This is a genomic window from Halorussus pelagicus, assembly GCF_004087835.1.
GTDB lineage: Archaea > Halobacteriota > Halobacteria > Halobacteriales > Haladaptataceae > Halorussus > Halorussus pelagicus.
This window is the reverse complement of the sequence record NZ_CP035120.1, coordinates 1-55,961: the sequence shown is the minus strand read 5'-3', so window position 1 is coordinate 55,961 and position 55,961 is coordinate 1. Positions and strand designations below refer to the sequence as shown.

The 55,961-nt window shown below is 64.7% G+C and carries 55 protein-coding genes, 1 pseudogene and 1 CRISPR repeat array (1 of these 57 running past the window's edge); of the genes and pseudogenes, 29 read left to right on the top strand and 27 right to left on the bottom strand.

Annotated features, from left to right (window positions below; all coding sequences use genetic code 11):
- Positions 1-962, top strand: partial view of a cbb3-type cytochrome c oxidase subunit I gene (locus tag EP007_RS15465; RefSeq protein ID WP_128478676.1) — the 3' portion only. The gene continues 1,579 nt to the left of window position 1, outside the view; only the last 962 of its 2,541 coding nucleotides appear in the window; its start codon lies off the left edge, out of view; the stop codon is at positions 960-962.
- Between the two features lie 36 nt (positions 963-998).
- The gene (locus tag EP007_RS15460) at positions 999-1,262 is read left to right on the top strand and encodes a cytochrome C oxidase subunit IV family protein (RefSeq protein ID WP_128478675.1); all 264 of its coding nucleotides are present in this window, start codon (positions 999-1,001) and stop codon (positions 1,260-1,262) included.
- A gap of 27 nt (positions 1,263-1,289) precedes the next feature.
- Here the strand turns inward: EP007_RS15460 and EP007_RS15455 are convergent, their stop codons facing one another.
- Complete coding sequence (locus tag EP007_RS15455) at positions 1,290-1,583, bottom strand: DUF7410 domain-containing protein (RefSeq protein WP_128478674.1); 294 nt, start codon at positions 1,581-1,583, stop codon at positions 1,290-1,292.
- Between the two features lie 3 nt (positions 1,584-1,586).
- Complete coding sequence (locus EP007_RS15450; protein WP_128478673.1) at positions 1,587-2,021, bottom strand: hypothetical protein; 435 nt, start codon at positions 2,019-2,021, stop codon at positions 1,587-1,589.
- 150 nt (positions 2,022-2,171) lie between these two features.
- On the opposite strand from EP007_RS15450, the gene EP007_RS15445 reads away from it, so the two are divergent.
- From EP007_RS15445 to EP007_RS15420, 6 genes are all read left to right on the top strand, one after another.
- Positions 2,172-2,822 (top strand): PKD domain-containing protein, encoded by a 651-nt coding sequence (locus tag EP007_RS15445; RefSeq protein ID WP_128478672.1) that lies wholly within the window; start codon positions 2,172-2,174, stop codon positions 2,820-2,822.
- A gap of 172 nt (positions 2,823-2,994) precedes the next feature.
- Positions 2,995-3,174 carry a hypothetical protein gene (locus tag EP007_RS15440; protein WP_128478671.1) on the top strand — a complete coding sequence of 60 codons (180 nt, stop codon included), beginning with the start codon at positions 2,995-2,997 and terminating at the stop codon, positions 3,172-3,174.
- Positions 3,175-3,495: 321 nt separating this feature from the next.
- Positions 3,496-3,801, top strand: coding sequence for a hypothetical protein (locus EP007_RS15435; protein ID WP_128478670.1), 306 nt, complete (start codon positions 3,496-3,498; stop codon positions 3,799-3,801).
- A gap of 71 nt (positions 3,802-3,872) precedes the next feature.
- Positions 3,873-4,181, top strand: a complete 309-nt coding sequence (locus EP007_RS15430) for a hypothetical protein (protein WP_128478669.1) — start codon at positions 3,873-3,875, stop codon at positions 4,179-4,181.
- Positions 4,182-4,269: 88 nt separating this feature from the next.
- Positions 4,270-4,593 carry a hypothetical protein gene (locus EP007_RS15425; protein ID WP_128478668.1) on the top strand — a complete coding sequence of 108 codons (324 nt, stop codon included), beginning with the start codon at positions 4,270-4,272 and terminating at the stop codon, positions 4,591-4,593.
- A 108-nt stretch (positions 4,594-4,701) separates the two neighbouring features.
- Entirely contained in the window at positions 4,702-5,886 is a 1,185-nt protein-coding gene (locus EP007_RS15420) for a twin-arginine translocation signal domain-containing protein (RefSeq protein WP_243700499.1), read from the top strand.
- A gap of 3 nt (positions 5,887-5,889) precedes the next feature.
- Here the strand turns inward: EP007_RS15420 and EP007_RS15415 are convergent, their stop codons facing one another.
- From EP007_RS15415 to EP007_RS15405, 3 genes are all read right to left on the bottom strand, one after another.
- Positions 5,890-6,213: a tRNA-binding protein gene (locus tag EP007_RS15415; protein ID WP_128478667.1), complete on the bottom strand. Its 324-nt coding sequence runs from the start codon at positions 6,211-6,213 to the stop codon at positions 5,890-5,892.
- A 314-nt stretch (positions 6,214-6,527) separates the two neighbouring features.
- Positions 6,528-7,604 (bottom strand): right-handed parallel beta-helix repeat-containing protein, encoded by a 1,077-nt coding sequence (locus EP007_RS15410; RefSeq protein ID WP_128478666.1) that lies wholly within the window; start codon positions 7,602-7,604, stop codon positions 6,528-6,530.
- 71 nt (positions 7,605-7,675) lie between these two features.
- Positions 7,676-11,068: a DEAD/DEAH box helicase family protein gene (locus EP007_RS15405; protein ID WP_208023621.1), complete on the bottom strand. Its 3,393-nt coding sequence runs from the start codon at positions 11,066-11,068 to the stop codon at positions 7,676-7,678.
- Between the two features lie 145 nt (positions 11,069-11,213).
- On the opposite strand from EP007_RS15405, the gene EP007_RS17645 reads away from it, so the two are divergent.
- The 4 genes from EP007_RS17645 to EP007_RS15390 all read left to right on the top strand — a co-directional run bounded on the left by EP007_RS17645 (position 11,214) and on the right by EP007_RS15390 (position 16,401).
- Positions 11,214-11,357 carry a hypothetical protein gene (locus EP007_RS17645; RefSeq protein ID WP_166035660.1) on the top strand — a complete coding sequence of 48 codons (144 nt, stop codon included), beginning with the start codon at positions 11,214-11,216 and terminating at the stop codon, positions 11,355-11,357.
- A 205-nt stretch (positions 11,358-11,562) separates the two neighbouring features.
- On the top strand, positions 11,563-12,159 hold the full coding sequence (locus EP007_RS15400) for a right-handed parallel beta-helix repeat-containing protein (RefSeq protein ID WP_166035658.1): 597 nt from the start codon (positions 11,563-11,565) through the stop codon (positions 12,157-12,159).
- Between the two features lie 187 nt (positions 12,160-12,346).
- Positions 12,347-15,871 (top strand): PKD domain-containing protein, encoded by a 3,525-nt coding sequence (locus EP007_RS15395; RefSeq protein ID WP_128478664.1) that lies wholly within the window; start codon positions 12,347-12,349, stop codon positions 15,869-15,871.
- Between the two features lie 101 nt (positions 15,872-15,972).
- A complete protein-coding gene (locus EP007_RS15390) occupies positions 15,973-16,401 on the top strand; it encodes a CopG family ribbon-helix-helix protein (RefSeq protein WP_128478663.1) in 429 nt (142 codons plus the stop codon).
- Positions 16,402-16,529: 128 nt separating this feature from the next.
- On the opposite strand, the gene ctaD is transcribed toward EP007_RS15390, so the two are convergent.
- Complete coding sequence (gene ctaD / locus EP007_RS15385; RefSeq protein ID WP_128478879.1) at positions 16,530-18,251, bottom strand: cytochrome c oxidase subunit I; 1,722 nt, start codon at positions 18,249-18,251, stop codon at positions 16,530-16,532.
- Between the two features lie 253 nt (positions 18,252-18,504).
- Between ctaD and EP007_RS15380 the strand changes: the two genes are divergently transcribed.
- Positions 18,505-19,221 carry a helix-turn-helix domain-containing protein gene (locus EP007_RS15380; protein ID WP_128478662.1) on the top strand — a complete coding sequence of 239 codons (717 nt, stop codon included), beginning with the start codon at positions 18,505-18,507 and terminating at the stop codon, positions 19,219-19,221.
- 90 nt (positions 19,222-19,311) lie between these two features.
- Here the strand turns inward: EP007_RS15380 and EP007_RS15375 are convergent, their stop codons facing one another.
- Positions 19,312-19,782, bottom strand: a complete 471-nt coding sequence (locus EP007_RS15375; protein WP_128478661.1) for a hypothetical protein — start codon at positions 19,780-19,782, stop codon at positions 19,312-19,314.
- Between the two features lie 370 nt (positions 19,783-20,152).
- Here EP007_RS15375 and EP007_RS15370 point away from each other — a divergent pair, with 370 nt between their 5' ends.
- From EP007_RS15370 to EP007_RS15360, 3 genes are all read left to right on the top strand, one after another.
- Positions 20,153-21,154 carry a glutathione S-transferase family protein gene (locus tag EP007_RS15370; RefSeq protein ID WP_128478660.1) on the top strand — a complete coding sequence of 334 codons (1,002 nt, stop codon included), beginning with the start codon at positions 20,153-20,155 and terminating at the stop codon, positions 21,152-21,154.
- 69 nt (positions 21,155-21,223) lie between these two features.
- Positions 21,224-21,781, top strand: coding sequence for a thioredoxin family protein (locus EP007_RS15365; protein WP_208023620.1), 558 nt, complete (start codon positions 21,224-21,226; stop codon positions 21,779-21,781).
- 146 nt (positions 21,782-21,927) lie between these two features.
- Positions 21,928-23,478 (top strand): HTTM domain-containing protein, encoded by a 1,551-nt coding sequence (locus EP007_RS15360; RefSeq protein ID WP_208023619.1) that lies wholly within the window; start codon positions 21,928-21,930, stop codon positions 23,476-23,478.
- Between the two features lie 128 nt (positions 23,479-23,606).
- Here EP007_RS15360 and EP007_RS15355 read toward each other — a convergent pair whose 3' ends face one another.
- Complete coding sequence (locus EP007_RS15355; protein WP_128478659.1) at positions 23,607-24,575, bottom strand: hypothetical protein; 969 nt, start codon at positions 24,573-24,575, stop codon at positions 23,607-23,609.
- 239 nt (positions 24,576-24,814) lie between these two features.
- Between EP007_RS15355 and EP007_RS15350 the strand changes: the two genes are divergently transcribed.
- The 3 genes and pseudogenes from EP007_RS15350 (at position 24,815) to EP007_RS15340 (ending at position 26,089) form a co-directional block, all read left to right on the top strand.
- Positions 24,815-25,177: a hypothetical protein gene (locus tag EP007_RS15350; protein WP_128478658.1), complete on the top strand. Its 363-nt coding sequence runs from the start codon at positions 24,815-24,817 to the stop codon at positions 25,175-25,177.
- A 57-nt stretch (positions 25,178-25,234) separates the two neighbouring features.
- Positions 25,235-25,755, top strand: a pseudogene (locus tag EP007_RS15345) (NADH:flavin oxidoreductase); the annotation flags it as partial.
- Between the two features lie 94 nt (positions 25,756-25,849).
- Positions 25,850-26,089 (top strand): CDGSH iron-sulfur domain-containing protein, encoded by a 240-nt coding sequence (locus EP007_RS15340; RefSeq protein WP_128478657.1) that lies wholly within the window; start codon positions 25,850-25,852, stop codon positions 26,087-26,089.
- Between the two features lie 12 nt (positions 26,090-26,101).
- Here EP007_RS15340 and EP007_RS15335 read toward each other — a convergent pair whose 3' ends face one another.
- The 3 genes from EP007_RS15335 to EP007_RS15325 all read right to left on the bottom strand — a co-directional run bounded on the left by EP007_RS15335 (position 26,102) and on the right by EP007_RS15325 (position 28,595).
- Complete coding sequence (locus EP007_RS15335) at positions 26,102-27,394, bottom strand: threonine synthase (RefSeq protein WP_128478656.1); 1,293 nt, start codon at positions 27,392-27,394, stop codon at positions 26,102-26,104.
- Complete coding sequence (locus EP007_RS15330; RefSeq protein ID WP_128478655.1) at positions 27,391-28,203, bottom strand: HpcH/HpaI aldolase family protein; 813 nt, start codon at positions 28,201-28,203, stop codon at positions 27,391-27,393. The genes EP007_RS15335 and EP007_RS15330 overlap by 4 nt, the downstream gene beginning before the upstream one ends.
- Positions 28,204-28,316: 113 nt before the next feature.
- Positions 28,317-28,595: a hypothetical protein gene (locus tag EP007_RS15325; RefSeq protein ID WP_128478654.1), complete on the bottom strand. Its 279-nt coding sequence runs from the start codon at positions 28,593-28,595 to the stop codon at positions 28,317-28,319.
- 305 nt (positions 28,596-28,900) lie between these two features.
- Between EP007_RS15325 and EP007_RS15320 the strand changes: the two genes are divergently transcribed.
- The gene (locus EP007_RS15320) at positions 28,901-29,635 is read left to right on the top strand and encodes a minichromosome maintenance protein MCM (protein ID WP_128478653.1); all 735 of its coding nucleotides are present in this window, start codon (positions 28,901-28,903) and stop codon (positions 29,633-29,635) included.
- A 102-nt stretch (positions 29,636-29,737) separates the two neighbouring features.
- Entirely contained in the window at positions 29,738-30,031 is a 294-nt protein-coding gene (locus tag EP007_RS15315) for a PadR family transcriptional regulator (protein WP_128478652.1), read from the top strand.
- Between the two features lie 24 nt (positions 30,032-30,055).
- Here the strand turns inward: EP007_RS15315 and EP007_RS15310 are convergent, their stop codons facing one another.
- The 4 genes from EP007_RS15310 to EP007_RS15295 all read right to left on the bottom strand — a co-directional run bounded on the left by EP007_RS15310 (position 30,056) and on the right by EP007_RS15295 (position 32,892).
- Positions 30,056-30,724, bottom strand: coding sequence for a helix-turn-helix domain-containing protein (locus EP007_RS15310; RefSeq protein ID WP_128478651.1), 669 nt, complete (start codon positions 30,722-30,724; stop codon positions 30,056-30,058).
- A 67-nt stretch (positions 30,725-30,791) separates the two neighbouring features.
- Positions 30,792-31,181, bottom strand: a complete 390-nt coding sequence (locus EP007_RS15305; protein WP_128478650.1) for a hypothetical protein — start codon at positions 31,179-31,181, stop codon at positions 30,792-30,794.
- A 431-nt stretch (positions 31,182-31,612) separates the two neighbouring features.
- Positions 31,613-32,005 carry a hypothetical protein gene (locus EP007_RS15300; protein ID WP_128478649.1) on the bottom strand — a complete coding sequence of 131 codons (393 nt, stop codon included), beginning with the start codon at positions 32,003-32,005 and terminating at the stop codon, positions 31,613-31,615.
- Positions 32,002-32,892: a ParA family protein gene (locus EP007_RS15295; protein ID WP_128478648.1), complete on the bottom strand. Its 891-nt coding sequence runs from the start codon at positions 32,890-32,892 to the stop codon at positions 32,002-32,004. Before EP007_RS15295 ends, EP007_RS15300 begins: the two co-directional genes overlap by 4 nt.
- Positions 32,893-33,054: 162 nt before the next feature.
- On the opposite strand from EP007_RS15295, the gene EP007_RS15290 reads away from it, so the two are divergent.
- Both EP007_RS15290 and EP007_RS15285 read left to right on the top strand, forming a co-directional pair.
- Complete coding sequence (locus EP007_RS15290) at positions 33,055-33,531, top strand: DUF456 domain-containing protein (protein ID WP_128478647.1); 477 nt, start codon at positions 33,055-33,057, stop codon at positions 33,529-33,531.
- Between the two features lie 32 nt (positions 33,532-33,563).
- Positions 33,564-34,172: a DUF192 domain-containing protein gene (locus tag EP007_RS15285; RefSeq protein WP_128478646.1), complete on the top strand. Its 609-nt coding sequence runs from the start codon at positions 33,564-33,566 to the stop codon at positions 34,170-34,172.
- A gap of 262 nt (positions 34,173-34,434) precedes the next feature.
- On the opposite strand, the gene EP007_RS15280 is transcribed toward EP007_RS15285, so the two are convergent.
- Positions 34,435-34,986 carry a GNAT family N-acetyltransferase gene (locus EP007_RS15280; protein WP_128478645.1) on the bottom strand — a complete coding sequence of 184 codons (552 nt, stop codon included), beginning with the start codon at positions 34,984-34,986 and terminating at the stop codon, positions 34,435-34,437.
- A 48-nt stretch (positions 34,987-35,034) separates the two neighbouring features.
- Positions 35,035-35,679: a helix-turn-helix domain-containing protein gene (locus EP007_RS15275; protein ID WP_128478644.1), complete on the bottom strand. Its 645-nt coding sequence runs from the start codon at positions 35,677-35,679 to the stop codon at positions 35,035-35,037.
- Between the two features lie 53 nt (positions 35,680-35,732).
- Here EP007_RS15275 and EP007_RS15270 point away from each other — a divergent pair, with 53 nt between their 5' ends.
- Positions 35,733-36,707: an alpha/beta fold hydrolase gene (locus EP007_RS15270; protein WP_243700498.1), complete on the top strand. Its 975-nt coding sequence runs from the start codon at positions 35,733-35,735 to the stop codon at positions 36,705-36,707.
- Between the two features lie 46 nt (positions 36,708-36,753).
- On the opposite strand, the gene EP007_RS15265 is transcribed toward EP007_RS15270, so the two are convergent.
- Positions 36,754-37,317, bottom strand: a complete 564-nt coding sequence (locus tag EP007_RS15265) for a response regulator transcription factor (protein ID WP_128478643.1) — start codon at positions 37,315-37,317, stop codon at positions 36,754-36,756.
- Between the two features lie 461 nt (positions 37,318-37,778).
- Between EP007_RS15265 and EP007_RS18330 the strand changes: the two genes are divergently transcribed.
- Positions 37,779-37,958 (top strand): hypothetical protein, encoded by a 180-nt coding sequence (locus EP007_RS18330; protein WP_394346055.1) that lies wholly within the window; start codon positions 37,779-37,781, stop codon positions 37,956-37,958.
- Between the two features lie 225 nt (positions 37,959-38,183).
- Here the strand turns inward: EP007_RS18330 and EP007_RS15255 are convergent, their stop codons facing one another.
- Positions 38,184-39,467, bottom strand: a complete 1,284-nt coding sequence (locus tag EP007_RS15255; RefSeq protein WP_128478641.1) for an ABC transporter substrate-binding protein — start codon at positions 39,465-39,467, stop codon at positions 38,184-38,186.
- Positions 39,468-39,545: 78 nt separating this feature from the next.
- Positions 39,546-40,289 carry a hypothetical protein gene (locus EP007_RS15250; protein WP_128478640.1) on the bottom strand — a complete coding sequence of 248 codons (744 nt, stop codon included), beginning with the start codon at positions 40,287-40,289 and terminating at the stop codon, positions 39,546-39,548.
- Between the two features lie 108 nt (positions 40,290-40,397).
- On the opposite strand from EP007_RS15250, the gene EP007_RS15245 reads away from it, so the two are divergent.
- On the top strand, positions 40,398-40,637 hold the full coding sequence (locus EP007_RS15245) for a hypothetical protein (protein WP_128478639.1): 240 nt from the start codon (positions 40,398-40,400) through the stop codon (positions 40,635-40,637).
- Positions 40,638-40,741: 104 nt separating this feature from the next.
- On the opposite strand, the gene EP007_RS15240 is transcribed toward EP007_RS15245, so the two are convergent.
- Entirely contained in the window at positions 40,742-42,382 is a 1,641-nt protein-coding gene (locus tag EP007_RS15240; RefSeq protein WP_128478638.1) for a protein kinase domain-containing protein, read from the bottom strand.
- A gap of 231 nt (positions 42,383-42,613) precedes the next feature.
- On the opposite strand from EP007_RS15240, the gene EP007_RS15235 reads away from it, so the two are divergent.
- Positions 42,614-42,826, top strand: coding sequence for a hypothetical protein (locus tag EP007_RS15235; RefSeq protein ID WP_128478637.1), 213 nt, complete (start codon positions 42,614-42,616; stop codon positions 42,824-42,826).
- Between the two features lie 6 nt (positions 42,827-42,832).
- Here the strand turns inward: EP007_RS15235 and EP007_RS15230 are convergent, their stop codons facing one another.
- Both EP007_RS15230 and EP007_RS15225 read right to left on the bottom strand, forming a co-directional pair.
- Complete coding sequence (locus tag EP007_RS15230) at positions 42,833-44,071, bottom strand: glycosyltransferase family 87 protein (RefSeq protein WP_128478636.1); 1,239 nt, start codon at positions 44,069-44,071, stop codon at positions 42,833-42,835.
- 5 nt (positions 44,072-44,076) lie between these two features.
- Positions 44,077-45,870: a MutS-related protein gene (locus EP007_RS15225; RefSeq protein ID WP_128478635.1), complete on the bottom strand. Its 1,794-nt coding sequence runs from the start codon at positions 45,868-45,870 to the stop codon at positions 44,077-44,079.
- A 198-nt stretch (positions 45,871-46,068) separates the two neighbouring features.
- Between EP007_RS15225 and EP007_RS15220 the strand changes: the two genes are divergently transcribed.
- A complete protein-coding gene (locus tag EP007_RS15220) occupies positions 46,069-47,301 on the top strand; it encodes a hypothetical protein (RefSeq protein WP_128478634.1) in 1,233 nt (410 codons plus the stop codon).
- Positions 47,302-47,397: 96 nt separating this feature from the next.
- Positions 47,398-47,928 (top strand): type IV pilin, encoded by a 531-nt coding sequence (locus EP007_RS15215; protein WP_128478633.1) that lies wholly within the window; start codon positions 47,398-47,400, stop codon positions 47,926-47,928.
- Between the two features lie 51 nt (positions 47,929-47,979).
- On the opposite strand, the gene EP007_RS15210 is transcribed toward EP007_RS15215, so the two are convergent.
- The 4 genes from EP007_RS15210 to EP007_RS15195 all read right to left on the bottom strand — a co-directional run bounded on the left by EP007_RS15210 (position 47,980) and on the right by EP007_RS15195 (position 55,902).
- Positions 47,980-51,717: a GAF domain-containing protein gene (locus EP007_RS15210; RefSeq protein ID WP_281062946.1), complete on the bottom strand. Its 3,738-nt coding sequence runs from the start codon at positions 51,715-51,717 to the stop codon at positions 47,980-47,982.
- Positions 51,714-52,076 carry a hypothetical protein gene (locus EP007_RS15205; RefSeq protein WP_128478631.1) on the bottom strand — a complete coding sequence of 121 codons (363 nt, stop codon included), beginning with the start codon at positions 52,074-52,076 and terminating at the stop codon, positions 51,714-51,716. The genes EP007_RS15210 and EP007_RS15205 overlap by 4 nt, the downstream gene beginning before the upstream one ends.
- Before the next feature lie 276 nt (positions 52,077-52,352).
- A CRISPR array of direct repeats spans positions 52,353-54,231; the repeat unit is 30 nt; unit sequence GCTTCAAACCTACAAGGGTTCTGCTGAAAC.
- Between the two features lie 289 nt (positions 54,232-54,520).
- On the bottom strand, positions 54,521-54,808 hold the full coding sequence (locus EP007_RS15200) for a hypothetical protein (protein WP_128478630.1): 288 nt from the start codon (positions 54,806-54,808) through the stop codon (positions 54,521-54,523).
- Positions 54,793-55,902 (bottom strand): M24 family metallopeptidase, encoded by a 1,110-nt coding sequence (locus tag EP007_RS15195; RefSeq protein ID WP_128478629.1) that lies wholly within the window; start codon positions 55,900-55,902, stop codon positions 54,793-54,795. Before EP007_RS15195 ends, EP007_RS15200 begins: the two co-directional genes overlap by 16 nt.
- Positions 55,903-55,961: the final 59 nt, after the last annotated feature.

Below are 55,961 nucleotides of genomic sequence, written 5' to 3'. Positions count from 1 at the left end.
TCGAAAACTTCCCCGGCAGGCCGTCGTTCTCCAGCGGGTCGCTGGAGTTCCGACGACCGGGCCGGGCCGCGGACGGCCGCGAACTCGAAGCGGACGGTGGGAGAGGTGGCGGTGACAGTAGCGGTGGCGGCGGCGCGCTAGAAATCGCCGACCACGACGAGAGCCACGCGAGCGTCTGGCCGTTCGCAGTCGGCGTCGCGTCGTTCGCTCTCCTGCTGGGCCTGTCGGGTCTCCGGCAGGGAAGCTACCCGGCGGGACTCGAAGGTGGGTTCTACGTCGCGCTCACCGCGAGCGGCCTGCTCGGCGGCCTCTGGGCGCTGGTCCGGATGGGCCGCCAGCGGTTCCACGGGCCGACCGGACCGTTCGGCGAGAGTTGGCCCTTCGAGGCGGTGGAGAACACGAAACTCGGGATGTGGATATTCCTCGCCAGCGACGTGGTGCTGTTCGGCGCGTTCGTCGGCTCCTACGCCTTCATCCGCGTCGCGGAAGGGTGGACCGACTGGCACCACCTGATTCCGGCCGCCCACGTCCCCCTGCCGGGACTCATCAACACCTACCTCCTGCTCACGAGCAGTTTCACCGTCGTCCTCGCGCTCGTAGCGGCCGAGAGGGGCAGTCGATTGGGACTCGTCGGGTCGCTGGTGACAACGTTCGTCCTCGGTATCGCGTTCCTCGCCAACAAGGCCCAAGAATGGCTCCACCTGTTCCACGTCCACACCGAGGCGTTCCCCGAGGGGTGGGAAATCGGCACGAACGTCGCCTCCTCGACGTTCTACCTGACGACCGGCCTGCACGCGCTCCACGTCATCGCCGGACTGGTAGTGACGCTGTACCTCGTCGTGCGCGCGTGGAACGGGGCGTATCTCGACGGCGACGACGAAGCGGTCGAATACTTCGGTCTCTACTGGCACTTCGTGGACATCGTGTGGCTGTTCCTGTTCCCGCTGTTCTACATTCTGTGACACGAACGGAATAATCAACAATCCGAACATCAACCCATGACCCGAACGAAACTCTACACCGCGATTTACGTCGTGCTGTTCGCGTTCGCCACCGTGCAGGTTCTCGTCGAGCAGTCCGGCGAACTACCCTACTGGACCGCGTTCTGGGTAATCATCGCCCTGTCGTTCGTGAAGGCACTGTTGGTCGCGTGGTACTACCAGCACCTCAAGTGGGAACCGCGCTCGGTAGCGTTCACGATGTTCGTCGGCCTGCTCGCGGCGCTCGCGCTGACGATGGCGGCCGCGTACTCGATACTGTGAGTGCGCTCGAAGCGTTCCGCCAGCGACTCACCCCGGAACCTGTACCATCGACACCGCGAGATACGTAAGGAAGAAGAACGCGTACACCGCCACGAGACCGGCGACGACCTTCAGGTGGTAGACGAACAGGGCCTCGCGCTCGGCCTCGCGGGCCTCGTCGTACGCCTCGCGCTGGTCGTCGGTGCAGTCCCGCCCGTGAAAGTCGCCGACGTGGAGCGCGCGCAGGCGCTCGGTCCGGAACGGGCGCTGGCAGTGGGGACACCGAGCGGGCGTCTCGCCGTCGGGGACGCGCACGTCGGCGTCGAGGACGGACCGGGGCATCGCTCACCCCCCGAGGACGAGTTTTGCCGCGACGCCCGCGACGAACAACGACCCGAACAGCCACGCGCTCAGGAGCGCGGCCCGCGCACTCCGGAGACCACGGAAACGCGCGGAACTGTACGTCCCCCAGAGGAGGAAGCCGACCACGAGCGCGGCGAAGACGACGACGAGCGCGACCCAGTCAATCGCCGCGGCGAACGCCGCGTCGCTGACCAGCAGGACCGCACCGCCTCCGGCGACCAGCGCCAGCAGGAAGAACCCCGCCGCCCACGCGCCCACGGAGTCGCCGGAGTCCGTCGAGCGCGTGCGACCGCGCCCGCCCTCGGCGGGCGCGGGGTCGTAGCGCCGCCAGTCCGCCAATCGAGCGACGAGCGCCCAGACCGCGAGCAGGAGCGCCCCGGTTACGAGCGCGCTCGCCAGATACGCTGTTTCGGCCATGTTCGAACACTCACGATAGATTGTTAGAGAGTATCAAGCATAAGTATTGGCGGTGGTTCGGAGCGACGGCAACGGCCGTACGGGAGAAAGATTCACGTTCTATTCGGCAGAAAAATATTTCCCGGTAGCAGTTTTATTCTGCCTTGTAGCATGTCGGAAATTAAAAGAGCGAATCGTCGAAGCGTGCTGAAAGCGATGGGCGTTGCCGGTGCCGTCGGCGTCGTCGGTTCGACCGGTGCGACGGCCGCCGGTCCCACCGCAGTCATCGACATCGACCCGCTTCCGGCCGAAACAGGCGAGACGGTTACGTTCGATGGGAGTCGTTCAAGCGGGGACATCGACTCCTACGAGTGGTACTACCGCAACTGGCAGTACTCGTCCGACTGGCTCAGCAGTCCCTCGGCCACCGGCCAGACCGCCAGCGAAGCGTTCGGCGACGCGCCGTGGGGTATCAAGTTGGTCGTCACCGACAGCAACGGAAACACCGACAGCGCGGTCAAGAACATCCTCGTGCGACCCGAAGGCTCGGTCACGCCGGTCGCAAAGATAGAGAAACCGCCGGCCGACGCGGAAGTTCACGCCTTCAGCGGCCGGGATTCGTACGCGCCCCGCGGGACAATCCAGAGCTACGAGTGGTACTACCGCAACTGGGACTACAGCGATAGCTTCCTCGACAGTCCCTCCGCCACCGGCCCGGACTTCAACGAACGGTTCGGTTCGGGGTCCCACTGGAAGGTCAAACTGGTCGTCACCAACGAGAACGGCCGGACCGGCGAGCGGATAGTGGACTTCTACCCGTAGCGCGGCCGCTACGGGTTCCCCCTCTCGCGGTCCAGCGGGCGGCTCTCCCGATTCGACGACGCCGATTTTCGTGAGTCGTGGTAACATAGTTCAGTCAGTTTTAATAGATAACCGATAATAGCAAGCATTACTTCGGCCGCCCAGACGACTGGGCGCGCGAGGTGATTCACCCATGGTCTGTCCACCACTCCGGGCACGCACTTTCGGTAGCGACGCCGAAAGCGCACGCTCCGGAACCCCGGCGTCCGACCGCTCCGCCGGGGCGATTCCGGCGATGCGCAAGCACGCCGGTTGGGTGGGCGACGTGGGCGAGCGCAGTTATCGCCTCGAACGGACCACCCCGACCGCGTAAGGCGTTCCGGACGCGACTCCCGAGCAATCGGCCGGGGGTCGCGCCGACCGAAACGCCGGGTCGGCTCGCTTCCTCTCGACTCTCCAACTCGGAAGCGAGCGGCGTGCGTCGGGAGCGTGGTCCGTTCGGCCACGCCTTTCTCCGACGCATCGGCCCGGTAGTTCGGCGTCCCTGCGTCGTCGGCGCCCCACCCAGAGAGACATCTCCGCGCGTAGCCGCGCGTCTCGGGCGAGGTCGGTCTCGTCCGGAACGCACCGGCCGAAACGCGACGCTCACCGCGACCGCACAGCAGACGACCACATCCATCACGACTACACGACAATGAACGCACTCGTCATCGACGCGACAGCAGACCTCGAAGTTCACGTCCCGCGAGGCGGCGACGGCACGCTTCAGGACGGCATCGTAACCGTCCTCGACCGCAGCACCGCGGTTGACCGCACCGAAGTCCTCGACGTTTCGGGCGTCACGCCGACGCTCAACGACCTCCGCGTGGATGCCTCGGTTCGCCTCCAAGTCCACATCGAGGGAGCCGTGGACGACGAACGCGACGCCGTCCGCGAGGCGGTCGCCGACGAGTTCGGCGTCCGCGCAGTCTCGGCAGTCGAGACCGACCGCTCGGCGTAGCGCGGAGTCGAACGGCCGCCTGTTCGACGCGAGGAACTGCACTCCGACCGACACTCACCGAACGCGAACCGATGCGACACACGAACGACACCACGAAACTGCCGACGAGAACGACCTTCCGGACCACAGCGACGCGAACCCGCGACGCCGCGAGCGAGTACGCTACCCACGCGGTCGTCGCGGGTGCGGCGATAGCGACCTTCGCCGCGAGCGCGACGGCGGCCGCCGTCGCGCTCGCGGTCCTTCTCGGGAGCCTGCCCGCGAACCCCTTCGCCCTGCTTGCGGCCACCGCGGCGGTCGTCGCCGCGGCCCGCGCGGTCCCCCTGCTGGCGCTGTTCGCGGCCCGCCGGACCGTGCGGGCGCTCGACCGCCGGGCGTGACCTTCTCCCGTTTCACTGCGCGCGACGGTTAGCCGGTGGTGACCCTGACGAAGGCCCTCCTTACGCCCGACTAAGGCGGTCCATAACAATGCAAACGTGGTTCCGAAGACCAGATAGCATGGACCTGCTAAAAGACATCACGAGCGAACTGCGAGGCGGCGACAAGACGGGAAACGACGAAAGCACGACCGACCACGAGGACAGCGAGCGCACGGGCGAGGACAACCCGAAACGCCCCGAGGACGCCGCGGCCGACGCGAAACCGGGAGAGCAATCGACCCCCGCGGCGGCCGACTCCGAGTCCGGCGAGCGTGACGAACATCTCTGCTCGTTCTGCGAGACGGAGTTCGACGCCGGTCGGAGCGTCTGTCCCGAGTGCGACGCCGAAATCGTTCTCCGAGGAGCGCGATAGCGTCAGTCACCGAAAGCGCGGAAATACGGGGTTACAACGTTTCTCAGGCAGAACGTATCGCACAACGTAGATACACTTTTACACCGGGCGATGTAGTCCGTCGGTCCAATGAATCGCCGGAGGTTCCTTCGAGCCAGTTCGTTAGCGGGCGTCGCAGGTCTCGCGGGCTGTACCGCTCCGACCGACTCACAGCGACAGCAAAGCGGCGACGCGACCTCTCCGCGACCTGAGAACGCCGGGAACGCCCCCGCGGAGCGCGCCCAGGTCACCGCCGAACCGGTGGACGTTCGCGGTGCGCTCTACGTCCCCTCGCGGTCGTGGAACACGTTCCAGATGTGGCACGACTACGACGAGAGCGTCATCGAGCGCGATCTGGGCTACGCCGAGCGAGTGAATATCAACGCCATCCGGACGTGGGTCAACTTCGAGCAGTGGGTCGAGGACGCCGACAAACTGGAACGGTCCATCGACCACTTCCTGTCGGCGGCCGACGACCGCGGGATAGAGGTGCTGTTCGGGCTGTTCGAGAGCGTCGGGAAGGAACCGACCGAGAAGAACCTCCACGCGACCGACCCGCTGACCGCGCCGCCAACCCAATCGCCGTCAAGCGAGGTCGTCCAGCGCGAGTCGGCGTGGGACGAACCCCGAGAGTACGTCCGGTGGTTCATGGACCGGTGGAGGGACGACGACCGCCTGCTGGCCATCGAGGTGATGAACGAACCGGGGTGGCTCCCCACGATGAAGAACTTCTCCGAGGGGATGTTCGAGACGATGGCGAAGAACCGCGGGTCGGTCCCGCTGACGGTCGGTTCGACCAGTCTCGCCAACAACGCCGACTACGTGGACTGGGGGTCAGACGTGTTGCAGTTCCACTACAACTTCCCGAGCGACGCCGACGTGTACCACGACCTGCTCCCGCAGGCGAACAGGCTCTCGGAAGACCTCGACATGCCGGTGTATCTGTCCGAGTGGCAGCGCATCGCCAACTTCGGGTGGGGAAGCAACGAGACGGTCGAACAGTGGCAACCCGACTACGCCTCCATCGCGCCGACCATCCACCAGCACGGCGTCGGCAACTTCTTCTGGTCGCTGATGGTGAAACCGGCGTACGTCCGGTACATGCGCAAGCGCGGCATCATCAACGGTCTGTTCCACGAGGACGGCACGGTCTGGAACGAGGCCGACGCCAAGGCCATCAAGGCGATGTCGGGCGACCCCGAGTTGGACGTAGAGCAACGCCGCGAGTGGCCCGACTGGGCGAGGAAAGTGAAACGGCACGCCCACGGGAGATAGGTATCAGTACAACTCGCCGCCGAGCGGCACGTCCTCGTCAGGACCGACGAGGACGGGATGGCCCTCCTCGTCGGGGACGCCGACCGTGAGAACTTCCGATTTGTACCCCGCGATTCGGACGGACCCGAGATTCGTCGCGCAGAGGACCTGCCGACCCACGAGGTCCGCGGGGTCGTAGTTGTATCCGGTCTGTGCGACGGATTGGACCTCCTCGTCGCCGAGGTCGATTTTCAACTTGGCCATCTCGGGCTTGTTCGTCTCGGGGAACGCCTCGGCGTCGAGGACTTCGCCGACGCGGAACGTCGTCTCGAACAGGTCTTCGGGCATGAGGCGTGATAGAATGGCGCATGACTTAAACGTCGAGTGTCGGGGAAATTACGTTTGGTTTTGCCGAGACGAGATTGGAGGTGGGTAACGCCGACTTGGACCAAAAGTGAAGAGAGGCGCTAGCTACTGCCGACGCCAATCAAACAGCACCGCTCCGCACCGCGACCGCGGACCTCACGCCTCCCCAACCGCCTGCGTTGCTCGCTACGCTGCGCTACTCGTCCCTCGCGCGGTTGGCGCGTCGCCGTCGGCGACGCGCCAGCGCGCGCCGGGGAGAATCCCGAATTTTCGTGTGTCCGTCGAAAACCCCACTCTCACCCCGGAACGCTGTTGTTCTGGCTTCCCCGAGCGACCACGAATGCCCGGCCGTTCCCACGAAGGTCGTTCCCCCGGAGGCGGTTGTCGTCGGAGGCCAGAAGCGAGACGCCCCGGCGATTGTCCGCGATTCGGTTCCCGACGACGGTGTTCCGGTCGCTCTCGATGAGCAGGACGCCGTCGCGGTTCCCCGCCACGGTGTTGCCTCGGAGGCGGTTCCGGTCGCTGTTCCGGAGACGGAACCCGACCGCGCTGTCCACGGCGCGGTTCCCCCGGAGGGTGTTGTTCGCCGCGCCGTCGGCAAGAAAGACGCCGTAGAATCGGTTCGTGAGTCGGAGGTCCGCGACGCGGGTGTCCTCGGCGGCCGAGAGCCAGACCCCCGCGATTCGGTTTCCGGTCGCGCTCCCGCCGACGATTCGATTTCCGTCCGCGCCGACCGCGACAACGCCGTACTCGTTGCCCCGCGCGGTCGCGTTCTCGACGCGGTTCCCCGAGGAGTCGGTCCCGAGGTGGACCCCGAATAGCGCGTTTCCTGCGGCCGTAACGTTCCGCACTCGGTTCCCATCGCTATCGTCCAACAGCGAGACGCCGTGGACCGCGTTGTCGCTCGCACGCAGGTCGATGAGTCGGTGCTCGCTCGCGCGTAGGAGTCTCACCCCGACCCGACTCTGCGTCGCGGTTACGTCCGCGAGGACGCCCCGGTCGGTCTCGGTCAGGCGCACCGCGTCGTCCCAGTCGCTGACGGTCAGGTTTCGGACCGTGACGTTCGAGACGCCCCGGCCCCACGCGCCGACGGTCACCCCTGCCGTGCCGAAGGCTCCGCGGCCGTCCACGATATGGCCGCGACCGGCCAGTTCCACGTCGCTCGCCCGAATCCTGAGACACTGCCCGGCCGAGGCGTTGCGGATGTTGCCGGTGAGCGCGTAGCGGCCCGGTTCGTCGATGGTCGTGCAGGAGTCGATAATGGCGAGGTCGGACTGGTCAGCGTCGGCGCTAGTCGAGACAGTCGCCGCAGACGCGAGCGGTGCGAGCAGAATCAGGAGCGAGAGGGCAACGATGACGAGCGCACGGCGCATGGCGGCGCTTCGACCGCGACCCACCTCGTTTTTCGGCCGTTTCGCGTCGGTAATCCGGATTACGGCGCGGGCTACGGTCGTCGGTCCTCGACGGCGTCCGCGCCCTGCTCGGTGACGCGGACGCCCTTCGCCGAGAGGTGTTGCATCCGGCGACGCGCGAAGTCCTCCTCGGTCGTCCCCCGCGTGGCGAGGACGTACATCCGGGAGTTCCCGGTCGGGCGCATCGTCCGGCCTGCCCGCTGTGCGCCCTGTCGCCGGGACCCGCCGAGACCGGACGCGACGATGGCCAACTCGGCGTCGGGCAGGTCGATACCCTCGTCGCCGACGCGCGAGACTATCAAGGCATCGCGCTCGCCCGACTTGAACTGCTGGAGCAACTGCTCGCGGCGCGCGTGGCGCATCTCCCCCGAGATGAAGGGGACGTTCAGCGCCTCGGCCAACTCCTCGCCTTGGTCGAGATACTCCACGAAGACGAGGGTCTTCGCGTGGGGGTGTTCGGCCCGCAGGTGGCGAATCTCGGCCACCTTCGCGGGGTTGCTCGCGGCTATCTGGCGCTTCTCGTGGCCCTCGGCGCTCCCGTACTCGTGGCGGTAAGTCTCGTCGTCCCACGGGACATATCGAATCTGTACCTCCGGTTCTTGGACGTATCCGGCGTCGAACAGCGCGTCCCAGTCGGTACCGATGGGCGGCCCGATGAGGGTGAAGATTTCTTCTTCATCGTCAGACTCTCTGACAGGAGTAGCACTAAGCCCAAGGCGGTGCTTGCTCTGAAGGTCTGCCGACCTTCGGAAAACCCGACTCGGAATGTGGTGGCAGTTGTGAGTCAAGAAGCCATCGGCAAGGAATGTGTGAGCTTCTGTCTCAAAGTCGTAAACGGTTTTAGTACCGATACTTTCGACATCGGTGACTTCTAAGAACATAAGTCCGTCCAGCTTTTCGAGACGGTCGGCGTGCTTTCGAGCAGCTTTTCGTCGTCGTTTGGCGATATCCACCGTCGTTTGAACCGTCGCCTTCTCCTCGCGCTGAAATCGTTTGTACACCGTCGTTTGCGGTGAGTCCGCTACTTCTGCGATCTCCGAGTACGTGATATTATAACGCTCCCGGATTTCTTGCGGAGTACCTCTGTCTTCGTCTGCATACCGTTGAAGCGACTTGGCTAAAGTATGGAGATGTTGTTGACCGAGCCGGTATTTCCCGTTTATCACGTCAGAGATAGTGACTCTTGCTACGTCACACATCTCCGCAATCTCCTCGTTGGTCAGATTTATATCCTCTTTCAATTGCTGGAGATATGGGCCAACTGGAAGCCCAGTAGCCGGTGATTCTCCCCCACAGATTCGTTCGGCCTTATGCTGTAATTGGAAGCCAACCTGCTCCTCAAAATGGCCTCCATAGTACGAGGGAATCGTCACTCGGTAGATGTCGTTGTGCGCCTCGTCGCTGCGGTCAATTTCGAACGTTCGAGAGAGGATTCCAAGCTTCTGGAGAAGGAGTGTTACGTCCGTCGCTAGTTGCTCAGACACGGAATTGAACTGGATACGACCTTTCTTATCGACGGACCCCTCGGCGTCGAAGAGACCTCGAAGAAGAGCACCGATTTTAGCTTTCGACCAGCAGTAGCACTCCTTCGGTGCTGTAACTGAGCTTGCTTTATCGCCGCTTGCTCCAGTCCAGTTTAGTTCAGTTTGTAGTTTCGGTGCCCAAAGGGTCAGATCACCCCGAGAGTTGTCGAAAACGGAATACTCCGTATCGAGACATTCACAGAGGTCCTGAAGAATCTCCACCTGTCTCTCGGCTCGCCGGGCAAACGAGAATTTCACATCTCCATACTGGTTTAAATGGCCATCACCGATGAACCAACCCATCAACTCGGCACGTGCTTCCTGTTTCGTCAAATCAGCCGCCTCTGAAGTCGAACTCGGAGTTTCGGTCTGTTTATGAGGCTGAACGAGGAAATCCCCTTGCTCAATGTGTTTTTGTTCTTCAACTTTCCCCGTTTGGGGGTCGAAGACAAGATGCGTGTGATTTGGAGTTGCTTCTAGTCTACGACCAGTATTTGTTTCTATACGCTGAACCGCTGATTCGGTCTTGTATACGCCCTGTACGTCTGTCCAAGTGTAGTTTCCATCTTCCGGTAGGTATGTTCGAACTGAGAGATCAATGTCTCGGTTCCAACCCGAGTCAAACCCAAAGTTCTCATCTAATTCAGCGAACGTCGTACGTCCGGACTGAGTTTCTACGATAGTGTCTCCACTCAAGCATTCGTCGTAGATAATCAGGCCCCACTCGCGCTGGTCGAACAGTTGCCGGTGTCTATCCATCCCGGCGGTCTGGTAGGTCGCAATCGTGACGGGGCGCACGTCCTTCGTGCCGCCGTGGTACTCGCCGATTTGCTCGGGCGTGAGCGTCGTGTGCGCGAGCAGTTCGTCGTGCCACTGGCTGGCGAGTTCTCGGCCCGGCACCAGAATCAGGGTCTCGCCGCCGACAGTCTCCAACGCGCCCATCCCGGCGACCGTCTTGCCACTCCCCGGCGGGCCGACGAGGACGCCGGATTTGGTCTGGACGAACTCGTTCACCCACTCCTGCTGATAGTCTCGGAGTCGGAGGTTCAACTGCACGTCCAACTCCTCGCCGGTTTCGAGGTCGCGCTCGTCGCGGACCGGATACCCGGCCTCGTAGAGGATGCGCTTGACCTCGGCGACCGACTCCTCGGCGACCCAGCTTTCGGTGTCCGAGAGCGGCGCGCGCAACTGGCCCGCGTCCAGCTTCTGGCGGGCGACGTTGCCCATCAGGTCCTCGCTCGCCGCTTCGAGGACGACATAGCCGTCTTCGTCGTCGGTCCGGAGAACGAACTGGCGGGCGCGCTTCCATTGGCTCTCCATCCACTCTTCGAGGTGGGGCGACCGCTCGGGAAGCACGTCCCGGAGAGTGCCACGAAGGTCCTCGAAGTCGTCGAACGGCGCGGCCCACACGTCCTCTTGGCGAATCTCGTAGATGTAACCGCCGTCGCGCGTCGTATCCACGAGGTGGGCAAACTGCGAGAGTTGCGCCCGCGTGAACTGGGTCGGTTGGTCCACGACCAGTTCGCGGCGCTTCGGGAAGACGATGACGCGCTCGCGGTCGGCGAGGTTCCCCCAGTCGGTTGGGTACCAGACCACGGGGTCGTTGGACACGTCGAGGCGTTCGACGCCCTCGCCTTCTGCGAGTCCCGCCAGCGCGTCGTCGGTCTCGGCCTGCGAGCGGTCAAGCGCGCGAGCGACCTCCTCGGCGGTGACGACCGGGCGGCCGAACTGTTCGACAGCGTCGTGGAACGACTCCACGTCCACCGGTTCGGTTTCCGCCTCGGTCTGATTATCGTCGTCGTTCCCGACCTCCCCGTCTTCGGCCGCGTCTGTCCCCCGGTTCTCGCTCGGCGCGTCGTCGTCAAAATCGAGTTCGTCCGTCTCGTCGTCTGCGTCGGTCACTGAACGGCGGTACGAGAGCGACAAACAAACGGCTTGCGTTCCCGTAAATTCCGTCGTTGGTTTTCCGACAGATGGCCACAAGATTTATTTCTATCGATTGACAGCCAGGGTAACATTTGAGTAGTGGGGGTTTGAGGAAAGCCGTATGGACACGCACATCACGGCCATTGAGCGCTGTGCGTACTGCCGGGAGTACGTTCCAATAACGGTTCTACCGGTCGATTCCGGCGAAGGGCAGATTTCAGCGGAGGTAGCCATCTGCGAGGAATGCCGAACCGACGGGCGGTGAGAACTGCGGCCAGACCGAATGTGACCGACCTCGACTGATTTCGGCGAGGGCGAAGCGACGACACACGCGAACAACCGGGATTCGCCCGGAGGAGACGCTTGCGGCGGATTTTCCGCCGGTTAGTCTCGGCTTACCGTTTCGTTCGCGGGCGGTAGTGGTCGAACCGCACGGTGGCTATAATTACTCGTCTCTCGTTGGCGCGAGCGTGACTTCCCGAGATGTTCGCCGGTTCGGCGTCCTCATCGCCGCGCTCGTCGTCGCCGCGGGCGCAAGCGTCGCCCTCGCGGGCGCGACGCTACCCGGCGCGAGTTCGACCGACGCACCGAGTTCGACCGACGCGACACAGCGGACCATCGACTCCTGCGGGACCATCGACCGGCCGGGCACCTACATCCTGTCGAGCGAAATCGAGAACGGCGGCAACACGGCCATCTCGAAGCCCTGCATCGAGATTACCGCCGACGACGTGACCTTCAACGGTAACGGCCATCTCATCGACGGCCGGGGCGAAAGCCATACCAATGGCATCGCCGTCGTCGGTGCTGAGGGCGTGACGATTCGGAACCTCGCGGTGGACGACTGGCACGCGGGTATCGACGTGACCGAGGGGTCGGCGACGATTCGGAACGTCGAGACTTACTCGAACACCTACGGCGTCCGACTGGAGAATGCCACCGGCGTCACCGTCGAGAACAGCACCGTCACGAACAACCTCGTGGGCGTCTCGGCCGTCAGCGAGAACGTGACGCTCTCGAACACCGACATCACAGAGAACGAAATCGAGATTCAGCGCGAGGGCTGATTCGGAGTTTGAGAGTTCGGGAGTTTGGGAGTTTGGAAGTTTGGGAGTTCACTTGTGTCGTTTCCCTGCAGTACACGGTGGCTACGCCGACCGAACGGACCGCCTGTAGACCAGATATCGTCGCCAGACAACGCCCAGAGAGTCCATAACAAAGGGAAATACGCGAATACGACCCGGTAGCAGCGAAATGAACGCCGATAAAACCGCGCTACTGAGTCTCACGCTGGCGGTGCTGTTGGTCGCGTCGGTGCTTCCCGCGAACATGGTCGGGATGGTCGGAACCGCACGGGCGGACCACGAAGACGGGCCGGTGTACACCGTGCGCCAACCCGGCACGTCGGTCTGTTACGAGATAGCGCCCTATTCGCACGACCACCCGAAGATGGTGCCCGAAGTCGAGAAGCGAGGGACGAACACGGTCGGGGACGTGACCGGTCCGTATCGGGACTCCGACTGGAACGGGTTCGAGAGCATCGAGTCCATCATGGACTACCGGTACCACGACGGCGGACGGGGACAGACCGAGCATTACGCGCCGTATCTCAACACCCCGTACATGAACGAGAACTGGGAGTACAGCACCTACGGACTCTACAACTGGTCGCACGACGGCGACAGCCACATGTTCTTCTACGAGAACGCGAACGGCGAGGTCAGCCTCGTCGTCCGCCACGACCGACTGTACGACCACTACAACACGGCCTCACACAGGAAGTACAACGGTCTCTACGGCGGTATCGCCGGTGATGGGTTCCACGAATCGTCGCCCGACGGCGGGCGGGTGTCGTGGGAGTTCCGAAACCTCCCCGAGGGCGAGTGGGCGTACATCGACGATATGTACCCCCGCGAGAATCTGGACGACGTGTACACCGACGGCGACGGGACTCGGTACGGCCACCGAGAGGCCGAGTACGACTCCGAGCCGCTCAGGGAGTTCTCCGGCGGCACCTTCGACATCGACTGGCGGTGGGGCGACAACAGGACTGACGGCGGGGCGTACCGTGGCTTCCACAATCTCGGCGACGGCGAGCAAGTCACCATCGACCCCGAGACGTTCCGAAACGTCGATAGGTGGGAGGTCCGGGACAACACCGGCCACGACGACATGGACGGCGAGCTGAAGGACCTCCGGATGGACCGACCGGTCGTCATCGAGCGAGGCGCGAACTGCCTCGACGCGAGCATCAGCGCGGACCGCAATCCCGCAGAGACCGGAGAGAGCGTGACGTTCACCGCCGGTTCGGGCGCTGAAGGGTACCGCTGGGACTTCGACGGCGACGGCGAAATCGAAGAGAACACGTCCGCTCGGCAGGCGTCGTACACCTACAACGACTCCGGAACGCGGGAGGCGACCGTGACGATGGTCGAGGGCGACCGGACGCTGACCGCATCCACCACGGTCGAGGTCGGCGCGGACCGACCGCCGACCGCCGACTTCGACGCAACGAGCGAGGGCGACCCCGCGACACACGTCGTCGGCGAATCAGTCGCGTTCGACGGGTCCGCGAGTTCCGACAACGTTGCCATTTCGCGGTACGAGTGGGACCTGAACGGCTCGGCGGCCAGCGGCGACACCGCCGAGCGGACCTTCTCGTCGCCGGGCGAGAAGACCATCAGGCTCACCGTCACCGACCGTCTCGGAAACACCGACAACGCTACCAAGCGGATAGAAATCGTGGAGACCGACGACCCCGAGGCCAGCGCCTCGGCGGACCCGACGACGGTCGAAGCGGGCGCGCCGATACCCCTCAACGGAACCCAGAGCAGCGACGGCACCGGCGTCGTCGAGTCCTACGAGTGGCGCGCGCCCGGTGGAGACGTGGCGGACCCGGACGCGAACGAGACCAGCGTTACGTTCGAGTCGGCGGGCGACTACCGGGTGAATCTCACGGTCACGGACACCCACGGCAACACCGACACTGATGGCGTGAATGTCACCGTGACAAATGCGACGACGCCGACCATCGACTCGGTGAGCGTCGAGGAGGGCGAGGAACTATCGGTCGGCGGCGCGCTCGACGCGAGCGCGTCGGCGAGCGACGAGAGTACGCCGCTGACCTACGAGTGGCTGTTCCGGCAGGGCGGCGACACCGACTCCGCGACCGGCGAATCGGTTCGTTACGAGGGGTTCGACCAGCAGGGGTCCGCGACGGTCGAACTCGTCGTGACCGACGCGGCGGGTCAGCGGAACTCGACCGGCGAAATCGGCGTGCAAGTCACCGACAAACCGAGCGCGGCGCTCTCGGTCACCAACGAGACGCGGGTCGGCGAGTCGGTGACCTTCGACGCGAGTAACTCGACCGACGCGAGCGGCGAGAGTCCCGTCGCCGAGTACCGCTGGGACTTCGACGGCGATGGCGAAATCGAGGACAACACCACTGGCGAGAACGCGACCGCGACCCACGAGTACGGGAGCGCAGACACCTACGAGGCAGCCGTGACGGTCGCGGACGACGGCGGCGACACCGACACCGCGACGACCGAAATCCTCGTCAAGCCAGAGGAGAAGGCTACGGGCGGCGGGGGTGGCGGTGGAGGCGGTGGCGGCTTCGGCCCGCCACCGATTCTGACCGAGACGACACAGACGGGAGCGAACTCGGCGGCCGTGGACGTGCGGCAGGCGCAGGACGACCGGCGGGTGAAAGCCGACCTGCCCGCCAGCGCGGTCGGCAACGAGACCGGCGTTCAGTTCGCGCGTCTGGCGGTCGAACCGACTGAAGACGACGCGCACATCGTCTTCCAGACTGCGGCGAGCGCCGACGCGCCCGACGGCACCGCGGCGCTGACCGCGACCGACGAGTCGCTGGCCTACTTCGGTCTCGACGCGGAATACCTCGATAGCGGCGTCGAGAGCGCGACGGTCGGGTTCGCCGTCGAGCGGTCCGCAGTCGGCGCGCTGAACGGCGGCGACGACGTTTCAGTCTACCAGTACGACGACGGGTGGCGGGAACTCGACGCGACGGTCGCGGCGTCGAGCGCCGACGGCTACCGAGTGACGGCGACGACCGACTCGCTGGGCGCGCTCGCGGTCGGCGCGGACCGCTCGCTGTCGGCCAGCGGGGCCGAGCTGTCGGCCGACACGGTGGCGACCGGCGGCGACGTGACGGCGAACGTGACCGTCGAGAACGCCGGGACCGCCCCCCGGAGCGCCACGGTGAACCTCACCGCGGACGGGAGCGCGCTGGTCTCGAAAGAAATCGAGGTGCCCGCAGGCGAGCGGACGGACGTGACGCTGTCCGGAAGCGCGCCGTCGCCGGGCACCTACGAGACGACGGTCGGCGGGGCGTCGGCGGGGACGCTGACGGTGAAAGAGACGCTTCCGGCCGACATTAGCGTGACCGACGTGGCGCTGAACGCCTCGACCATTGCGGCAGGCGAGCGAGTCGAGATTACCGCGACGGTCGAAAATACTGGCAACGAGGTCGGCGAATGGGCGGTCGCGCTGACGATGTTCGGCGAGCAACTGGCTAACGAGTCCGCGCGCGTGCCCGCAGGCGAGACGAAGGAGGTCACCTTCGTCCAGCGCGTGGACGCCGGGGGCAACTACACCGTGGACGTGAACGGAGAGACCGCCGAACTCGGCGTCACGGAGTCGAGCGGCGGATTCGGCGACGACCCGCCCGGAATCCCCGGATTCGGCGTCGGCGCGGCGCTGGTCGCGCTGGCGTCCGCGATGCTGGTGGCCCGATTGGGGAGTCGAACGAGAGACTGACCGAGGGCGAGCGCGACGACGCGTCCGGAGTTAGCAATCCGGGGAGTCGAACGCACCCTCGAATACTAAGAGCTATTATTTTCCGGCGACTCGGTTAATATATGACAGTCGTCAGTATCTCGATGCCGGACGAACTGCTGGAGCGTATCGACGAGTTCGCCGACGAACACGGCTACACCGGCCGGAGCGAAGTGTTCCGGGAGGCCGGGCGAAATCTACTCGGCGAGTTCGAGGACAAGAAGCTCGAAGACCGCGACCTGATGGGCGTCGTCACGGTGCTGTTCAACTACGAGAGTTCTACCGTCGAGGAGCGAATGATGGAGTTGCGCCACGAGTACGACGACTTGGTCGCCTCGAACGTCCACAACCACGTCGGCGACCACTACTGCATGGAACTGTTCATCCTCGAAGGCGAACTCGAAGACATCTCGACGTTCGTCGGCAAGATTCGGGCCGCACAGGACACCCTCACGGTCGATTACTCCGTGATTCCGGTGGACGAGGTCGGGCCGTTCGCTGGCGGCGAGTGAGTCGGTCGCCGACGCTCGTCCGAGCGTCGGCGAGAGCGCGGCCGAAGATGACGCCGCGGCGAGAGCGCGGCCGAAGATGACGCCGCGGCGAGAGCGCGGCCGAAAGTGATGTCACGCGGCGATGAGCGTCAGTCCTCGGCCGACTCCGAGTTGTCGCGGGAGTCGGACTCCCCGCCGTCGGTGATGGCGGTGTCGCGCTTGCGCTCGAACCACGCCCACTCTTTGGTCTTCATGCCGTCGTCTTCGAGGCTCCACGGGTCGCCGCTCTCGACGCGGCGGCCCTCCAGCCACGAGGTCACGATGTTCCAGACGAAGATGAGTTGGCCGAACGCGAGGACGAAAGTCCCGATTCCGGCGACGAGGTGGAGGTCCTGAAACTGCGGAAGGTAGGTGGCGTAGCGCCGGGGCATCCCGCCGTAGCCCAGCAGGAGCAGGGCGAAAAACACCACGTTCGTTCCGATCATCGTCAGCCAGAAGTGCCACTTGGCGAGCGTCTGTTGGTACATCCGGCCGGTGTAGAGCGGGAACCAGTAGTAGATGCCCGCGAATCCGGCGACCGCGATGGCACCCATCACGATGAAGTGGAAGTGTCCGACGACGTAGTAGGTGTCGTGCAACACGAGGTCCACCGGGACGGAGGCGAGGAAGACGCCGGTGACGCCGCCGATGATGAAGTTCTGGACGAACCCGATGCAGAACAGCATCGGCGCTGCCAGACGTATTTTTCCGTTCCACATCGTCGTAATCCAGTTGAACACCTTGACCGCGCTCGGCACCGCGATTGCCAGCGACACCGCCATGAAACTCCCGCGAATCCGGGGGTCGATACCCGTGCTGAACATGTGGTGTGCCCAGACGCCAAAGGAGAGGACCCCAATAGCCAGCGTCGAGTAGACGACGAACTTGAACCCGAAGAGTTTGCGCCCGGCGAATCTGGGCAGGATGAGACTGACCAGTCCCATCGGCGGCAAGACGAGGATATACACCTCGGGATGACCGAAGAACCAGAACAGGTGTTGCCACAGCAGGGGACCGCCGCCTTCCGCCGCGAAGAACGTGGTTCCGAAGTTGCGGTCCAGCAGGAGCATCACGAGCGCGCTCCCGAGCAGGGGGAACGCGAACAGGATGATGCCCGACTGAGTGAGCATCGTCCACGAGAAGATGTCGAGGCGCTCCCAGCCGACCTCCTCGCCGCGCTCGGTGAAGATGGTGGCGATGAAGTTTATCGCCCCCATCGTCGCCGAGACGCCTGTGAGGTGGAGTCCGAGTAGCATCAGGTCCACGCCGGGGTTCGTCTGCTCGACCGAGAGAGGCGTATACATCGTCCACGAGGTCTGTGCGGGGTCCACACCGATTCCCAACGGCGCGAGGAAGAACCCGCCCCAGATGAGGAGCGCGCCGGGCGGGAGCAACCAAAACGCGATGGCATTGACCCGCGGGAACGCCATGTCGTCCGCGCCGATGAGCAGCGGGATGAAGTAGTTGCCGAACGCCGCGATGATGGGCGTCCCGAAGAGAAACAGCATCGTGATTCCGTGGGAGGTGAGCAGAGAGTTGTAGAAGTTCGCGCCGATGACGGCGGTTTCGGGCGTCAGCAGTTCGGTCCGCATCAGTAGGATGGCGATGCCGCCCCACGCGAACGCGACGAGACCGTAGAGACCGTAGAGCATGCCGATGTCCTTGTGGTCAACGGTCGTCAGCCAGCGCGCCAGTCCGCCGGGCTTCTCCTCGTGAGTCACCGCCGCGCCCTCGCGGTACGCTCCGCCGCCGCCACCCGAAAGCGGCGTGTACGACCGCCAGTCCTCGATGCGCAGGATGTACGCGACGACGGCGACTAACAGTACGCCCATGACGGCGGTGAGTGCGATTTGCCCTGCTTCGACCATACGCCAAGACAAGGCCGAGAGATACGTGGTTTCTCCGTTGGCGTGCGCCAACTCGTTTCGGCTCGCAATTGGGTCAGCGGAAAATCGGCCACTTGCCCGCGATTCGGGCGACGACGAGAGCGAACAGGTCTTCGTTGGTACCGATTTCGGAGTGAATCCGGAACCTCCCGACCGCGGGCACCACCGACCCTAACTTGGCGCGCGTCGAACGGAAACCATGCGCTCCTTCTCGTTCACGCTGGAGTACGAGGACGGTGACCCGGTCGCCGACGCGTTCCGGGCCGATTCGGACCTCTACGGCCACTCGCTGGCCTGTTCGGTCGTCCCCGACCACTACTGGCGAGTGGACCGTCTCACCGGCCCGACAGAGGCGCTGGAGCGCGCCGAAGCAGCCTACGCCGAGGCGGGTCACGCTGCCGACTGCTTCGGCGCGGGCGACTGTGGCCGAGACCTCCGGGTCAAAGCCCTCCATCGGGACCCCTCGACCCGAATCCTGTTCACGGGGTGGACCCGGACCGACGACTGCCGCTCGATTCCCCACCTCGCGCTCGACCATCTGGGTCCCGGCGTCCTCTTCGCCACCGAGCGCCACGGCGACCGGTACGAGTGGCACGTCCTGATGCCGAGCAACGCCAATCTCGGGGACCTCTCGGACGCGATCCGGACGGAGACGGGCGCGGGCGTTCGGTTCGACCTCCGGCAAGTCACCGACGAATCGGCGTGGCTCTCGGCCTACAGCGGGCGACCCGCGCTCCCCTACACCCATTACGAGGCGATGGCGGCCGCGGTGGAGCGCGGGTACTACGAGACGCCCCGCGAAATCACCGTCAAGGAGCTGGCCGCGGAACTGGACCTACCGCGCTCGACGCTCTCGTACCGCCTCCGGCGCGCGGAGGCGGAACTGGCACAGAGTTTCGTCGGCGAGGATCGATAGCGGGCGGTGGGTCCGGTAGCGAACGAGAGGGTGAGTCGAGCAGTGAGGGACGTGGTGAGTCGAGCGGCGAGTCCCGACTCGCCGCTCGACTCACGGGAGCGACCCATCCGGCGAGTAGCAGTTGAACTGGAACTCAATGGAGTTGAGACGGTCGCCGTCGGGACCGACGGCGGCGACGGTAAACCGGCCGTGCTGGGGCGGCGGCCCAAGCGGGATGGCGTAGAGTTCTCCGGTGTTCGAGGCGAAGATATTGTGGTCCTCAGGGTCGAGTTCGCTCATATCGCGGTTCTCGTCAAGGGGGACGCTGGCGACGAGCGACCCGTCCGCGTCCTCGACACGCACCGCGATGAAGTCCTCGGAGTGAGTGGCCTCCTCGGCGACGAGCAGGCCGAGCGACACCTGTTCGTCGCCGTCAATCGGGGCCACACGGCGGAGGTACTCGTTGCCGCCGCCGTTCGACCGACTGGAACAGTGAGCAACGGACTCTTCCGCGCCGAGACACCCGGCCGAGAGCGTCAGGAGTCCGGCGACGCCGCCGAGCAGTTCGCGTCTGGAGGGCATCGATAATGAGTACCGAAGTGACTTTCAAGTATCTTGTCACTCGGGATGGCACAGCAGGCGACCGAACCGCGTGAAGTCGCTACCACGAATTTTGGTCGAACTGGGTGAAGCTAGCTATGGCCGACGCCACTCAGAACGCACAACACCGCCCCGCAGCAGCCTCACGCCTCCACCAACCTCTTCTCTGACTCCCTCCGGCGTTCAGTCGTCCACCGTCAGAGGCACGCTCTGACGAGCCTGCACTCGCTTCGCTCGCGCAGACCTCGCGCCCGCACGCGACGGATGGTAATGTATCATCTCGCGCTCATTTTTGAGGTCCCGACTGCCGCGAGCAACGCCTCTTTTGGCCTTCGGCGCTTACCCATTCATCATGAACATGCTCGTGGACGGCGAGTGGCGGACCGACGCCTACGAATCAACCGACGAGGAGGGGAACTTCGACCGGCAGGAAACCAGCTTTCGGGACTGGGTGGAAGCCGACTCCGACGCCGAGTTCCCGGCCGAGGCGGGACGGTACCACCTCTACGTCTCGCTGGCCTGCCCGTGGGCACATCGCACGCTCGTCACGCGCACGCTCAAGGGACTCGAAGACGCCATCTCGGTCTCGGTCGTGGAACCCTACCGCGAGAACGACGGGTGGGAATTCAGCCCTGACAAAGAAGGCTGTACCGAGGACCACATCAACGGCTTCGACTACCTCCGGGAGACCTACGTCGCGGCCGACTCCGAGTTCACGGGGCGCGTCACGGTGCCCGTGCTGTGGGACAAGCAGAAGGAAACCATCGTGAACAACGAGTCCGAGGAGATAATGCGGATGTTGGACACGGCATTCGACGAGGTGGCCGACCGCGACGTGACCCTCTACCCCGAGGGCGACCGCGACGAGGTGGACGAGACCATCGCGGACATCTACGAACCCATCAACAACGGCGTCTATCGCGCCGGGTTCGCCGGGACGCAGGCCGCCTACGACGAGGCCGTCACCGACCTGTTCGACGCGCTCGGCCGCTACGACGAGTTGCTGGCCGACCGGCGATACCTCTGTGGCGACCGCCTCACGGAGGCCGACGTGGCGATGTTCACCACGCTCGTCCGGTTCGATGCGGTGTATCACACCCACTTCAAGTGTAACGTGCGCCAGATTTCCGACTACGAGAACCTCTGGCCGTATCTCCGGGACCTCTACCAGACCGACGGCGTCGCCGAGACGGTGAATATGAGCCACATCAAGGAACACTACTACCGGAGCCACGCCGACCTGAACCCCAAGCAAATCGTGCCGAACGGTCCCGACGTGGACTTTACCGCGCCCCACGACCGCGAGGCGTTGTCGAGAGGAGCGGCCGAGAAGACCGACGCTTTCGCTCGATAAGCCGCCGACCGCTCGAACCGCGACGCCGCGAGGCGAACCTATTTTTCCGACGACCACCAACTCCCGACCATGGTCATGAAAGAGTCAGCGGAGAAGTTAGAGCGCGACGAATCGGTCCCCGACTTCGAGTTACGGGGCACCGACGGCGAGACCCACACGCTCGCGGATTTCGCCGACTACGAGGCCGTCCTGCTCGTCTTCACCTGTAACCACTGCCCGTACGCGAAGGCCAAGTTCGACATCCTCAACGACCTCGCGGCGGAGTACGACGACGCCGCAATCGTCGGCGTCAATCCGAACGACGAGACGGAGTATCCGGACGACTCCTACGAGAAGATGGTCGAGTACGTCGAGAACGGGACGATTGGCTACGACGCCTACCTCCGCGACGACACCCAAGCGGTCGCCGAGACCTACGGCGCGGAGTGTACGCCCGACCCATTCTTATTGAAGAACGACGGCGGCGAGTTCACCCTCGCGTACCACGGCCGCCTCGACGACGCGCTGAACCCCGACGACGACCCGACCGAAATCTACATCCGGGACGCCATCGACGCGGTGCTGGCGGGCGAGGAAGTCGATTTGGAGTTCATGCCCTCGCGGGGATGCTCTATCAAGTGGAAGTAAGACGCTCGAATCCAGCGTTTACAGTTTCGTTTTCGAAATCGGTTACGTTTTCGTAAACGCCGCTTCGTCGGAGTCGCCGCCTTCGGCGTCAGTACCGACGCTCGCTTCGCTACGTTTACAAGTCGGAGTTGATAACTCGCCGTATCATGGACGCGCGTTCGTTCGCGGCGAGAGTCCGGGACCGCGGCGGGAGTGCGCTCGCTCGTCGGTTCGGCGTGGACGCGCGGGCGCTGGCCGCGCTCCGCGTCTCGCTCGGCGTGCTTCTGCTGGCGGACCTCTACCTGCGCTCACGGGACCTCGTGGCGTTCTACACCGATTCGGGGGTTCTGCCGCGGTCGGTCCTCCGCGAGCAGTTCGGCGGTATCGCCGCCCTCTCGATTCACGCTCACTTCGGGTCGCCGTGGGCGGTTGGACTGCTCTTTCTGGTCGCCGGAGCGTTCGGGGTGGCGCTCCTACTTGGCTACCGGACGCGACTCGCAACGGTGGTCTCGTTCGTCCTCGTGGTCTCGCTCCACGCGCGGAACCCGGTCTTGCTGAACGGTGGCGACTCGTTGCTCCGCCGCCTGCTGTTCTGGGGCGCGTTCCTGCCACTGGGTCGTCGCTGGTCGGTGGACGCGCTCCGGCGCGGAGCGCGTCGAGCGGACGAGTTGCAGGACCGAGAAAGCAACGCGCGGAGTCGCGTGGCCAACCTCGCATCGGCCGCGCTATTGGTTCAGGTCGTGTTCGTCTACGCGACGAACGCGGTGTACAAACTCCGGGGCGACCTGTGGGTCAACGGCGACGCAATTCTGTACGTGTTCAGCCTCAATCAACTGACGACGGGACTCGGCGACGCGCTGGCCGACTACCCGACGCTTCTCAGGGCCTTCGACAGGGTGTGGCTCGGCCTGCTCGTCACCTCGGTCGGACTCTTAGTCCTCACCGGGTGGGCGCGGGCCGCCTTCTCCGCGCTGTTCGCCGGGATGCACCTCGGAATGGCGCTGACGATGCAGATTACCGTCTTCCCGCTGCTCTCTATCGCGGGGCTGATTCCGTTCCTGCCGTGCGTCTTCTGGGACGCCGCGACGGCGACGGCCCGCGAATCACGCCTCAGAAAGTGGTTCGACGACGCGAACATCCGCGGGCGACTTGACGCCGTGATTCCGGACGCCCGCCGAGTTTCAGAGAGAGTACGCCGCCTGCGCGGATGGGCGAAGACGCTTCGCTCGCCCGTCGTCGCAGGCCTGCTCGCGCTCGTCCTCGTCTGGAACGCGGCGGCGCTCGGCTACGTCGCCCTGCCGGAGGGCGTGAGCGACTCGGCCGACCCGAAGGAGTACCGCTGGGACATGTTCGCGCCCGAACCGCGGACGGCCGACGGCTGGTACGTCGTGGCGGGCGAGTTGGAGTCGGGCGAGCGCGCGGACGTGTTCCACGACCGAGCGGTCGAGTGGGACAAACCGCCGGACGTGGCGGCCAGCTATCGCAACATTCGGTGGTTCAAGTACATGATGGACCTCCGGGCGAGCGCGGCCGAACCGCTCCGGTCCCACTTTGCGGGCTATCTCTGCGAGCGCTGGAACGCCAACCACGAGAACGACGTGGAGCAAATTGCGCTCTACTACGTCGAACAGCCGACTCGACTCGACGGGGCGGAATCGACCCGCCGAATCAAACTGTTCCGATCTTCAGGCACCCAGAATCGGACTGTCAGTGACTGAGAGGAGTCTTCTGATGAGCACATAAACGAACAGCTATTCCACAGAACTTTGCGATTTTATAAAAGAAAACGTTAGCATAAACCGAACAAAAACGAAAGCGAGAGAAAAGGAGAACGCCCGTTCGGCGTCTACTCGCTAGCGTTTTTGCCAGCAGCTTTACTCTTATTCTTTTCGCGGCCCTTCTCCGTGCTCTTCGTCACCTCGATGCTGTCGTAGGGGGAACTTGTCGATCTGTACTTGACGTCGTACTCTTTTCCGTCGACAACCCGAGTAATCGGCTTGTCTGAAACGTCTCGGAGTCCCAGCGACTTCCGCTCGCTTGCGGTCATCGAAGTCGGTTCGACGGCCGTAGACGTAGCATAGCCTTGCGGAGTTGTACTAAATTTCACATTATTCCACGTGTTGAGGCTGTCCTTCAGCGAAGCTTCGATATCGAGGTCGGCAGAGTAGTAGTCGCTCTGGTACTGACAACGGTGGAAGAAGGCACACTCAAACCACCCGAGACTCAACTGACCCGGCGTATCGCGGTAAGCAAAACCATTCGAGACGTCAAAGTCGAACCCGTCGGCAGGCCCCATTTTTTCCTTGAGTTTCTTGTCGACTGCGAGGAAGTAGCCAGCACCTGCGACGAACGTCCCAATGGTCTGCTCCAGAATTAGCCCGCCCCAGCCGTCAAGTGTTTCGCTACCACCGTTAGGAATGACACCGTGGTCGTCATTGCTCGTGTTGGGCCGGAGTTCACCCTCCGAACCCTGAATCTTGTACTTATGACCCTTGAAGTACTCACCCGGCGCTGTCGGCTCGTTCCACTCAATCGCACCGCCGCCCGAGACCGCGAAGTCGTGAAGATAGCCGATATCCTCGCCGACGTAGTCCGATGCGAACCAATGGAGGCCGAGTTTCGAGTCAATGTCAGCTCTGTCACCCTGCCAAGTCTCAGGGAGATCGAACGAATCACTCTTTTCAAGCGTCACGTCACAGTCAGAGCAGGTCCAGTCTTCTCCTGCACTCGCTGTTCCGACAGCTCCGGTCATTGTTGCCATACTTGCGCCAGCCAGCCCTATTTTCTTCAGCACTGACCTTCTATTATCAGACATGCATTAGATAAAATAAAGCTATAAACTTAAATCTATTTTATAAAAGTATTAATTATATTTATTTTGTTTAAGATACTATAATTTTAATAAAAATATAATTCTGAAATTTTTTATTCTTACTACTAGCATAAGAACTATACACACAATGTCCATATCATTTATAAGGAATAATGTTAAAAGCGAAACGCCGTACCATTCTCTCAGCACTTGGTTGCGGAACGCTCTCAGTGGCAGGATGCTTGACCGATAGGACACCTGAGGCGACCTTAGCGAGCGTACTTGTCGTCAACGACCGCAAGAATCCCGTTGAGGTCGCCGTTCGCATCGACAAAGACGGGAGTACGCAGTATCAGGAGACCCATCGAATTTCTGGCCAAGACGCGGACGACAACGCGACCGAAATAGAGACGGACTGGATGGGAGACCAGGTCCCGTACTCAATTACCGTCAAGGTAGTCCACGCTACCGTGACGAAAACGTATACCACAAGTGACGCGGAAGAAGACGTCTCCGATTGGGGGGGGAACACCTGCTTTGACACTGCGTTCACCATCGAACCGTCGGATATACGCGTCAGTATCGGAGCGTCTGAAGACTGCTAACTGGGAAACCCACTGACCAAACACTTTACCCGAAACCCGTCGAACGACGAGGCGAGCGTGCCCGAACTCGAATCTCCTCTCGAAATCGGCGGCGTCGAACTCCCGAACCGACTCTACCGCGCGCCGCTGTTGGAGTGTGCGGGTGAGGGACCCGACGCCGCGGACGTTCTCGCCGACGAACTCGAACCCGCCGCCGCGGCGGGCGCGGGACTAGTCTGTCAGGGCGCGGCCCCCGTCCGAGAGTCGGGCGGCCGCGTCGCGCCGTCGATGACTCCCTTCGCGGACCCGACATTCGTCGCCACTCTCTCGGCGGTGCCCGAGCGAATCCACGCCCACGGCGGACGCATCTTCGCGCAACTCGACGCCGGAGGTCTCCGGAGCATGGAGACGTGGCACGCCGCGTACCGGCGGGCGAACCCCGACCTGCGCCAACTCGCGGTGTCGCGGCCGCCGTGGCCGTTCCGGGCGGCCGACCGACTCGGTGTCCTCGAACTCGACGCGCGCGCGTCCTCTCGACCGACGAAGCGTACGACCTCGCGGCGGACTTCGGGCGCGAGCGGCGTCTGCCGGACGCCGGAGGTGCTGGCCGAGCGCGGCGAGTTGGTTCGGGAAGGTGCGTACGACGGCGACAGCGGGACCAACGATTAGCGTCTCCGGTTCGTAACCCGGCGCATGTCCCGCGAAGTCACCCACGACGCGACCGGACCGCTCAAACTCGACGAGGACGACATCGACGACGAGAAAGGCGGCGTTGCGGTCTGTCTCTGCGGACTCTCGGCGGAGTACCCCTTCTGCGACGGGTCGCACAACGCGACCGACGACGAGGAACCGAGCGTGCGCTACAAGTACGAAAACGACGATTCGGACGGCGAGCGCCGCGAGATAGAGGAAATCGTCTTCGCCGAGGAGTAGCCCCAGCGAGACTCAGTTTTCGGCGTCGGTGAGCGCCCGCAGACGCTCGGAGAGGTCCCCGAGCGCGACGGTTTCGGGGGTCGCGCTCCCGGCGTCCAGTTCGCGGAACCCCGTGCCGGTCAGCACCGCGACCACCTCGTCGTCGTCGGCGAGTTCGCCGGACGCCGAGAGCCGTCGAATCCCGGCCAGCGTGGTCGCCGAGGCCGCTTCGATGCAGAATCCGGCCTCGCTGGCGAGGGTCTTCTTCGCGTCCAGAATCTCGTCGTCCGGAACCGAGAGGACTGCGCCGTCCGTCTCGCAGGCCGCCGCGAGCGCCCGCGTCCCGCTCGGGGGGTCGGCGTTGGCGATGGAGTAAGCGACCGTCTCGCTGGTTTCTTCGGCGGGCGTCACTTCGTCCGCGCCCTCGCGGTAGGCCGCCGCGATGGGGTCGCAGGCCGCCGCCTGCACGAAGTAGAGTCGCGGCAGGTCGCGCTCGGCGAGCAGGCCCGCGGTCCGGAGTTCGCGCAGGGCCTTCCACGTCGCGCTGGCGTGGCCGCCGCTACTGACCGGGAGGACGACGGCATCGGGCGCGCCGAATTTGGTGTCCGACGCGTCGGAAGCGCCCGGCGCGCGCTCCGACCGAGCGCGCGCCTCGCTGGCGAACGCCTCGCAGAGTTCCAGCGCCGTGGTCTTCTGCCCGGCCACGCGCAAGGGCGTGTCGGAGTTGACGAACTCGACGGGCGCGTCGGCGTCGAGCGTTTCGCGGTAGAGGCGACCGTAGTCGCCCGCAATCCGGACGAGGGCGGGGTCGTACTGTGCAATCGCCGCGAGTCGTTCGCCCGAGATGTCGTCGGGCACGAGAACCAGCGCGCGCGGGGCGTCGGTCCCGCCGACGCCCGCCGCGTTCGCGGCGACGCTCATCGCCATGTTGCCGTGCGAGACGGTGCCGACCCACTCGCGGCCCGCGGCCACGGCCCACGCGACGCCCACCGCGCTCCCGCGGTCCTTGAAACTCCCAGTCGGGTTCTCGCTCTCGTCTTTCAGCCAGAGTCGGCATCCGGCGTCGGCGTCAAGACCCGACGCGCGGACGAGCGGAGTCGCGCCAGCGGTCCCGCTCACGCCCTCGCTGGCGCGCGAGCGACCCCGAATCTCGGCCGGGAGGAGGTCGGCGTAGCGCCAGACGCCGATTCCCGAGTCGGGCCACGCGAACGACTCGGCCGCGGCGTCGGTGTCGAACCAGAGCGGTTCCCCGCAGTCACAGCGCTTGCGCTCGGGGAACCGGGCGGTCGCCCCACAGCGATAGCACGTCAGGGGCGCGTCGGTCATCGAATCGCGTCCTCGTCGTCGCGGCGAGGACTCGCGGAATCGCGTCCCATGGCGTCCTCGTAGGCGCGCTGAGCGCGCTCGGTCCCCGAAGCGAGATAGCCCGCGTCGGTACCGACGATTTGGTAGTCGTAGCCGTACTCCGCCCAGAGTCGAATCTCGCCGTCGTCGGTCGCCAGCGTGCCGACCGGCGTGTCGGTCTCGTGCGCCCGGTCGAGGACCGTCTCGACCGCCTCGCAAAAGCGGTCGCTCTCGTACTCGCCGAAGACGCCCAGCGAACCCGAGAGGTCCGCCGGGCCGACAAGCAGAGCGTCAACGCCCTCAACGGCGGCGATGTCGCCCGCCTCGGCCACCGCCGCCTCGGTCTCGACCTGTACGATTACCGCGGGGGTCCGCCCGTCGCCGACCTGCGCGGCGAGGTCTCGGCCGTAGTCGTTGGCGCGCGACCCCGCGATTCCCCGGATTCCCTCGGGCGGGTAGCGCGCGGCCTCAACCGCTTCGCGGGCCTCCGCGGCCGACTCCACCATCGGGACGAGGACACCGGAAACGCCGGTGTCCAGCACGCGCTTGATTCGCACGGGGTCGTTGTCCGCGACGCGGGCGAGAAGCACCGCGTTCCCGACAGATTCGACCGCGCGAGCCACGTTCGCCACGGTTTCGAGGTCAGTCGGCGCGTGTTCGGTGTCCACGACCGCGAAGTCGGCGTCGCGGGCGCAGACCTCCGCGACGGCCGGGTGGCCGAGCGAGAGCCAGTGGCCGACCACGGGGTCACCGTCGCGGAGCAGTCGTCTGAACGCCGTCGCGTCCGTCATGGGTAACTCGTAGGCGTCGCCCGGCAAGTAGGTTTCCGAGTCGGCAAGGACGTTTCGAGAACGCTCGGCTCGCTACAGGGCAGCAAAAGAGGAAAAACGAAGCCGAGGAACGGTCACTGCGCCCGCACGCTCGTCACGATGAAGGCGTAACCGAGAGTCGTGACGGCGTAGTTGGCGGTCAACAGAGTCCGACTCTGGGAAAAGTCAGTCACGAACGCGCTGTAGGTCGTCGCAACCGCGGCCGCGACGACGAACGAAAAGCCGACTGTCAGCAAGAGCATCGAGCGGTTCTCGGTTTCGAGGTAGGCGCGGGCCGACTTAGCGACGAGCGTGAGTCCCGCGACGCCGAGGGCGGCGCTGAGAACGACGTAGGCGACTTCCATGGGTTGCATTTCGTTAGTTAGTCGTGTCCCACTCTAGAGATTTAAAACTACCCGACAGTTATCAGGAAAGATAACGAATGTTTACCGACGAAGCGGTGTCGTGGGCGACCTCTCGACGACGCGGCGAGTCGTCGTCGCAGGCCGGGTTTCGAGAAGCGTAAATAGTAACGTAATCGCTTCCGCAAACGAAATCGTAAACGAAAACGTAAACTAGCTATCGAGCGAGCAGATTGCGGGCGTAGGTTCGCGCCACTCGACGCACACAAACAGACAGGAACCGCATAACAAAGGCCGAAAGGCGAGAAGCGAACTCCATGTCAGTTCGAAGCGGGAACCTAACGGAAAAGTGGTACGAGTACGTGTACCGCGACCGCGGCGAATCGGTGCGTCGGTTCGTGGAGCGATACCCCGACGAGCGCGCGCTGTCGGTGAATTGCGACCGGTTCGGACACGACTACCAGTTCGTCCGGCCGCTCCTGCGCAACCCCGACGAGGCGCTTCGCGCCGGGAAAGCGGCGCTCAGACGAGTCCTCGACGACGGAGTAGACCGCGAGATGCAGGACGTGTACCTCCGGGTCAGCAACCTGCCCGACGAGAGCGAGGTGGCCCTAGAGGACATTCGGGCGAGCCATCTGAACGAATTACACACCGTTCACGGCGTCGTCGCCGACACCGGCCCAGTTCGGCCGAAAGTCGTCCGGGCGGGGTTCCGATGCGCAAAGTGCGAGACGGTAACGCGCTACGTCGCCCAACCCGGCCGCGAGTTCCAGGCGCACGCCAAGTGTCCGCGGTGCAGTTCGGTGGGCTATCTCTCGTTCGCGCCGGAGACCAGCGACTACGTTGACGCGCGGGAGGTCCGCGTTCGGGACCCCACGGGTGAGGCGGAACTCCCAGTCCTGCTCGAACACGACCTGACCGACGCCGTGTCGGACGGCGACGAGGTCCGAATCGTTGCCATCCCGCGCGCCAGTCTGGCCGACGACTCGACCGTCGCGGAGACGTGGCTCGAGTCCGTGAGTATGGAATGCTTAACCGCTCCGTCCCGATAGTGTCAGTCGGTTTCGCAATCTTTCCGCCGTGATAGTTCCGGCCTCTCGAAATGGCCACCATACTTTTGCCGATACGGAAATTCCGGTCTAGAAGGGGAGACGATGTACGACCTAACAGGATTCCAACGAGACTTGCTCTACGTCATCGCGGGACGAGACGAACCGCACGGCCTCGCTATCAAGGACGAACTCGAATCGTACTACGAAAAAGAGATTCATCACGGCCGACTCTATCCGAACCTCGATACGCTCGTGGACAAGGGGTTCGTGGAGAAGGGCCAGCGCGACCGGCGGACAAACTACTACACGCTGACCCGCCGCGGCACCCGAGAAATCGAGGCCCGCCGCGAGTGGGAGACCCAGTACGTCGATCTGCCACAGGAAGCGACCGCCTAAGCGTACCGGAAACAGTCCGGCGAATCAGGGGTGCGAGGGAGCGAGCGTCGCGCCGACGACCGCCGCGTCGAGCGACTGCACCCAGCGAATCACGGGAGTAGCGCCACTAACGACGTACTCGTCTCCCGACTCCTCGACGACGCCGAGGTCTACCAACTTCTCGACGTGATGCCAGACGCGCTTGCGCGAGACGCCGCTCAGTCGATGGATATCCTCCTGTTCGAGCGACTGGTCCGGGTCCACCTCCAACAGCGCGTCGAGCATCAGGCGCACCGATTCGAGTCGCGCGAGGTACTCAAATCCGGACTCGTCGTCGGGCGCGCCCGTGGTCTCGACGGCGGCCGATAGCTCCGTGACCGCGTGATAGACGATGGCACAGTCGTTGATTCGATACGCGCCCTCGTCAGCAATCAGCACGCCGAGCGAGATGAGCGCGTCGATGGCCGCTTCGACCGCTGGTTCGTCAAGGTCAGCACGCGAGGCGAGATCGTCCACGCCGTAGCGCGCGTCGGTGTCGGCGTCAAGGAGCGCCGCGAGTAGCGACCGGACCGACTTCTCGCCGGTCAGCCAGAGCCACCCGCTCGGGTAGGCCCGCCGGGCCTCGGCGGGGTCGCCGCCCTCAACGAGGTTCCACATCTCCTGCTCGGTGTCGCTCGTGCGTAACTGGGCGTCGTCGGCCGTGGGGAGGGTCATTACTGTGGGGGTATCACGGCGACGGTAAAAAGCTACCGCGCACCGCGACGAGTCTGTCCCGAGAGTATCATCTCGGCCGGGTGGTCTCGCAATCGACGCACCAGCGGAGGTCCCCCGCGTCGCGGAACCGTGAGTACATCCCGCGAAGGGCCTCCACGGCGGTGTCTGGGAGGACGTGGAACTCCACGCTTCCGTAGCGAATCACGACCCGAAACGCCGTCGAGTGGCGCTCGTCGTGGACCAGATAGACCGGCGCGGGGAGTTCGAACCAGTCGCCGTAGATGTATCGGTCGGCGTCCAAAACCCCCTCCACGAGCGTGGTTAGCTCCTCTTCGGGAACCTCGGGGTCTGGCGAGAGTCGAAAGACGGTGCCGCCCTCGTACTCGACGCCGCCGTCCCGAGGGTAGACTCGCTCGGGCCGCCGGGGGATGTCGAACGTCGGCGCGTCGTCGGTCACGAACCGAGGTACGTCGGCATCCGTTATCAATCTCCACGTCGAGTGTCAGTACGTAGTTATTTTCGAGCGACGCGCTCGAAGACATTTGCATTTTCGCTTACGATATCGTTTACGCAAACGTTTCCGGCCTGAAAGTCGGTCGTCGGTCGATTTTGAGCGCAGGATTCGCCAGTGCAGTTGTTCGAACACCGACGGCATTGTTAACGAAAACGAAAACGTATAGGTTTACGATAGCAGTTTCGGAAACGATAGCGTAGTCTAGCGAGGCGACTTCGGGAAGGAGCGGAGTCGGAAAGTGGCGGGGTCGGACCCAAAACCACACTCGAAATCGAATACGCAATCGTTTTCGAAAACGCGAACGTAATCGTCTTCGTTACCAGTTTCGAAAACGAAATGAAAAACGATACCGTAAACGTCCAAATATAGTTTCTTTAGACGTTCCGACGGGCGTACTCGCCAGACGCGTCGGCAAGCAGATCGAGATACTTCGGGGCGGCCTCTCGGAGACCGAGTCGGACTGCGAGCCGGACGATTTCGCTCCGGTCGAGCGAATCCGTCTCGATTTCCCGGCCGAGCGCGCCTTGCAGGGCGGTGCCAACGGCTTCGAGGTCGTGCTGGCGGTCGTCGAGCGTCGAGAGGAGCGCGGTTACCGACTCGTCTCTGGCCGCGAACGTCTTAGCCTGCTCGCCCGAGTCGATGGCCGCGATGGCGTCCACGAGGTCTTCGAACAGGTCTTCGGTGCCGTCCTCGCGCGCGTCCTGTTCGGCGAGACGGTCGGTGCGTTGGGTCTGCTGGCGGAGTTCTTCAAGGTCGGGGTCGCTCACGCGGTCTCACCTCCGACCGGAGCGGCGCGCTCGGACTCTTCCAGTCGCTCGACCAACGTCGCGGCATTTTCCAGAAATGCTTCGCGCGCGCGTCGGGCCGTGGTCGAGGGGTCCTCCAGCGCGAACGCGGTCCGGCCGGATTCGGCGGCGTTGCGGATGTCCTGGCTGACGGGGACGTGCGAGGAGACGAACGCCTCGGGATAGGCCTCCTCGAAGGCGTCGAGATACTCCTCGGCGAGTTTCGTGCGCGTGTCTACCTTGTTCGGGAGAACCATGGCGAGTTCCACGTCCACGTCGAAGTTCGCGCCGATTTTGTCGAGGTCGGCCCGGAGCGCCTCGGCCTGCTCGGACTCGAACGGTCCCATCTCGACCGGCGCGATGACGTTGCGCGCGGCCCAGAGACCGTTGTAGCTGACGTTGTTCGTCAGGCCGGGCAGGTCGATGAGGATGGCGTCGTAGCCGAGCGGTTCGATGTACTCGTCGAGAAACGAGTCGAGACGCGAGTAGCGGTCGTGGGCGTCGTCGATGTTGCCGAGTTCGGCGTCGAGACTGTCTAGTCCTGGATGGGCCGGAATCAGGTCAACGCCCTCGTCGGTCTCCAGAATGAGGTCGTCCACCGCGGCGTCGCCCAACTTCTCGGCGATAGCGCCCCACTGGTCTTGAAAGACTGTCGAGATGTTTGGCCAGTCGTCGTCCTCGGCAATCTGGCGCTCGACCGTCTCCCACCGGCCGAAATGCTTGACGAGGTCGCCCTGTTTGCCAGCGAGGTCGATGAGCAACACGTCGTTGCCCTGTTCGGCGAGCGCAACACCGAGGTGGGCCGCCGTCGTGGTCTTGCCCGTTCCCCCTTTGTCGAGGAAAGTGCAGGCGCGGATGGATCGAGACATGATTTGCGTTTGCGCAAACGCAAACGAGCCATTTAATCCTTCGTCAGACACCTGTGAGAGAAATAACATTTACGGATGCGTTTACGTTTGCGTAAACGCATTCGGAAATACCGTCGTGAGAAGGCCGGAATCGCTAACCACCGCGGCCGCCTACGAGCGCGTATGGACCTGTTCTTCGTCGCCGCGGTCCTGCTACTGCTTGCTGGCGTCGTCGGTAGCGTCGTCCCGGTGGTTCCCGGTGCGGGCCTCTCACTGGCGGGAATCTATCTCTACTGGTGGTCGTCTGGCTACGCGACGCCGGAGTTGGGTGTACTAGTCGCGTTCACGCTCGTGGGACTCGGTGCCGTCGTCGCCGACCACTTCGGCGGTGCGCTGGCCGCGAGCGCGGGCGGCGCGTCGATAAAGACGACCGCACTGGCGACGGTCCTCAGTATTCCGCTTCTATTCGTCGCGGGACCAGTCGGACTCGTCCTCGGCATCGCGGCTACCGTGTTCGCTGCCGAGTTCTACCGAACTCGAAGCGCCGGGCAGGGCGCGCGGGCGGCGGTCTTCGCCGCGGTCGGCGTCCTCGGGTCGGCGGTGGTCCAACTGGTCGTGACGCTCTCGCTGCTCGTCGGATTCCTGTTCGTCGCGCTCTAACCTTTTTGTCCGACCGGGAAGTAGTAGCGTGCATGAAGACGTACGCGGCGGTTCTCGTGGGGGCGATGGTGCTGCTCGGGGGTTGTATCGGGGGACTCGGCGGTACCGCCACCGATGATGCGAATCGACAGCCGACGACGGAACCGGCATCGACTGCAAACACCACGAGCGCGGACGCGACGCCGCCGACCACGACTGACGTGGAACGCACGGTCAACGCGACGTTCGTCGTGGAGGACGGCGAGAACGAGACGGTGTCGCTCATGGTCGCCGACGAACGGAGCGAGCGCCAGTCGGGACTGATGCACCGCGAGGAGTTGGCGAACCGGACCGGGATGGTGTTCGTCTACGAGAACGCCCAACAGGTGTCGTTCTGGATGAAGAACACCCTGATTCCGCTGGACATGATCTTCCTCGGTCCCGACCGGAGCGTCCTGAACGTCCAGCACGCCACCCCGCAACCGAACGCCTCCGGCGGCGAGTTGAAAACCTACCCGAGCGACGGCGAAGCCAAATACGTCGTGGAACTCCCGCGCGGATTCGCCAACCGGACCGGCGTCGGTCCCGGAACGGAACTCGTGTTCGAGGACGCCCCTCCGGAAGCCGAGTCGAGCGGCTGGTTGCCGTCGATGAGTCTCTAACCGGCAGAATCGGGCGGAACACAAAGCATATATGAAGGGCGTGTGACCAACGATACACCTCGGGTAGGGGTACACGAGGTGCTTTCTTTCGACGTTACCGAGTAGCGATGGGTAGCCAAGCGCGACGTACGCATACGTTTGCGTTTGCGTTTCTGGAAACGCAAACGCATGCGTAAACGTCGAGTCATCGGGAGAGTCGGCGGCGTCGAATCGTCTCTAACGGAAAATCGGCCAGCGCGGGAATCGAACCGGACGCCCGCGCTCACCCCCGTTCGTGCCACTCCTCTCGGAGCAGTCCGTACTGAATCATATCGCGGTGGTCGCCATCGACGAACATGTACTTGCGGCACCGGCCCTCCGTCTCGAAGCCGAGCGATTCCAACAGGCCCCGAGAGGCGTCGTTGAAGTCGAAGGCTTTCGCGCCGACGGCGGGGGTGTCGTACTCCCGGAAGACGTAATCGAGGGCGAGCGCGACGGCTTCCGTCCCGTACCCCTCGCCGTGAACCGCCGGGACAAGCCAGTAGCCGAGTTCGGGGCGCTTGTAGTCGGCGTCCACAACATCCACCTGCCCGATTCGGGTCACGTTTTCGTCGTCGGTCGCGGGGTCGGCATCGTCGCCGTCGAGACAGACCAGAAACCGGTCGTCGCCGTCGTCCTCGATGCGTTCCTCGTGGGTCGCGCGAGTCATCACGGGATTGCCGAGCGGGTAGCGAATCTCGGGGTTCGTGCCTGCGCGTTGGACGAACGAGGCGTCTTCGGATTCGACAGTCCGAAGGGTGACGCGCTCGCCGCGCTGGACGTATGCACCAGGCATACCCGTAGCATCAGCGAGACCGAGGATATGTTTTCCGTAACGAAACCGCTACACGTCGCCCGCGAACGCGGTCAGTACCGACGACTCCGCCCGGCGAAGGAGTTCTCCGGCGGTGCTGGCCGCGCAGTCGAGTTCCGCGGCAACGTCCTCGACCGTCCCCGTCCGGGGGACCTCGTAGTAACCGACCGCGACCGCGGCCTCCAGCGCGGCCCGCTGGCGGTCGGTCACGTCGGTCGGCGACGACCACCGCGAGAACTCGTGGACTTCCTCGATTGCGGCGTCGAGCGTGTCGGCGAGGTCGTCGTAGAACGCGCCGAGGCGGTCGGACTGGCCGACCGCCTCGAAGGTAACCCGGCCGGTGTCCCGGAACACGACCGGCGGGACGAACACCACCCGCGACCGGGCGACGAGTTCGAGGACCGGCCCGCCGAGTTCGTACTCGGACTGGCCGACGAACGCGTAGGTTCCCCCGTCGCCCGAGACGAGGTGGGTGGAGACCACCGACTCCACCGCGTCCAACGCGTCGGCGACGGCCTCGCGGTCGGCGTCGAACCACGAGAGCGTCGTCACCGAGGACATCGGTCCCCACATCAACAGTTCCATCCGCGAGACCGGGTGACCGGCCATCATCCGGCGATGAATCGGGTGGGCCAGTTCGTCCGAGTAGCGGACGCTAAACGAGACTCGCTTCACGACGAACGCGACGGCCGTAGAACACTTATAAACAAGCGTATCAGTCCGGCGAAATGGACTCTCGGGGCGAACGCGAACAGACGAGCATGAAGTCGGAACGCGCCGAGGAAGTGACTGGAGCGCAGGCAGGCGAAGTACGGTCGGGCGGAGCATCCACAGTCCGGACGGTCTCGACCGAAACGGGCGGAACCGTCGCGTACGCGGAGTACGGAGCGACGGACAGGACCACGGACAAAGCGACCGACGCCACGCCGGTCGCGTTCTTCCACGGGACGCCGGGGTCGCACGTCCTTGGGGAGTTGTACGACGAGGCGGCGCGACGGCGAGGCGTCAGACTGCTCGCCGTGGAGCGGCCCGGATACGGCGACTCGACGCCGCGCCCCGAGCGAGCGCCGACCGACGCGGGCGAATACCTGCGCCCGGTGCTGGACGACGCCGGAGTCTCGCGGGTCGGCGTCGTGGCATTCTCGGGCGGAGCGTCCCACGCGCTCGCGCTCGGAGCCACCTGCGCGGAGTTGGTGACCGAAATCGACATCGTATCGGGCGCGACCCCGCCGTCGCTCCGGGCCGAGACGCCGCGGATGATTCGACTGCTCGGAACGCTGGCCGAGCGGACGCCGCGACTCCTGACGGGACTGCTCGGCGTCCAGACGTGGCTGGCCGAGCGCGGACCGCCCTCGGTCGTCGTCGGCCAGTACACCGACGAGGGCGGCGAGATACCCGACGAGGCGGCCGAAATCGTCCGCCGGGACTTCGTTCGCGCGCTCGACGCTCGGCGCGAGGGGATGGTGACCGAGAGCAAACAGTCAGTTCGGGAGTGGGAATTTTCGCTGGCCGACATCGACCGGCCGGTCCGGCTCTGGCACGGGAAGCAAGATGGGAACGTTCCGGTCGAGGGCGCTCGGAGCCTCGCCGAGCGGATTCCGGACGCCGACTTGACCGTCTTCGAGACGGACGACCACCTCTCGGCGCTGCTCCGGAGTCGGTCCCGGATTTTGGAGCGACACGCAAGCGACGGCGAGCCATAAAAAGACGGACGAGGAAAGGCGGAAGGTGAGGGAACGAGACGACGGCTCAGAGGTCCTGAAACGCGCCGACGAAGTCGTCGTGGTCGTCCAATTGCTCGCGGGTGTCGTCAACTTCCGCGCTGAGTTCCTGAATTTCGTCTTCCAGTTCGGCGTACTCCTCGTTGGTCCGGAGCGCCTCGGAGTCTTTCTCGGACTCAAGGACCGCTTTCTTCGAGACCAGCGAGTAGTATTCCTGTAACTTCGCGCCGTAATCGACGCGAGTGAGCATCTTCTCGACGGTGTCCTGAAGTTCGTCCTTCGTAACCGGCTTGACGAGGTAGTCGTCGAAGCCCATTTCGAGAATGTCGAAGTCAGGTTTGACTGCGGTCACCATGACCACGCGACAGTTGAGGTCGCGTTCGCGGATGACTGCCAGTACCTCGTCGCCGGACTGGCCCGGCATCCGGCGGTCCAGCAAAACAACATCCACGGAGTCGTCGAGAACGTCAAGGGCTTCGTCGCCCTCGTAGGCACTCAGCACGCGATAGTCCGCCTGCAACCACATCGCGTAGAGGTCGGCAACATCTTGCTCGTCATCGACGACGAGAACTGTCGATTGGTCGGGAGACATGATCGTTTCGGGGCGGCGTCGTATCGCCTCTGGTTACTGACTGAATCATGCAACAAGATAAACTTATATCTTGTGGTTACGAGTCCGAAACTATTCCCGAGAGATAAATCGTCGTCGTGTCGGTCTCTTGGTGGCTCTGGCGGCGGAACCTAAGCGGGCGACGGGACTTCGTAGAGTGAAACGCGGATTATACTTTACTCCAATTAGATACATCTCTGAACGTTTACAATCCCGAAAGAAAAGAGGTCGAACTGAGAAAATAGTGTTTTTTCAACACTTTATAGCGGAATAACTAAGTCGGTCGAGACGGTAGCGTTCGATGGCTATGTCGAAGACCAGTGATCGTTTTTGCCACGGGCAGTGACCCGGAGACTACTCCGGAGCAACGATTCGAGAGACTTCTGAATCTCCCGCCGAGCGCGAAACTCGTCTACAAAGTGCTGGAGCAAGCGGACGCGGCGTTGACGCAGAGTCAAATTCGTGACCAGGCGCTCCTCCCGGCGCGGACGACGCGGGACGCGCTGAGTAAACTCGAAGACCAAGGACTCGTTGTCGAACAGCTGTACGTCCCTGACGCGCGCAAGCGGTTGTACGACCGCCGGTCGGTCGAAGCCCCCGAGGACGCCGAACTGTCGGGGTAACACTCTGGAGGGCATTTAAAGAGGCGTCATACCATGCAGTACAGCTAACCGTGTATCGGACGCGTGTAGATACGCCTGCCAGACGCCCCGGCGTCGCAGGCAAGGGAGTCGTACCAGAAACTGTGCCTCTGACAACCGGGGCGGTCCTTGCCGCCCTGTTTCTACGCTCTGAGCGACGGCGTCGCCGAACGAACCGCCTCCGCGGAAAAATGTGAACCGCGCGAGTTACTGGAACGCCTGCACCAGTCCCTGATACGTCCGGTCAACGTTCCACGACGAGACGAACGTCGCCATCGCGTCTTCGAGGTTCGTCAGGGTCTCGGGGTCCACCGCGAGACCGTGGGCCGTCGATAGCGGTTGGGACTCCGCATTCTGGAACTGGTCCATCTGGCGCTGGAGGAACGGCCCGAAGGCGTCCTGTGACACGTCGGTCCGCGGCGGAATCGACCCCTTCGGCGGGTTGAACCGTCGCTGGGCATCCACGCTCCCGACGTACCGTAGGAATCGAGTCGTCGCCTCGGGCGACGGGTTGTTCGTCGGGAAGGGGAACGAGTCCATGTTGAGCATGTAGGTCCCCTGCGTTCCGGGGAACGGGGCTTGGTCCCACACCTCGGAGAACGCGAACCCGCTCTGGCCGCGGTACATCCCGGCGGCCCAGTCGCCCTGATGGATGAACGCGGCGTTCCCGTTGATGACCTTGCTGTTGGCCTCGGTCCAGCCGACTGACCCCGCGTCCTCGTTGAAGAACTCCCGGTAGTCGGCGACTATCTGGAGGGAGTTTTTGACGGCCTGCTCGTTCTGCTGGACGTTCCCCTCGGTGAACGCGGTGTAGGTGTCGAGTCCGTGTTCGCCGAGCAGGACCGTCGTCCAGAGCTGTAACGTGGACCACGCGGACTGCGTCTGGTGGGCCATCCCCGCGGCGTCGGTGTTGTTGCTGACCTGTTCGAGCGCGCCCACGAGGTCGCTCGGTGTCGAGACCGAGGACGGGTCCACGCCCGCCTGCTCGATGACTTCGACGTTGTAGAACAGGTTGTTGATGCGGTGGATGTTCAGCGGCACCGTGACGTAGTTCCCCGAGGGCCGGGCGGCGTCCTGCGGTCCCTGAAGATAAGCCTCCTTCATGCTATTTCGGGACCACACCGACTCCTCGATGTCCTCCAACTTGTTCGCTCGCGTGTACGGAAGCAGGTTCGCGCCCGGCCACGCCTGCCACGAACTCGGCGGATTGTCGTTCAGCACGCGCTTTTTGATGACCGTCTGGAGATTCTGGCCCGCCCCGCCCGAGACCGGGTTCTGGTTGACCTGAACGTTCGGGTACTGCTCCTGAAACCCCTCGAAGAGCGCCTGAATGGCGTCGGCACCGTCGCCGCCGGTCCACCAGTGTTGCACTTCGAGCGTCTGTAGGTTCTGCCCGAGCAGACCGGTCAAACCCCCGAGTCCTGCCGCACTCGCCCCGGCGGTCGCTCGCAGATACGTGCGTCTCGATACCGTGTCGTCGTGTGTTACCATCTGTCAACCCCCGAAGACGGAGACGACGGACTCGTACTAATGATTTCCGACCAGTTCGGGCCGCGACGCGCTCGAAACCTACTCCGGAGACAGTCCCTCGACGTTCTGCTGGAGTCGAATCGTCGCCGTGACCAGAAAGCCCGCGACGAGGACGGCGAAGACGCTCTCGACGGCTTGCACGACCACGGGGCTGAGACCGACGGCGACTCCGAGGTCCGCGACCCCGAGGATGCCCAACGAAACCAACACCGGAAGGAGATGTCGGCGAAGGGTGTCGAGCGGGGTCCCGCGAGCCATCTCCTCCAACTTCTCGGCGAAGACGACGCCGTAGGCGGCGAACGCCACGCTCCCGACTCCTTTGACGAACTGTGCGACGACCGACTGACCGATGAGCAGGACCGCGACCCACTCCACGAGGATGACGACCACGAACCCGGCCTCGACCTGCCGAAGCGTCTCCAGCGAGAACCGCTGGTCGGCGGGCGCGGGGGCCAGCGCCGACTCGTAGTACACCTCCCGCATCGAGAACGCGAGGAAGACGATACAGAACAGCAACGCCCCATAACCGAAGGCAGTCAGCGCCCGCGAGTGGACGACGGTCTCGGCGACGCCGAGGAGTCCGTAGCCACCGGCCGTCGCGCCGACCAGCGCGAGGTAGCGCCAGAACGGCCGTTGGGACTCCAACCGATTCAGGCGAAGGTTCAGCACGGCGTAGTAGCCGAAGAAGACCGCCGCCGCGGCGACGAGAACCGACGCGAGGAAGTGGACGGCCGCGGCGCTGGCGTCTCCGGAGGCGTGCGCGGTGAGCGGCGCGAGCGCCATCGTTGTCGGGGCGACGAAGCGAGACCACTTAAAAGCGGGCGAGTCGGGTTCGGCGACGCCCTCGCTCTTGCCGAGAGATTGAAACCGTCCGCGCCCGTCTAGCCCGACGTGCACTCCCACGACCCGGACGAGACGCCCTGCCCGGTCTGTGGCAAAGCCTACGACCAGCGCGTCGTCGTGGAGCGCGGCGACCGCTGGGCGGACGTGTTCGGCGGACCGCCGTTCTCCGCGCTGACGAAGTACGCGCGCCGGTGTTCGAGTCGCCACGACGTGGAAGAAGAGCGCGCCCGAAGCGAGAGCGAGCGAGTGCTGTACTTCCACGACGACGGTCCCGCGGGCGGGCGATAGTCGAACGGAACAGTCGCTCTCGACGGTGGACAGTCAGTGCGAGAACGCGGCGTCCCCGACGCGACAGCCACCGAGGAGGGCCGCGTCCGGGTTCGGTTTCGAGACTACAACTCGACGGACAGCGATAGCTCTCGGGTAGCGACCGCCAACTCGCGCCGGAAGTCCGCGGCCGTCTCGAAGCGCGCCCGCTTTCGCTTCGCCAGCGCCCGCGCGAGCAGGTCGTCGATAGACTGAGGGAGGCGCTCGGTGAACTCGCTGGCCGGTCTCGGCTCCTTGTCGCGGACCTGTCGGACGATTTCGGTCGCGTCGCCGACGAACGGGGGTCGGCCCGCGAACAGCGCGTAACAGAGCGCGCCGAGCTGGTACACGTCCGTCGTGGAGTCCGGCGCGCCGAACCGCTCGGGGGCGACGTGTTCCGGTGCGGCGAAGGCGGGCGGCACGGGGAGGTCTCGAACCGCCGCGAGCAAGTCGCCGAAGGCCCACTCGCCGACCTTCGGAATCGGCCACGCGCCGAGCGTCCGCGAGAACCCGACCGCGTTCGGCCGGAGCGCGCCGTGGACGACCCCGCGAGCGTGGGCCTGCGAGACCGCCGCGGCGACGCAGTCGGCGTACCAGACCGCCTGCTCGAAGCCGATGCTCCCGACGTGGTCCCGCAGGCTTCCGCCGTCTAAGACCTCTGTGACGACCCACGGCCGGGGGTTCGGGCCGCGGGCGAGGACGGGCGCGACGTGCGGGTGGTCGTCTACGGCCGCCCAGAGACGGACCGCGTCCTCGAAGTCGGCCGGGTTCAGTCCCGTGTCCGAGCGGAGCATCCGGAAGACGACCACGACGCGCTGGCCGCCGTCGTTCGTCGTCCGGGCGCGAACCTTCGCGGCGCTGGTCAGCGGCCCGCTGTCGAGGTCCTCAGAGCGTTCGAAATCGCGGCGGTCGGCGACGATTTCCGGCGGGTCGGGGAAGTGGTCGGGCGGGCCGCGGTCGTCGGTCGTCGCGGTCCCTCGACGGGGAGTGCTCGACCGCTCGTCCTCCTCCGAGGAGTCGCCAGCGCCGCCGACTCGCACGGGACCGTCGCCCTCGTCGTCGGTCACGGCGACCACGCCCGTCTCGGAGAGGAGCGCCGCCACGTCGGAGGACGCCTCGATGGTCTCTGGAAACCCGTTCTCGTCGAGTCTCGTGACGAGTCGGCGAAGCGTCTCGGCGGCGTAGCGGCGGGCGAGACCGTCGCCCTCGCGCGCGAGTTGCGCGAGTCGGTTCAACGCGGGTTCGGCGGCGTGAGGATGCTCGCGGGCGACCTCCGAGACCGCGAGAACGCTGTTCTCCCGGACCAGCGGGTCCCCGTCGCCGAGACTTTCAGTGACTTCCGAGAGCGCGGCGCGCGCCCGGTGGGGTTGCTGGTCGGCGACGTTCGCCACGGCCCACGAGGCACCGCGGCGGACCCACTCGTCGTCGTCGGTCAACAGCGGCGCGAGGTCTGATTCGACCGGAATGCGCCGTGAGTTGTCGGGGTCCTCGGCCGCGAGTTCCGCGAGCGTCCACGCGGCCGCGGCGCGCTCCTCGGGGTCGGCGCTGTCGAGGTCGGGCGCGACCGCCATCACGTCGTCGTCCGACCGGCCCCACCGCTCGCGGGCCTCCGCGCGGAGTCGCTCGATGCGGTCGCTCCCGCCGGTCTCTTGGTCGGTTCCGGCGCGGTCGCCCTCGTCGCGGTCGTCACCGGCGCGCTCGCTCCCGTCTCGCTCGCGGCCTGCCATTCGTACGCCGGGGGTGTCGCGCCTGCCGGATAAGTGTTCCTTCACTCGGCGCTGGCGGCGAAAACCGGAGAGAAAAGGTGCGGATTTGTCAGTCGCACGGTGTTACTCCGGCAGAGAGGCGTCGAGTTCCAGATTTCGTGCGGCGTGTCGCCCCGTCGTCGGTTCGGCGTCAGTTCGGAGAGAGGTCCCAAAAGCTAACACCCCCGCGTTCGTGGAGTCGGTCAACGCGATATGGGTATCGGGCCAAAACAGTGGGAATGTAAAGAGTGCGGACGAAAGCATCGCTCCGACCGCAAGCAGTGCGTCGAGTGTGGCTACAGCGTACTGCGGCCAGTGAACAACGAGCAACGTCTCGGAAAACTGACGAACGCACTGCTGGCGATTCTCCCCGCGCTGTTGGCCCTCCTCACGATGGGACTCATCGCGTGGGCCTTGTTCTTCTGAGACGCGCTACGCCGACTCCGGAGACGCCTCGGGCGTCCCGGCCGCGTTCCGGACGTGAACGACACAGCCACAGAGCATCAGGACGATTCCGTACAGCGTCGGCGTCCCGAGCGTCAACGCCGGGCGCAGAACGCCGACGAGGTCCGCCAAAACCGTTCCGCCGAGCGCGTTCCGGACGTTCGCCAGCGTCACCGTGAAGTTAGCGACGAACGCCCCCGCGACGAACAGCGTCCTCGCGGGACCGCGCTCAAGCAGGTAGAGCAGAGGCACGAGCGGAAAGAGCAGGAAAACGCCGTAGAGCAACAGCGACGGGAAGCCGACGACGATTGCGGCCATCGTCACAAACACGGCGACCAGTCTATTCACGGGACCCGACACGTTCAGGTAGCAGTAGCCGACGACCGGCGCGAGCAGGCCGAACGCGAGCGGGCCGTACAGCGAGGGGTCGAGATTGGGCAGGAAGACCGAGAGCGGTCGCCGGAGCGTCAGGAGGTCCGCGCCCGCCGGAAGCCCGCCCGCGAAGTTCGCGCTCGACAGTCGCGGGAGGACGGCGAACTCAACGTAGGTGCGGTGGGTTTCGACGCCGAAGACGGCCGCGCTGAGCGCGAACAGGCCGACGCCGGTCGCGGTGGCGGCCGCGATTGCGCGCCACGCGCGCTTGCGGAGAAGCCAGACCCCGACCGCGGCCGGGAACAGTTTGACGAATGCGGGAACCGCGAAGGCGACTCCGGCGCGCGATTCGCGGCCGATTGCGAGCCACCGGAAGCCAGCAACCAGCGCGAGCAGGAGGAGGAAGTTCGTCTCGCCGTAGAGCAGCGTCGAGGCCGAGTGAAGCGAAATAAGGGCGAACCCGGCGACGAGACCGCGGTCTAGCCACGAGAGCGGCCGGTCCCGGTGGTCCTCGATGGAGCGCACGAGCAACACCGCGACCCCGAGCGCCGCCGCGACGTTGAGCAGAGTGAACGCGACGAACGCGGCCTGCCAACTTCCGAGCAGGGCGAAGGGGTAGAAGAACGGGAGCGTGAGCGGCGGATAGACGTAGCCGTAGGTGGGGTGCATCGGCGGCGCGGCCGCGTAGAAGTCGCCGCCAGCGAGCGCGGTCTCCGCCGCGAAGTAGTAGACTTGGAGGTCGATGCCGACCAGCGCCGGGTGCTGGACGGCGGTCGTGACGAACCCGACGACGCCGAGCAGGATTCCGGTGGCGAGGACGAGGCGCGCGTCGGTGGGGTTTCGGGGCGGGGTCACGGCTCTCAGTCCTCAGCAGTGGACTCCGGCGACCAGTCCTTCAACGTTCGATGGACGGCCTCTTCGCCAACCGCGCGGGCCAGCGTCTCGAACCCGGCGCGCTCCGGGCGGTCGTCAGCGCCCGCGAGCAGGCGCGAGACGATGAACTCCGGGGTGGACCGGCCGACCGTGCCAAAGCGGGGCTGGTAGTCCACTTCGAGTTCGAGGTCGTCGTCCAACCCTTCCGCGAAGATGCCGTCCTTCCGGGCCTTCTCGGGCAGTGGCTTGAGGTCGTCCGCGAGGTGCGTGACGAACACGCCCAGCGCGCCCCGGTTCACCGTCAGACGGACGAGACCGTGCAGGAGGTCGGCGGCGCTCCCCGGTTCCGTGATGGCCTCGAACTCGTCAACGAGCATCAATGTGTTCTCCCCCTCGGTCAGCGGCGGAACGATGCTCCGGAGCGTCGATTCGAGGACGCCAGCGTTGAAACTCGCGTGGCGGCGGTGGAACACGATATCCTCGGAGACCGAGACCTCGGCCTGCTCGGCGGGGACCGGCAGGCCCATCTGGGCGAGCAGGGCGACCTGACAGAGCGTTTCGAGCAGGGTCGTCTTCCCGCCGGAGTTCGCGCCGGTCAGGACGGCCACGCGGTCGCCGCTGGGCGGGACCGGGTCGTTTGCTGTCGAACCGCCACCGGTCGCACTCCCGCCCGGCACGTCGTGGTCGCCGACAGCGTACGTGACCGGTTGGACAGTCTCGCCTGCGGCTTCGATGGAGACGTTCCGAGCGTTCCGGACCGCGAAGCCGTTCTCCGCGAACGCGGGGCGAACGAGGTCGAAATCGACCGCGAACCGCGCCAACGAGAGGGTAAAGGCGAGGTCCGAGACGGCCGCGCTCGCGGCGTCGATGGCGTCGCGGGTCTCGGCGATGCGGCCCCGGAGTCGCCGGGCGACCGACCGCTCGCGCTCCGCGGCCGCCTCCCGGAGGTCGTCGGTGAGTTCCCGGAGCGTCGCGTCCACGAAGTCGGTGGCGTCCACCGCCTCGTCGGGCGTGGCGTCGCGGACGCGCTGAAATCCGGCGTCGGTCTCGCTGGCCACGTAATCAACGACGACTTCGCCGAACTCCGCCCCGGCGCGGGCCTCCTCGCGCAACTCCTGCATCGCGTCGAGGGAGTCGGCTGAGAGCGATTCGACGCCGTCGAGCGCGTCGCGCAGAGAGTCGAGTTCGCCGTCCACACCGCGGGCCACCTCACCGCCGTCGAGGTCCGAAAGCGCCGAGGCCGCGGCGTCGAGGTCCGCGCGGTCGATGTCGGCCACGCGCGAGAACGCGCCCTCCGAGAGTCCCGCGTCTCGGAGCGCGAGGACGGTCCGGACCGCGGCCTCCTCGTCGCCGATGCGGTCGTTCTCGGCGTACTCGGCGAACGCCGAGCGGACCGCCTCGCGGGTCTCGCCGTCGAGTCCGGCCCACGATTCGGTAGCGGCCATCACCGAGTCAAGTCGTCGCTCGGCCGCCTCGCGCTCCATCAGCGGCGTCAGAACTCGAATCCGGTCGGCGGCATCGTCGGTCACGGCGTAGTCGCTGGCCACGTCGAGCAGTTCCTTGTAGACGGCGCGGGTGTCGCGGGTCGCCAGCACGGACATGCCCTCGCCGCCGTTGGCCCGACGGAGGATTCGGGTCGCTCGCCCGCGGGAAAGTCCCGAAGAGACGAGCGCCCGGACCTTGCCGGACTCGATGGCTTCGACCGCGCGCTCGGTGCCGAGTTCCGCCTCCAACCGCTCGCGCGTCTTGGGTCCGACGCCCCAGTATTCCTCCAGTCGCATACCCGAAATGTGAGGCCCGCGACTCTTAAGGGTTGTAGAAGCGTCGTCTCGCCGAGACTCGCCGGTTTCCCCGGTGGCCGCGGAAATGACGGCTTGCGGACGTTTTCACGAGCTACCTCCCGCGTTGTTTCAACTGGCAACACTTTCTTCGGGGCAAGCAGTTTCAAGTGAAAGTCCGGCGTACAGGTGTGCGGGAAAATGGGGGACGACGATAGGGGTCCGCGGAGTAGCGCCGTCCACGACGAACCCGTCGGGCGGATGGGCCGTCGGCGATTCGTGGAGACGCTCGCCGGTCTCGGGTTCGGCGCGCTCTCGGCGAGTCTGCTAACCGCGGACGACGTGCGGGCGGCGAGGAGCGACGAAGTACCGGTCGTCTACGGGTTAGCGCGCGATAGCGAGAGTGACGGCGAAAGCGGCGGCGACGGCACCGCTGGCGAGGTCCGCCCGCGCCGGACGACGGTCCCGGCCGACTGGTACGACGACTTCCGGTCGGCCGTCGCGGCCCACCGAAACCTCGACGTGATTCGCCGCGAAGGGGTGGCCAGTTCCGCCGTCGCGCCCGGAGAATACGGCGGCGCGAACGCCACGATTCGGGTCGAGATAACCGCCGAGGAGGTCCGCGGCGCGGTGCCCGAGCGCGTCGAGGACACCCCGGTCGAGGTCCGCCGGATCAAACGGGTGGGCGAGCGCGAAGCGGAAGGTGAATCCGCCGCGCTCGATGCGACATCCGCGCCGACTGGCGCGGATGTCGCGGCACTCGACCGCGATTCCACGGCGTTCGAGAGCGATGAAGCGGCCGACGAGAGCGTTCCGGGAAGCGTCGCCGTCGCCAGCGAGGACGCCTACGGCACGCTCGCGCCCGCGATGCGCGACCCCGCGGACGAGTCGCTGTACTTCGCTACCTCGAACCACGTCTTCGGCGGTACCGGAAACGACGGCGACCCGTTCTACCTGCTCGACGGCGGCCGGACCAAAATCGGGTCGGTCCGGGCGAGCTACCCGAAGTCGGACCTCGTCTGCGCCAGTCCGAACGAGGGCTACCGGCCGCTCCACCGGATTCGGGACGGTAAACCGGGGCGCGTCCTCGGGCAGTTCACCAAGGTCGGTCTCGCGGACCTGAAGGCGGCGGGCGAACCCCTCGAAAAGGTCGGCGTCAAGACCGGCCACACGACGGGGCGGATTCAGGCCGTGGACGGCGTGACCTGCGCCTACGGAGCCATCTGCAAGCAGGGCCAGCTCAAGTGGGGCAAAGAGTCGGGGTTCGACGACGGCGACAGCGGGTCGGTCAACTACCACCCGGACCCGGACGACCCCGACGTGGGCGTGCTGGTCGGCGGGTTCAACAACGCCCGGACGTGGTGGCCCGGCGAGAACTACATCTGGGGGACGGCGGCCCACCACGTCACAAAGAACCACGGGTTCACATTTTGACCGTTCGGGGCGGGGAGCCGGTGAGTTCACAAACAGTACGCGTAGGCGAACCCTCAGTAGACAAATATTTACTCCTATACACCTGTCTTCCTACACATGAACAGTCCGATAGGACATCGGCGGGGAGCCTCCCCGGTGGTCGGGACCATAATCATGGTGGCGGTCGTAGTCATCCTCGCGTCCACCATCTCGGTCTTCGTCCTCAACCTCGGGTCGTCGGCCCAATCGACCGCCCCGCAGGTCTCGGTGTCGTACGAACTCGTCGAGGATGGAGGCGAACGGACTATCGCCGTGACCATGGAGGCGAGTCGCGGACTGAAGACGGACCAACTCTACGTGACTGCCTCCAAGCGACTCGACATCGGCGGGAGTCCCGGAAGCGGGTCGGGGGCGAACGACGCCTACGCCAGCGAACTGGAGCGGTTCACCGAGTCCAGCGGTGGCAACCCGCCGCAGGTCGGTATCGGAGATACGTGGGACGCCGGAGAGACCATATATCTCGACCCCGAGGGGAGCGCGAGCGACGTTACCGTCCGAATCTACTGGAGCGCGAGCAGAATCCGAAGCGTCAACCCCGGAATCGTGAGCGGGGACGACTCGTACAAAATCGCCGAATTCACGGTCTAAACTCCGCCGAACCGACGACGAAGACGAGCGAGCGAAACGGCCGCGGCTCGTTCAGTCGTCCAGAAACGCCGACAGTAGTTTCCGCTCGCCCACGCGCAGGTGCTGGTGGAACGTCGGCGCGGAGACGCCGAGCGAGGCGCTGACCTCCTCGCCGGTACTCTCGCGGGGCCACTCGAAGAACCCGGCGTAGTAGGCGGCGTCGAGCGCTGACCGCTGGCGCTCGGTCAGGTCGTCTTCGAGCGACGACTGGAACTCTTGGACGGTCTGGTCCGGTCGCTCGCGCTCGCGCTGGGCCACGACTTCGGTGCCGGGAATGCTCTCCTGAATCGACTCAACGACCGAGCGCACGTCGGCCTTCCGCGGGAGTTCCACCACGCTCCGGCCACCATCGGCGTCGAACTCCACGTTCCGGAGCGTGCCGCCGTGTTCAGAGAGTCCTTGGAGCGGCGACGGCCCGGTGTAGACGAACTCGAAGAGGTTGCCGCCGTCGTGTTCGTTGACGAGTCGGATCTGCTCCACGTCCGGGGCTTCCTCAGCGCGCGCTCGGACGTGGTCCGGTTCGAGACCCTCGACCGTCATGAAGTAGACGAACGACCCGTCGGTAGTCATCGTCACGCCCTCCAGCGAGAAGGTGCCGCCGTCCTCGCGGGGGATGCGGGCGAAGAACCCGTCGCCGTCGTGAATCCGGAACTCCACCTCAACCACGCTGTCCGAGAGCAGCGCCTTCTTGTTCTCGGCGGCGTTGATGGCGTGACCGATGGTCTCGCCGAGTTCCGCCAGCACGGCCTGCTCGCGGTCGTCGAAGGCGTTGGCCCGGTCGGCGTAGACACAGAGGACGCCGTACAGCGTCTCGCGGTAGCGCAGGGGGATGGCGGCGGCCGACTGGTAGCCCCGTTCGAGCGCCGCCTCGCGCCACGGTTCGAAGTCGTCGTCCTCGGGCACGCTCTGGACCACCTGTACCTCCCCGGTGTCGAGCGCGCGCTGGGAGGGTCCCTTCGGAGTCTCGTCGCGCATCGAGAGTATCTCTTCGAGATAGCCCGCTTCGACGCCCGACGACGCGGTCGGCGTGGCGTCGTTGCTCCCGGCCATCGCCTCGCCCGTCCACGCGAACTGGTAGTGGTCGGACTCCGCGAGTCGCTCGGTGACGGCCTCCGCTATCTCCTTGCGGGTCGAGGCCCGGACGAGCAGTTGGTCAACGTCGCGGATGACCGCGTTGATGCGGTCGAGTTCGACGAGTTGGCTCCGCCGCTCGGCGAGTTCGGTCTCGCGGGCCGCGCGGTTCAGCGCCACCTGAACGTTCGCCGCCAGCACGCGCACGAGGTCGATTTCGTAGTCGTCGAACGCGCCGACCGTCGGCGAGGCGACGGTCATCACGCCCCAGTCGCCGAGCGGGAACGCGCCGAACGCCCGGATTCCCTCCGCCCCGTCGTCGTGTGCCCGCGGGTCGTTCCACGCGTTGTCGAAGTGGGAGGCCTCACCGTTCTGGAAGACGCTCCCGACGATTCCCTCGCCGGGCGCGAACGACGGGGAGTCGCCGACTTCGACGACCGTGTTCTCGGGGATGATGTAGGGTTCGAGTGCGCCCGTCGTCTCGTCCCACCGGAACACCGAGGCGTGGGGAATGTCGAGGACGTTCCGAGACGTTTCGACCGCCGTCTCGCAGATGTCACGCTGGCGCTCGGCGGTCATCAGTTTGCGGGTCGCCCCGTGGAGTTCGTCCAGCATCTCCTCGCGCTGTTTGCGCTCGGTGATGTCGGTGTAGATGACGTAGTTGTCGCCGTCGCCCGACACCTCGGCGTTTCTGAGCAGGAAGTCTCGAACGCCGTCCTCAGCGGTCCGCTTGACCTCGGCATCGACGCGCTCGCCCCGACCCACGCGCTCGTTGAGTTGCTCGGCGTCCGAGAGTCGCCCCTCGGGGGCGAGGAGGTCATCGATTGACGACCCGGCGACCGTCTCGGCGTCGTAGCCAAATGTCTCCTCGAACGCCTCGTTGACCGACTGAATGACCGGCTCGTCGTCCTGAAGCTCGTACCGGGCTATCGGTTCGGGAACGTTCTCGAACAGCGCGGCGAACCGGTCGCGCTCCTCGCGGAGCGCGGTCTCAGACTGGACGCGAACCAGCGCCTCGGCGGCGTGTGAGACCAGCAGTTCCGCGAGTTTCGCGTCCTCAGGGTCGAACGCACCGGGCGATTCTGACCCGGCCTGAAAGACCCCCTCGTCGCCGAAGGGAATGCTGAGTACCGACCGGAACTGCTCGGTCACGACGTTCACGTCCGTCACCTCGTGGATGTCGTTGATGACGAACGACTCGCCGCTCTGGTAGGTTTCGCCCGCCAGTCCCTCGTCGGCCCGTAACGTCGCGTAGTCGGCCTCGTCCAGTTTCGAGGAGGTCGCCTTGGGGACGAGGTAGCCGTCTTCCTCGATATCGACGCCGCAGATGTCGAATTTCAAAATTTCCTCGGCCGCGTCGATGGTCCGGCGATATATCTCTTCGGGCGTGTCACAGCCTTCGAGTTTGACCGCGACGTGGTGGAGGTCCTCGATTTTGCTCTTCTCGCGGGTCAGGTCCCGCTTCAACTGCTTGCGGTCGGTGATATCGGTGTAGATGGCGTACCCGCCCGAACCGCTCCCGACGACCTTCGCGGTCCGCAGGAGGAAATCGCGTATCCCGTCTTCGGCCTCGCGGCGGACCTCGGTGTTCAAGTGGTCGCGCTCGCGGACCGTTTCGAGGTGACACTGGTAGTTCGTCCGCTCGCAGTCGGGGACGATGAGGTCGTCCAGCGACCGACCGACGATTTCGGACTCGTTGTAGCCGAACGTCTCCTCGAACGCCTCGTTAACCGAGTGGACGACCGGCCGCCCGTCCCGGATGCCGTAGTCCACGGTCGGTTCGGGTACGTTCTCGAACAGCGCGGCGAACCGGTCGCGCTCGGCCTGTAGCGCGGCCTCAGACCGGATTCGTTGGAGCGACTGCCCGAGGTGCGAAGCCAACAACTCCGCGAGTTCGCCGTCGCCCGCGTCGAACGCACCCGTCCGCTTCGAGACGGCCTGAAACACGCCCAAATCGCCGATAGGGACCGTCAGGGCCGACTGGTAGCCGCTCTCGGCCGGGTCGAAGCCCTCCTCGTGGAGGTTGTCGGCGCGAAACGTCTCGTTCTCGCGGTAGGCGTGAGCGCCGAGTTTGTCGTCGGCCGACAGCGGCGTGGTCGTGTAGTACCCGTCGGTCGGGACGCCCTTGGAGACGGCCTGCGGGACGAGTTCGTCGTCTTCAACGGTGTCCACTGCACAGAGGTCGAACTGCAACAACTGCTCTGCGGTCTCGACCGCCAACTGGCAGGCCTCCTCGACGCTCTCGCAGTTTTCCAGCATGACCGCGACCTCGTGGAGTTCGCGGGTCTTTCGCTTCTCGGCTTCGAGCCGTTTTCGCAGTCGCTCGCGCTCGCTCGCGTCGCGGACGATGGCCGAGAAGTATGTTCGCCCGTCTCGCTCGATCTCGCGGAACGAGACGGCCAGCGGCACCTCGTGACCCTCACGGTGGCGACCCGGCAGTTCCACGTAGTCGCGTCGGAGGTGTCCATCCTCGCACAGCGACCGGGCGGTCTCGGCCACATCGTCGTGGACCGACTCCGCGAGCAGCGTCTCGACCGACTCGCCGACGATTTCGTCCGGCCGGTAGCCGAAGACGCGTTCGATGGTCTCGCTGGCGAACGCGACTTCGAAATCGTCGTCGATGGTGAGTATAGGGTCGGGCGACCCCTCGACCAACGTCTCGAACCGGTCGGCCGTCAGGTCTCGCTCGCTCGCGCGACGGTCTCGCGCTCGATTCGTCGGGCGGTCCGCGCCGGGAGTCCGGACCGCGGCCGAGTCGGGACGAACGCGGCGTCGTCGGGCGCGTCGCGGACCGACTCGGCGAGCAGGACGCGCGCGACGGCGGGAGCGCGCCGTCCAACCGTGGCGAGCAGTTCACCGCCGTTTCCGCCCACGGATTCGTTCTCGACAACGACGCAGTCTACCTCGTCTCTTTCGAGGCGGTCGAGCGCGCCCGCGCCATCGCGCTCGCTCGTCACCTCGGCGTCCGGCAGCGCCGCGGCGACTGCGTCGCCGCGCGTTTCCTCGCCGACGTACACCACCTGCAGTGCCGTCCCCATCGCTCGGCTTTGTTCCCCCTGCGGCCTGAGCATCGTACACACGACAGACACTCAGTGGTTGTTAGCGTTTCGCCTCTGAGAATGATCGTGGTGGTCGGTGACACGATACCGGCAGGTGAGTGCTTGGAGCCGGAATGTCGGTTTCGGCGGTTAAGGCGGTGTCCACCCGCGCCCGACGAGGTTCAGGTCGATCCAACCGCGACAGCGACTGAAGCGACCGATCACGGCGACAAGTCGGGTCGGGCTATATTTGCCTCATTTATCGCTCGTAACTACGTTTCAACCGCACACAGGTTCTGCTGAAACAGGTGACGAGACGATGTACACATCCGACGACGGTACGCTTCAAACCCACAAGGGTTCTGCTGAAACTCTCGACGCGCGCGCGCCCGTCTCGCCGTCGTAGGTCACGCTTCAAACCCACAAGGGTTCTGCTGAAACGTCGTGGTACGACGTGAGGCGCGTGACGACCGGCGCGCTTCAAACCCACAAGGGTTCTGCTGAAACATTGGTTCGGGAGGACAGTCGTCTTAAACTGTCCGTTGCTTCAAACCCACAAGGGTTCTGCTGAAACCGTCGTCTGTAGTCTCACTCATCAGTCGGACACCTCCGTGCTTCAAACCTACAAGGGTTCTGCTGAAACCCACAGCACGGGCTACGGAGGGTTTCAGGTCCGCGGGCTTCAAACCTACAAGGGTTCTGCTGAAACTGCTCCGACACGACAGTCCGGTTGTCACCGCGCCCGCTTCAAACCTACAAGGGTTCTGCTGAAACAACTCTCGTCGGCGTGGTCGAGAAGGTCGGACCAGAGGCTTCAAACCTACAAGGGTTCTGCTGAAACGCTGTTGCCGTTGAGCGTCTGAATCACCAAGTCGGTGCTTCAAACCTACAAGGGTTCTGCTGAAACAAGACGTGGCCGTGCCCGACCCGCAGGACCATCCGGCTTCAAACCTACAAGGGTTCTGCTGAAACGTTCCTCCGCGAGTCCGCGCTGAAAGGCCACCAAACGCTTCAAACCTACAAGGGTTCTGCTGAAACTGCCTTCCGGTCGGAGAGGCCAAACTCGTCGATGATGCTTCAAACCTACAAGGGTTCTGCTGAAACTTGCGACGCGCTTGCTGGCCCGTCGCACGACTCAGGCTTCAAACCTACAAGGGTTCTGCTGAAACTCCTGACCGATTCGAGGATATGCGCGTCCTAAATCAGCTTCAAACCCACAAGGGTTCTGCTGAAACAGGGACCTTTTGGCCGACTCCCCGCTCGACGAGTGCGCTTCAAACCCACAAGGGTTCTGCTGAAACGGCGCGACGACCTTCGCGCGCCTCCGGAGGGCGGTCGCTTCAAACCCACAAGGGTTCTGCTGAAACGCAATGGGATAGGTTTGAGGACTCGGCGAGTCGGACGCTTCAAACCCACAAGGGTTCTGCTGAAACACGGGCGCGCTCGGGGTTGGGGTCTCGTCGGCAGAGGCTTCAAACCCACAAGGGTTCTGCTGAAACGCACTTAAAACGTTAAACGGGTAACTGGTTAGGAGAGATTCAAACCCACAAGGGTTCTGCTGAAACAGCGTAACAACTTTACGTTGCTACTGTGATGTGGGGCTTCAAACCCACAAGGGTTCTGCTGAAACTTCCCCATCGTGTGATAGGCGTCCGTCGAGAGAACGCTTCAAACCCACAAGGGTTCTGCTGAAACTACCCTTCAGAACCATCGCTTTGTACCCGGATTCGGCGCTTCAAACCCACAAGGGTTCTGCTGAAACCATCTCGGCTGGTGACGGCGGTGGCGGGGCGCTTGAGGCTTCAAACCCACAAGGGTTCTGCTGAAACCGACCGCGCTGGCTACGAAACGACCGCGGGTTGGTGGCTTCAAACCCACAAGGGTTCTGCTGAAACGCGGCCGTCTGACGGACTCTCAGGGTCGAAATACTGCTTCAAACCCACAAGGGTTCTGCTGAAACGCGTTCCTGCCTGAGCTTAAACGGGTGATGGAGGCTTCAAACCCACAAGGGTTCTGCTGAAACCGAGTTCTCCCGATTTGGGACGCACGCCCCTATCTGGCTTCAAACCCACAAGGGTTCTGCTGAAACGCGGTTCCGGAGTGTGGGTAGTGGATAGGACTCGGAGCTTCAAACCCACAAGGGTTCTGCTGAAACCATGCCCGATTCACGGGCCTCACCAGGGTGAACCTCCGCCTGACACATCAACATTTTCATCGACCCTCGATAACCCCCTAAGCCCCTGGGGTCGATGACGAAACGGCACACTCGACGGCCATACCCGATCACAAAATATCGAGGCTTCCAACAGCCAAATCAGTAGGACCGTCCGATCCATTTGTTCGGGTACGCGCTACAAACGTGGGCGGTCGGAGGTCACCGCTTCGGGACGCGGCTCTTACAATTGATATCCGCACGCGACGAGAAGTCGGCATTCCCGCGGGACTCAGGTCGGCCCGAGAACCGCGTCAGTCTCGATGGACGAAACGCCGTCGAGCGAACAGACCTCATCGAGGTCGGTCTGAGCGACTTCGACCAGCAGGCGCTCGAACTGGAGTTCTCGGATGACCTCGCCGTCGAGCGATTCAACCGACTCGGCGACTGAGGAGAGGTCGGCGTCGTCGCCGACCGTTAGCACGAGTCGGACCGTCTCGTCGGGAATCGGGTCGTCGCGGAGCGACCGGACGGTGTGGCTCAGGTAGGGCATCGTGACCGGAGTCAGAGCGATTCCCACGTCCGCGGCGAGTCGTTCAATCGCTCACAGCCCGATTCGGTGACGACCACGAGGTCTTCGATGCGGACGCCGAACTCGCCGGGCAGATAGATTCCGGGTTCGACGCTGAACACCATCCCTGCTTCGAGTTCGGTCTCGTTGCCCGCGACGATGTAGGGGTCCTCGTGAACGTCGAGTCCGACGCCGTGGCCCGTTCGGTGGACGAACTCCTCGCCGTAGCCCGCGTTCTCGATGACTTCGCGCGCCGCGCGGTCGATTTCTTCGGCGGGAACGCCCGGTTCGGTCGCCTCGATAGCGGCCTGCTGGGCCTTGCGGACGGTCTCGTGGACTTCCTCGTAACCCTCCGGTGGGTCGCCCGCGAACACGACCGTTCGGGTCTGGTCGCCGGGGTAGCCATCGACGGACGCCCCGAAGTCCAGCACCACGGGGTCGCCGCGCCGAATCTCGCGGTCCTCGTGGCGGTGGTGGGGTTTGGCACCGTTCGGACCCGACCCCGCGATGGTGCCGAACGCGACTTCCTCGCCGCCCGCGGCGGCGAGTCGTCGCTCGATTTCGTCGGCGAGTTCGGTCTCGGTCATTCCGATGGCCTCCTCACCCAACTCCCGAATCTCGACGCTCACTCGGTCGGCGACCTCACCCGCCCGCCGAAGCGAATCGAGTTCGGCGTCGTCTTTCCGCATCCGGAGGTCGTCGAACACCTCGCTGGCGAGTCCGAACGTCGCCTCGGGCAGGGTCTCGCGCAGGTCTTGGGTGAATCGCGCCCACATCGTGTCGTCCACGAGCAGGTGGCCGCCCCGAATTTCGAACTCCGCGGCGAGGTCGGCCACGACTTGTGCGGGGTCATCGCCGTCAGACCAGAGGCGAAGGTCCTCGACCCACGAGGCGTCCCGAATCTGGGCGTCGTACATCTCGGGCGCGACGAAGGCGGGGTCGCCATCGCTCGGAATCACCAGAAAGAGATGGCGCTCGCCGGGTTCCTCGCGGAACCCCGAAGCGTAGAACAGGTTGGTACTCGGGAACAGCACGGCGGCGTCCGCGCCGACCGCGCTCAGTCGCTGTTGGCATCGCCGGGTTCGGTCCTCGAACGCGCTCATGCGAGGGAATTGCTCGGGATGGCGTTTAAAATTGTGTGAGTCTGGGCGAGCAGTATAGA

What these genes read in the sequence shown, in the direction of transcription:
- EP007_RS15430 (WP_128478669.1), top strand. Translation starts at nt 3,873, where the DNA reads ATGCGACACACGAACGACACCACGAAACTGCCGACGAGAACGACCTTC.
- EP007_RS15330 (WP_128478655.1), bottom strand. Translation starts at nt 28,203, where the DNA reads ATGACGGACGCGACGGCGTTCAGACGACTGCTCCGCGACGGTGACCCC.
- EP007_RS15370 (WP_128478660.1), top strand. Translation starts at nt 20,153, where the DNA reads ATGAACATGCTCGTGGACGGCGAGTGGCGGACCGACGCCTACGAATCA.
- EP007_RS15360 (WP_208023619.1), top strand. Translation starts at nt 21,928, where the DNA reads ATGGACGCGCGTTCGTTCGCGGCGAGAGTCCGGGACCGCGGCGGGAGT.
- EP007_RS15205 (WP_128478631.1), bottom strand. Translation starts at nt 52,076, where the DNA reads ATGGGGACGGCACTGCAGGTGGTGTACGTCGGCGAGGAAACGCGCGGC.
- EP007_RS15240 (WP_128478638.1), bottom strand. Translation starts at nt 42,382, where the DNA reads ATGGCAGGCCGCGAGCGAGACGGGAGCGAGCGCGCCGGTGACGACCGC.
- EP007_RS15315 (WP_128478652.1), top strand. Translation starts at nt 29,738, where the DNA reads ATGTACGACCTAACAGGATTCCAACGAGACTTGCTCTACGTCATCGCG.
- EP007_RS15265 (WP_128478643.1), bottom strand. Translation starts at nt 37,317, where the DNA reads ATGTCTCCCGACCAATCGACAGTTCTCGTCGTCGATGACGAGCAAGAT.
- EP007_RS15250 (WP_128478640.1), bottom strand. Translation starts at nt 40,289, where the DNA reads ATGGCGCTCGCGCCGCTCACCGCGCACGCCTCCGGAGACGCCAGCGCC.
- EP007_RS15390 (WP_128478663.1), top strand. Translation starts at nt 15,973, where the DNA reads ATGACAGTCGTCAGTATCTCGATGCCGGACGAACTGCTGGAGCGTATC.
- EP007_RS15225 (WP_128478635.1), bottom strand. Translation starts at nt 45,870, where the DNA reads ATGCGACTGGAGGAATACTGGGGCGTCGGACCCAAGACGCGCGAGCGG.
- EP007_RS15375 (WP_128478661.1), bottom strand. Translation starts at nt 19,782, where the DNA reads ATGCCCTCCAGACGCGAACTGCTCGGCGGCGTCGCCGGACTCCTGACG.
- EP007_RS15395 (WP_128478664.1), top strand. Translation starts at nt 12,347, where the DNA reads ATGAACGCCGATAAAACCGCGCTACTGAGTCTCACGCTGGCGGTGCTG.
- EP007_RS15445 (WP_128478672.1), top strand. Translation starts at nt 2,172, where the DNA reads ATGTCGGAAATTAAAAGAGCGAATCGTCGAAGCGTGCTGAAAGCGATG.
- EP007_RS15310 (WP_128478651.1), bottom strand. Translation starts at nt 30,724, where the DNA reads ATGACCCTCCCCACGGCCGACGACGCCCAGTTACGCACGAGCGACACC.
- EP007_RS15415 (WP_128478667.1), bottom strand. Translation starts at nt 6,213, where the DNA reads ATGCCCGAAGACCTGTTCGAGACGACGTTCCGCGTCGGCGAAGTCCTC.
- EP007_RS15285 (WP_128478646.1), top strand. Translation starts at nt 33,564, where the DNA reads ATGAAGACGTACGCGGCGGTTCTCGTGGGGGCGATGGTGCTGCTCGGG.
- EP007_RS15365 (WP_208023620.1), top strand. Translation starts at nt 21,224, where the DNA reads ATGGTCATGAAAGAGTCAGCGGAGAAGTTAGAGCGCGACGAATCGGTC.
- EP007_RS15340 (WP_128478657.1), top strand. Translation starts at nt 25,850, where the DNA reads ATGTCCCGCGAAGTCACCCACGACGCGACCGGACCGCTCAAACTCGAC.
- ctaD (WP_128478879.1), bottom strand. Translation starts at nt 18,251, where the DNA reads ATGGGCGTACTGTTAGTCGCCGTCGTCGCGTACATCCTGCGCATCGAG.
- EP007_RS15195 (WP_128478629.1), bottom strand. Translation starts at nt 55,902, where the DNA reads ATGAGCGCGTTCGAGGACCGAACCCGGCGATGCCAACAGCGACTGAGC.
- EP007_RS15435 (WP_128478670.1), top strand. Translation starts at nt 3,496, where the DNA reads ATGAACGCACTCGTCATCGACGCGACAGCAGACCTCGAAGTTCACGTC.
- EP007_RS15410 (WP_128478666.1), bottom strand. Translation starts at nt 7,604, where the DNA reads ATGCGCCGTGCGCTCGTCATCGTTGCCCTCTCGCTCCTGATTCTGCTC.
- EP007_RS15420 (WP_243700499.1), top strand. Translation starts at nt 4,702, where the DNA reads ATGAATCGCCGGAGGTTCCTTCGAGCCAGTTCGTTAGCGGGCGTCGCA.
- EP007_RS15455 (WP_128478674.1), bottom strand. Translation starts at nt 1,583, where the DNA reads ATGCCCCGGTCCGTCCTCGACGCCGACGTGCGCGTCCCCGACGGCGAG.
- EP007_RS15440 (WP_128478671.1), top strand. Translation starts at nt 2,995, where the DNA reads ATGGTCTGTCCACCACTCCGGGCACGCACTTTCGGTAGCGACGCCGAA.
- EP007_RS15220 (WP_128478634.1), top strand. Translation starts at nt 46,069, where the DNA reads ATGGGGGACGACGATAGGGGTCCGCGGAGTAGCGCCGTCCACGACGAA.
- EP007_RS15320 (WP_128478653.1), top strand. Translation starts at nt 28,901, where the DNA reads ATGTCAGTTCGAAGCGGGAACCTAACGGAAAAGTGGTACGAGTACGTG.
- EP007_RS15325 (WP_128478654.1), bottom strand. Translation starts at nt 28,595, where the DNA reads ATGCAACCCATGGAAGTCGCCTACGTCGTTCTCAGCGCCGCCCTCGGC.
- EP007_RS15280 (WP_128478645.1), bottom strand. Translation starts at nt 34,986, where the DNA reads ATGCCTGGTGCATACGTCCAGCGCGGCGAGCGCGTCACCCTTCGGACT.
- EP007_RS15450 (WP_128478673.1), bottom strand. Translation starts at nt 2,021, where the DNA reads ATGGCCGAAACAGCGTATCTGGCGAGCGCGCTCGTAACCGGGGCGCTC.
- EP007_RS15335 (WP_128478656.1), bottom strand. Translation starts at nt 27,394, where the DNA reads ATGACCGACGCGCCCCTGACGTGCTATCGCTGTGGGGCGACCGCCCGG.
- EP007_RS15380 (WP_128478662.1), top strand. Translation starts at nt 18,505, where the DNA reads ATGCGCTCCTTCTCGTTCACGCTGGAGTACGAGGACGGTGACCCGGTC.
- EP007_RS15270 (WP_243700498.1), top strand. Translation starts at nt 35,733, where the DNA reads ATGGACTCTCGGGGCGAACGCGAACAGACGAGCATGAAGTCGGAACGC.
- EP007_RS15425 (WP_128478668.1), top strand. Translation starts at nt 4,270, where the DNA reads ATGCAAACGTGGTTCCGAAGACCAGATAGCATGGACCTGCTAAAAGAC.
- EP007_RS15355 (WP_128478659.1), bottom strand. Translation starts at nt 24,575, where the DNA reads ATGTCTGATAATAGAAGGTCAGTGCTGAAGAAAATAGGGCTGGCTGGC.
- EP007_RS15460 (WP_128478675.1), top strand. Translation starts at nt 999, where the DNA reads ATGACCCGAACGAAACTCTACACCGCGATTTACGTCGTGCTGTTCGCG.
- EP007_RS15290 (WP_128478647.1), top strand. Translation starts at nt 33,055, where the DNA reads ATGGACCTGTTCTTCGTCGCCGCGGTCCTGCTACTGCTTGCTGGCGTC.
- EP007_RS15235 (WP_128478637.1), top strand. Translation starts at nt 42,614, where the DNA reads ATGGGTATCGGGCCAAAACAGTGGGAATGTAAAGAGTGCGGACGAAAG.
- EP007_RS15295 (WP_128478648.1), bottom strand. Translation starts at nt 32,892, where the DNA reads ATGTCTCGATCCATCCGCGCCTGCACTTTCCTCGACAAAGGGGGAACG.
- EP007_RS17645 (WP_166035660.1), top strand. Translation starts at nt 11,214, where the DNA reads ATGGACACGCACATCACGGCCATTGAGCGCTGTGCGTACTGCCGGGAG.
- EP007_RS15255 (WP_128478641.1), bottom strand. Translation starts at nt 39,467, where the DNA reads ATGGTAACACACGACGACACGGTATCGAGACGCACGTATCTGCGAGCG.
- EP007_RS15215 (WP_128478633.1), top strand. Translation starts at nt 47,398, where the DNA reads ATGAACAGTCCGATAGGACATCGGCGGGGAGCCTCCCCGGTGGTCGGG.